At 45.3% G+C, this 57671-nt stretch carries 47 protein-coding genes and 1 pseudogene (2 of these 48 running past the window's edge); 7 read left to right on the top strand and 41 right to left on the bottom strand.

Features of this window, described 5'->3' with window-relative positions:
- The 8 genes and pseudogenes from BC351_RS29395 to BC351_RS29365 form a co-directional block, all read right to left on the bottom strand.
- A protein-coding gene (locus BC351_RS29395; protein ID WP_079417712.1) for an aldo/keto reductase crosses the window boundary here: on the bottom strand, window positions 1-471 show its start. It extends 471 nt beyond the left edge of the window; 471 of the gene's 942 nt are visible here — the first part of the coding sequence; the start codon lies at window positions 469-471; its stop codon lies beyond the left edge, outside the window.
- 19 nt (window positions 472-490) lie between these two features.
- Window positions 491-631, bottom strand: a complete 141-nt coding sequence (locus BC351_RS44175; RefSeq protein ID WP_341866032.1) for a beta-galactosidase small subunit-related protein — start codon at window positions 629-631, stop codon at window positions 491-493.
- Window positions 628-3309, bottom strand: a pseudogene (locus tag BC351_RS29390) (beta-galactosidase small subunit-related protein). The gene BC351_RS44175 and the pseudogene BC351_RS29390 overlap by 4 nt, the downstream one beginning before the upstream one ends.
- A gap of 187 nt (window positions 3310-3496) precedes the next feature.
- Window positions 3497-4456, bottom strand: coding sequence for a carbohydrate kinase family protein (locus BC351_RS29385; protein WP_079417710.1), 960 nt, complete (start codon window positions 4454-4456; stop codon window positions 3497-3499).
- Window positions 4457-4501: 45 nt separating this feature from the next.
- The gene (locus BC351_RS29380) at window positions 4502-5524 is read right to left on the bottom strand and encodes a LacI family DNA-binding transcriptional regulator (protein ID WP_079417708.1); all 1023 of its coding nucleotides are present in this window, start codon (window positions 5522-5524) and stop codon (window positions 4502-4504) included.
- A gap of 47 nt (window positions 5525-5571) precedes the next feature.
- Window positions 5572-6399, bottom strand: a complete 828-nt coding sequence (locus BC351_RS29375) for a carbohydrate ABC transporter permease (RefSeq protein WP_079417707.1) — start codon at window positions 6397-6399, stop codon at window positions 5572-5574.
- Window positions 6400-6417: 18 nt separating this feature from the next.
- A complete protein-coding gene (locus tag BC351_RS29370; RefSeq protein WP_079417705.1) occupies window positions 6418-7302 on the bottom strand; it encodes a carbohydrate ABC transporter permease in 885 nt (294 codons plus the stop codon).
- An 81-nt stretch (window positions 7303-7383) separates the two neighbouring features.
- On the bottom strand, window positions 7384-8691 hold the full coding sequence (locus BC351_RS29365) for an ABC transporter substrate-binding protein (RefSeq protein WP_079417703.1): 1308 nt from the start codon (window positions 8689-8691) through the stop codon (window positions 7384-7386).
- 487 nt (window positions 8692-9178) lie between these two features.
- On the opposite strand from BC351_RS29365, the gene BC351_RS29360 reads away from it, so the two are divergent.
- Entirely contained in the window at window positions 9179-11566 is a 2388-nt protein-coding gene (locus tag BC351_RS29360) for a beta-propeller domain-containing protein (RefSeq protein WP_079417701.1), read from the top strand.
- A gap of 97 nt (window positions 11567-11663) precedes the next feature.
- A complete protein-coding gene (locus BC351_RS29355) occupies window positions 11664-11933 on the top strand; it encodes a hypothetical protein (protein ID WP_079417699.1) in 270 nt (89 codons plus the stop codon).
- A gap of 37 nt (window positions 11934-11970) precedes the next feature.
- On the opposite strand, the gene rpmF is transcribed toward BC351_RS29355, so the two are convergent.
- The 15 genes from rpmF to BC351_RS29280 form a co-directional block, all read right to left on the bottom strand.
- A complete protein-coding gene (gene rpmF / locus BC351_RS29350; RefSeq protein WP_029193705.1) occupies window positions 11971-12147 on the bottom strand; it encodes a 50S ribosomal protein L32 in 177 nt (58 codons plus the stop codon).
- Between the two features lie 84 nt (window positions 12148-12231).
- Window positions 12232-14220 carry a heparinase II/III domain-containing protein gene (locus tag BC351_RS29345; protein ID WP_079417697.1) on the bottom strand — a complete coding sequence of 663 codons (1989 nt, stop codon included), beginning with the start codon at window positions 14218-14220 and terminating at the stop codon, window positions 12232-12234.
- 14 nt (window positions 14221-14234) lie between these two features.
- Window positions 14235-15071: a response regulator transcription factor gene (locus BC351_RS29340; protein ID WP_079417695.1), complete on the bottom strand. Its 837-nt coding sequence runs from the start codon at window positions 15069-15071 to the stop codon at window positions 14235-14237.
- Window positions 15055-16731, bottom strand: a complete 1677-nt coding sequence (locus BC351_RS29335; protein ID WP_244209220.1) for a cache domain-containing sensor histidine kinase — start codon at window positions 16729-16731, stop codon at window positions 15055-15057. Before BC351_RS29335 ends, BC351_RS29340 begins: the two co-directional genes overlap by 17 nt.
- Before the next feature lie 225 nt (window positions 16732-16956).
- Window positions 16957-18225 (bottom strand): Gfo/Idh/MocA family protein, encoded by a 1269-nt coding sequence (locus BC351_RS29330; RefSeq protein ID WP_079417691.1) that lies wholly within the window; start codon window positions 18223-18225, stop codon window positions 16957-16959.
- 42 nt (window positions 18226-18267) lie between these two features.
- Window positions 18268-19455: a glycoside hydrolase family 88 protein gene (locus BC351_RS29325; RefSeq protein ID WP_079417689.1), complete on the bottom strand. Its 1188-nt coding sequence runs from the start codon at window positions 19453-19455 to the stop codon at window positions 18268-18270.
- A gap of 91 nt (window positions 19456-19546) precedes the next feature.
- Entirely contained in the window at window positions 19547-21079 is a 1533-nt protein-coding gene (locus BC351_RS29320) for a type 2 periplasmic-binding domain-containing protein (RefSeq protein WP_158082270.1), read from the bottom strand.
- 103 nt (window positions 21080-21182) lie between these two features.
- Complete coding sequence (locus BC351_RS29315; RefSeq protein ID WP_144028564.1) at window positions 21183-22067, bottom strand: carbohydrate ABC transporter permease; 885 nt, start codon at window positions 22065-22067, stop codon at window positions 21183-21185.
- Window positions 22068-22088: 21 nt separating this feature from the next.
- A complete protein-coding gene (locus BC351_RS29310; protein ID WP_079417685.1) occupies window positions 22089-23033 on the bottom strand; it encodes an ABC transporter permease in 945 nt (314 codons plus the stop codon).
- Between the two features lie 523 nt (window positions 23034-23556).
- On the bottom strand, window positions 23557-25032 hold the full coding sequence (locus BC351_RS29305) for a protein adenylyltransferase SelO (protein ID WP_079417683.1): 1476 nt from the start codon (window positions 25030-25032) through the stop codon (window positions 23557-23559).
- Between the two features lie 419 nt (window positions 25033-25451).
- Window positions 25452-27740: a 5-methyltetrahydropteroyltriglutamate--homocysteine S-methyltransferase gene (gene metE, locus BC351_RS29300; RefSeq protein ID WP_079417681.1), complete on the bottom strand. Its 2289-nt coding sequence runs from the start codon at window positions 27738-27740 to the stop codon at window positions 25452-25454.
- A 109-nt stretch (window positions 27741-27849) separates the two neighbouring features.
- Complete coding sequence (locus BC351_RS29295) at window positions 27850-28752, bottom strand: LysR family transcriptional regulator (protein ID WP_079417679.1); 903 nt, start codon at window positions 28750-28752, stop codon at window positions 27850-27852.
- Entirely contained in the window at window positions 28749-29540 is a 792-nt protein-coding gene (locus tag BC351_RS29290; RefSeq protein WP_079417677.1) for an arylamine N-acetyltransferase family protein, read from the bottom strand. The genes BC351_RS29295 and BC351_RS29290 overlap by 4 nt, the downstream gene beginning before the upstream one ends.
- Window positions 29541-30134: 594 nt before the next feature.
- The gene (locus BC351_RS29285; protein WP_079417675.1) at window positions 30135-31379 is read right to left on the bottom strand and encodes an MFS transporter; all 1245 of its coding nucleotides are present in this window, start codon (window positions 31377-31379) and stop codon (window positions 30135-30137) included.
- A gap of 124 nt (window positions 31380-31503) precedes the next feature.
- Window positions 31504-32910 carry an MATE family efflux transporter gene (locus tag BC351_RS29280; protein WP_079417673.1) on the bottom strand — a complete coding sequence of 469 codons (1407 nt, stop codon included), beginning with the start codon at window positions 32908-32910 and terminating at the stop codon, window positions 31504-31506.
- 210 nt (window positions 32911-33120) lie between these two features.
- On the opposite strand from BC351_RS29280, the gene BC351_RS29275 reads away from it, so the two are divergent.
- Entirely contained in the window at window positions 33121-34035 is a 915-nt protein-coding gene (locus tag BC351_RS29275; RefSeq protein WP_079417671.1) for a C40 family peptidase, read from the top strand.
- A gap of 459 nt (window positions 34036-34494) precedes the next feature.
- Here BC351_RS29275 and nudK read toward each other — a convergent pair whose 3' ends face one another.
- From nudK to BC351_RS29255, 3 genes are all read right to left on the bottom strand, one after another.
- Window positions 34495-35442, bottom strand: a complete 948-nt coding sequence (gene nudK, locus BC351_RS29265) for a GDP-mannose pyrophosphatase NudK (protein ID WP_079417667.1) — start codon at window positions 35440-35442, stop codon at window positions 34495-34497.
- A 151-nt stretch (window positions 35443-35593) separates the two neighbouring features.
- A complete protein-coding gene (locus tag BC351_RS29260; RefSeq protein ID WP_079417665.1) occupies window positions 35594-36793 on the bottom strand; it encodes a MerR family transcriptional regulator in 1200 nt (399 codons plus the stop codon).
- Between the two features lie 523 nt (window positions 36794-37316).
- Window positions 37317-38078 carry an SDR family oxidoreductase gene (locus BC351_RS29255; RefSeq protein ID WP_079417663.1) on the bottom strand — a complete coding sequence of 254 codons (762 nt, stop codon included), beginning with the start codon at window positions 38076-38078 and terminating at the stop codon, window positions 37317-37319.
- 427 nt (window positions 38079-38505) lie between these two features.
- On the opposite strand from BC351_RS29255, the gene BC351_RS29250 reads away from it, so the two are divergent.
- Complete coding sequence (locus tag BC351_RS29250) at window positions 38506-38886, top strand: MerR family transcriptional regulator (RefSeq protein ID WP_079417661.1); 381 nt, start codon at window positions 38506-38508, stop codon at window positions 38884-38886.
- A 6-nt stretch (window positions 38887-38892) separates the two neighbouring features.
- On the top strand, window positions 38893-39858 hold the full coding sequence (locus BC351_RS29245) for an oxidoreductase (protein WP_079417913.1): 966 nt from the start codon (window positions 38893-38895) through the stop codon (window positions 39856-39858).
- Between the two features lie 178 nt (window positions 39859-40036).
- Here BC351_RS29245 and BC351_RS29240 read toward each other — a convergent pair whose 3' ends face one another.
- The 9 genes from BC351_RS29240 to nikA form a co-directional block, all read right to left on the bottom strand.
- Window positions 40037-40612: a TetR/AcrR family transcriptional regulator gene (locus BC351_RS29240; protein WP_079417659.1), complete on the bottom strand. Its 576-nt coding sequence runs from the start codon at window positions 40610-40612 to the stop codon at window positions 40037-40039.
- Between the two features lie 142 nt (window positions 40613-40754).
- Window positions 40755-42020: an iron uptake transporter deferrochelatase/peroxidase subunit gene (gene efeB, locus BC351_RS29235; protein WP_158082269.1), complete on the bottom strand. Its 1266-nt coding sequence runs from the start codon at window positions 42018-42020 to the stop codon at window positions 40755-40757.
- Between the two features lie 24 nt (window positions 42021-42044).
- Window positions 42045-43262 carry an EfeM/EfeO family lipoprotein gene (locus tag BC351_RS29230; protein ID WP_079417655.1) on the bottom strand — a complete coding sequence of 406 codons (1218 nt, stop codon included), beginning with the start codon at window positions 43260-43262 and terminating at the stop codon, window positions 42045-42047.
- 231 nt (window positions 43263-43493) lie between these two features.
- A complete protein-coding gene (locus tag BC351_RS29225) occupies window positions 43494-44264 on the bottom strand; it encodes an ATP-binding cassette domain-containing protein (protein ID WP_079417653.1) in 771 nt (256 codons plus the stop codon).
- Window positions 44261-45448: a staphylopine family metallophore export MFS transporter CntE gene (cntE, locus tag BC351_RS29220; RefSeq protein ID WP_079417651.1), complete on the bottom strand. Its 1188-nt coding sequence runs from the start codon at window positions 45446-45448 to the stop codon at window positions 44261-44263. The genes BC351_RS29225 and cntE overlap by 4 nt, the downstream gene beginning before the upstream one ends.
- Before the next feature lie 2 nt (window positions 45449-45450).
- Window positions 45451-46272 carry an ABC transporter ATP-binding protein gene (locus tag BC351_RS29215; RefSeq protein ID WP_079417649.1) on the bottom strand — a complete coding sequence of 274 codons (822 nt, stop codon included), beginning with the start codon at window positions 46270-46272 and terminating at the stop codon, window positions 45451-45453.
- Complete coding sequence (locus BC351_RS29210; RefSeq protein WP_079417647.1) at window positions 46269-47102, bottom strand: ABC transporter permease; 834 nt, start codon at window positions 47100-47102, stop codon at window positions 46269-46271. Before BC351_RS29210 ends, BC351_RS29215 begins: the two co-directional genes overlap by 4 nt.
- Window positions 47099-48058 carry a nickel ABC transporter permease gene (nikB, locus tag BC351_RS29205; protein WP_244209211.1) on the bottom strand — a complete coding sequence of 320 codons (960 nt, stop codon included), beginning with the start codon at window positions 48056-48058 and terminating at the stop codon, window positions 47099-47101. The genes BC351_RS29210 and nikB overlap by 4 nt, the downstream gene beginning before the upstream one ends.
- A gap of 17 nt (window positions 48059-48075) precedes the next feature.
- Window positions 48076-49731, bottom strand: a complete 1656-nt coding sequence (gene nikA / locus BC351_RS29200) for a nickel ABC transporter substrate-binding protein (protein ID WP_244209210.1) — start codon at window positions 49729-49731, stop codon at window positions 48076-48078.
- Between the two features lie 210 nt (window positions 49732-49941).
- Here nikA and BC351_RS29195 point away from each other — a divergent pair, with 210 nt between their 5' ends.
- Window positions 49942-50655 carry a response regulator transcription factor gene (locus tag BC351_RS29195; RefSeq protein ID WP_079417645.1) on the top strand — a complete coding sequence of 238 codons (714 nt, stop codon included), beginning with the start codon at window positions 49942-49944 and terminating at the stop codon, window positions 50653-50655.
- Window positions 50645-51994, top strand: a complete 1350-nt coding sequence (locus BC351_RS29190) for a sensor histidine kinase (RefSeq protein WP_158082268.1) — start codon at window positions 50645-50647, stop codon at window positions 51992-51994. Before BC351_RS29195 ends, BC351_RS29190 begins: the two co-directional genes overlap by 11 nt.
- Window positions 51995-52009: 15 nt before the next feature.
- Here BC351_RS29190 and BC351_RS29185 read toward each other — a convergent pair whose 3' ends face one another.
- The 6 genes from BC351_RS29185 to BC351_RS29160 form a co-directional block, all read right to left on the bottom strand.
- Entirely contained in the window at window positions 52010-53068 is a 1059-nt protein-coding gene (locus BC351_RS29185; RefSeq protein ID WP_079417641.1) for a YheC/YheD family protein, read from the bottom strand.
- A 104-nt stretch (window positions 53069-53172) separates the two neighbouring features.
- Window positions 53173-53721 carry a cupin domain-containing protein gene (locus BC351_RS29180; protein ID WP_079417639.1) on the bottom strand — a complete coding sequence of 183 codons (549 nt, stop codon included), beginning with the start codon at window positions 53719-53721 and terminating at the stop codon, window positions 53173-53175.
- Window positions 53722-53810: 89 nt separating this feature from the next.
- Window positions 53811-55247, bottom strand: coding sequence for an alpha/beta hydrolase family protein (locus BC351_RS29175; protein ID WP_079417637.1), 1437 nt, complete (start codon window positions 55245-55247; stop codon window positions 53811-53813).
- Window positions 55248-55501: 254 nt separating this feature from the next.
- Window positions 55502-56152, bottom strand: coding sequence for a TetR/AcrR family transcriptional regulator (locus BC351_RS29170; protein WP_144028563.1), 651 nt, complete (start codon window positions 56150-56152; stop codon window positions 55502-55504).
- A gap of 507 nt (window positions 56153-56659) precedes the next feature.
- Window positions 56660-57532 carry a sugar phosphate isomerase/epimerase family protein gene (locus BC351_RS29165; RefSeq protein WP_079417635.1) on the bottom strand — a complete coding sequence of 291 codons (873 nt, stop codon included), beginning with the start codon at window positions 57530-57532 and terminating at the stop codon, window positions 56660-56662.
- Window positions 57516-57671: the end of an alpha-L-fucosidase gene (locus BC351_RS29160; RefSeq protein ID WP_079417633.1), read on the bottom strand. The gene runs 1149 nt beyond the window's last position; only the last 156 of its 1305 coding nucleotides appear in the window; its start codon lies beyond the right edge, outside the window; it ends in the stop codon at window positions 57516-57518. The genes BC351_RS29165 and BC351_RS29160 overlap by 17 nt, the downstream gene beginning before the upstream one ends.

Here is a 57671-nt window from a genome sequence, read left to right as displayed (position 1 = left end):
ATTTGCTTCCTGAACACGATCATGCGACCAGTTTGAAGCTCCAATAGCTCTGATCCGCTTCGCTTGAATATGTTCGTTCAACTCTTCCATAATAGGTCCAACAGCTACGCTGGGATCATCCCGGTGCAGCGCATACAGATCAACATAATCCGTGCCTAGTCTTTCCAGACTCTCCGTCAAATCCTTGCGGATTGCCTGCGGGTTCACCCGTGGACCCGGGCTTCCGTCATCATGATGCGCGCCTTTGGTCAAAATCACGACATGCTCCCGAAGATTCTTCTCCGCCAGCCATTGACCCAGAATCTTTTCTTTATTTCGATATTGATGGGCCGTATCGAAGGCATTGCCGCCTGCTGCAATGAAGGCATCCAGCATTGCCCGTTCGGGCTCTTCCAGCTTTCTCAAATCGCCTGTCCCCATAATTAATCGGGATATCTGTTTCTCTACGCCTTGGATTTGCATATATTTCATGTGAATCCCTCCGTTTGCTTTATTCGTCTTCTTTGCATATCGGCAGCAAGCTAAGCTCAAACTTGAATTCCTTCTCATCGAGGCGGTAGGGTTCCAGAAGCTCAGGCCCGCAAGAAGCTGAACCAACTCCACTCATCCGATAATCCAGATGAACGATCATTCCTTTCTTCTCACAAGCTTATAGTTGTGATCCGCCTCAGTTAGATCCTCTGGCGTATAATGAGCCGCATTGAAGGAGAATGCCTCTTGTGCGGACAACTTGAGACCCATGCCTTGCTCATTGGAGACAATCGCCCATTCTGTTCCATACCGAGAGCCATTCTCTTGGGGCATGATATAATTTTCGAACATCTCATCAACCGTCAGCAAATACTTGCCTCTTTTTACACTTTGGCGCTTATCAATATAGCTCTCGTGCGGACCGAAGCCCAAGTATTCGACTTCCTCCATCCCTTTGGGCATCGTGAGCTGAAGCCCAAATCGCGGAAGAAACGTCTTCAGCTCTTCGGCTGCTTTCACTTGCAGCTGAAGGGCAATCTCACCGGTACCGTTCACCGTCCAAAGCGCTTCTCCGCGAACAATCACGAACCGGCTGTCCGCTCCCAGCGAGAAAGAACTCTTGATTTCAAGAGAGGATTTCCCGGTTTGCGTCCATTCGCAGCCATAGATTTTCATGCCTGTACGATCGAAGCCCTCTTCCAGCCATGCTTCTTTCACCGTCTTGTCATTATCTATTGGAGCCCGCCAAATCGTGAATTGGGCTGGCGTCTGAATCATATCCACGCCATGTTTGGAAATCTTCTGTATCGTACCGTCGTACATATCAAAAACATGACAGAAATCAAACCCTTCAATCGTCAAGAGATTGCCCGCTTGGTGAGCTTGCAGGGGAGCGCTCGACAGAACATCCTGCTGGTCTTTCACCCTCGCAACCGGTAAATCCAACTGTTCGAATGTGATTTCATGACCCGCTTCTGCCCAAGGCATTTCCTCTTTCAACCAACAAGAGAACGTAAGCACATAGCGGCCTGTCGACGTTTCTGGCAGCTTGTAGGGAAGCGTTACAATTTGGCTGGCATGCGGCGCCGCTTCGGGAAGGTCAATTTGACCTTGCTGGACGGTCTTTCCATCCTGCTCCACCTTCCAGTGAATCCCCACATGGGACAAATCTATAAAGTCGTAAAGATTCGTTACCTTGATCTTGCCTATTCGCAGGTCGTGCGCTTCAATTCGAATCGGCGCAATCACCTTCTTCAGCTCCAGCAAACCGGTATGCGGCTTGCGGTCAGGACTAACGAGTCCGTCGATGCAGAAATTACCGTCATTAGGCGTATCTCCGAAATGATGCCATGATCGCTCCATTCCCACACACAGCCGCCGATCAGCTTCGGATATTGATAAATCACATCCCAATAGTCCTTCAAATCCCCTGGACCGTTCCCCATCGCATGACTGTATTCACATAGGAACAGCGGCTTCTTGTTGTTCTCGTCCTGAGCATAGGCTTCAATTTCCTTCGGTGAAGCGTACATCCGGCTTTCCAAATCAAGACATGCGACACTCGGATCTCCTTTGTAGTGCGGGGCTGCTCCCTCATAGTGAATCGGGATGGAAGCATCCCGACTTCGAATCCATTCAGCCATCGCGATATGGTTGGCGCCATAACCAGACTCATTGCCCAAGGACCACATGACGATCGATGGATGATTTTTATCCCGCTCCACCATGCGAATGGCACGATCGACAAATGAAGGCTTCCAACCAGGGTCTTGAGAAAGCTTGTGAACAGGCCCGTCTTCCCAGCTGCCAGCATCGCCCATGCCGTGACACTCTAAATCAGCTTCATCAATGACATAGAAACCATACTCATCACATAAATCCATAAAGCGGGAATCACTCGGATAATGAGAGGTTCTGATGGTATTGATGTTATGCTTTTTCATCAGCTTCAAATCTTTGATCATATGATTGATCGGTATGGTCTGCCCAAGCTCTGGATGAGAATCGTGGCGATTCACACCTTTTAACTTGACCGCTTTGCCGTTAATCTGAAATACGCCGTCTTGAATGTCCACTTTTCGGAAACCAACCCGGAATTGAAGCACTTCTTCCCCGCTTTGTACATACAAGCGATATAAATATGGCTTCTCAGCATTCCATAGAACGGGATCTGTTATTTCCAGCTTGATAACGCCCTTGCCATCTACCACGGCTTGCCCACGGCTGACGACGTTCTCCTCGGCATCCTTCAATTCCACGCTAACTTCGCAATGACCGGAGGTTTCAAGCTCAGTCAGCAGATCAGCTTTCCGATAATCCGCGCTGAATTCTTGCTTATTGAAGACATCCCGAATATGAACAGGTTCGCGAGCCAGCAAGTAAACATCCCGGAAAATGCCGGAATAACGCCACAAATCCTGATCTTCCAGATACGTGCCGTCACACCATTTCAGCACCATAACAGCGACACGATTTTTACCATTTCGAATCAAAGCGGAGATGTTGAATTCAGCCGGGATTCGGCTGCCTTGGCTGTAGCCGGCAAACTGCCCGTTGACCCACACATAGAAGCAGGAGTTAACTCCTTCAAAAACGATATATTTATCTTTCGCATCCCAGCGATCCGAAACGTTGAACTCCCGCACATAAAGCCCTGCCGGATTATTGCTCGGTACATAGGGCGGATCACAAGGAAACGGATATTTGATATTGGTATAGTGAAGTTGATCGTATCCATTCACTTGCCAACAAGAGGGAACAATCAACGAATCCCAAGCGCTGACATCTGCCGCTTCTTCATAAAAGCCTTCTTGTACATCCCTGACGCTTCGATGATATTGAAATTTCCAGCTTCCATTCAATGTTTGATAGTAAGGAGAACGACCGCGCTTCCCTGTTTGTGCTGCTTCGACGTTTGCAAAGGGAATATAGTAGGCTCGAGGAACCTCCCTGTTTATCTGAAGAACGTTCAAATCTTCCCAGTATTTCGTGATATTCAACACAATCATCATTCCCTTTTCATTTGTTATATGACTTCCAAACGAACTTTGGCTTGATCAGCGAATTGACGTATAAAGCGATTAAGCCTGTTGAAATCAGGGGTACCCGTACTGCCGCCACTGGCGCTGACAGACATCCCGCCGCAAGCATTGCCGTACTTCAAGCAGGTTTCTACGTCTTGACCAGACAAATACCCAAACAAATAACCCGCATTAAAAGAATCCCCGGCACCTGTTGTGTCTACAGCGTCAACCTGATAGGCCGAGTGAAACGTCTGCAAGCCATCCTTCATTGCAATCGCTCCTTGACTTCCGAGCTTAACCACAATATGTTTGCAATAATTCGCCATAAAGCGCAGACTTTCGTCTATATTGTCCAAACCGGTATAATGGCAGGCTTCCGTTTCGTTCATTAGAAACACGTCAAAGCAACCCATCAAATCGAATACGCCTTTGAACCACTCTCCAGAATCATCCCATCCGACATCACAGGAAAGGGTAACGCCTAGCTCTTTGAGCTTGCGTGCTGCCTGTATGAAAGCATCATGATTCTCTCTGCCACGATATCCGGTAATATGAACATGTTTGCCTTGAGCGACTTCCTTCAAATCCAACTTACTTATATCCAGCTCTCGATTGGAGCCTGCATAACTGATAAAAGAACGATCTTTCTCAGGATTAATCGCAATTGTGATACCGGTATTACTCGTTTGACTCGTCTCAATTAATATGGTATCGATACCATGTTGGGTAAACTGCTCCCTGACATATTGACCGTAGCCATCATTGCCAAGAACTCCTTTAAAAGCTACATGCAAGCCTAGCTTCGCTAGCGATATCGCGAACAAAGCAGCCCCGCCGCCAATATGCATTGTCATATTATCTACGAAAACTTCCTGTCCGGGCTGCGGAATTTGATTTAACCCCGCCACAATCAGATCTATATTGGCATCACCGATGACAACTGCATCAAATCTTTTCAACATGCTCTCCCTCTTCCAATCCAGACTCGATATCTACGCTTATGGCTTCTATTCTTGTTTGGCGCCATAAGATTTACAGCTTTTGCGCTCAACCAGCTTATGCTTCAGTATCAAATCCCCTGCCTCCGCCTGAGCATCACCTGCGATCATATCCAAGAGCGATTCCACCGTAACCTTGCCCATGTCTTGAATGGGCTGTTCCATGGATGACAGCTGCGGACGCACCAGCTCGGTTAACTGGCTCCCGTCGAAGCCAATGACTGAAATATCGTCAGGAACGTTCAACCCAAGGTCATGAATGCCATTCATCGCGCCTACCGCCATGTCATCGCTGACCGCAAATATGGCTGTTGGGCACGGCTCATTTGCCAGAAGCTCTTTGGCGAGCTGGTAGCCGCTTTGTATTTTGTAATCACCAAACTTGATGTACGCTTCTACGATGTTGATGTTCGCTTGTGTAAGCGCGTCACGGTAGCCAATGTATCGATTTTGACCCGAAGTCACATCTCTCATGTCGCCGCCAATAAACCCAATTCTTGTATGTCCGAGCTGAATCAAATAATTCGTCGCGTCATACGCCGCCGCGTAATCATCAATGATTACAGAAACGAACTTCTGATCCATCGGTTTGACACTCGAAAATATAATCGGGATATCAAGCTTATTCAAAAAATCCCTGATCTCATCGTTTAATTTCTCATGCATAATGATAATGCCATCTACCCGCATTTCTTTGAACACGTTTAAATATTTATATTCTTTCTCAATATCTTCAATAATGTTGCAGACAAGCAGATTGTAGCCGCTCAGACTCGCGGTTTCTTCAATGCTGCTTAAGATGGTCGAATAAAAGCTTGAAGTCAGATCTGGTACAATCACGCCAATCAAATTCGTTTTCTTACGCACGAGGCTTCTGGCGATATGACTTGGCGTATAACCAAGCTCAGCGATCGCTTGCTTCACCCTGGCTTTCAGATCGTCCTTCACGTATTTCTCTCCGTTCAATACCCTTGAAACGGTTGTCACGGATACACCGGCTATTTTCGCTACATCCTTAATCTTTGGTGCCATGATCGTCATCCTGCCTTTCCATTAGCTCACGTCATTCACAGGTCAGCTTAGCTTTTAACTGCCCCCTCTGTGATGCCGGCGATGAATTGTCTGCTCACCAATAGGAAGAAAATAATCAGCGGAAGCGTAGCCATAAGTGTTCCGGTCATCACCATCGAATAGTCGGCTGTATGTGCCGATTTTAATTGCTGCAAAGCCAGCATTAACGTGAATTTGGACGTATCCGTCAAGACGATTAAAGGCCACAAATAGTCTTCCCACACCCCCATGAACGTGGTGATGGCGAGAAAAGCAAGCGCAGGCCTTAAGATCGGCAAAGCTACGTTCCAATAGAGTCCAAATTTATTGCAGCCATCGATTCTGGCTGCTTCGAGTAAATCGTCATGAATGGCCAGCGCATACTGCCTGATCCAGAAGATTCCGAATGCACTTGCCATTCCGGGTATGATCAAGGCTTTATAGCTTCCTAACCAGCCAAATTCTTTGATGATAATGAACTGGGGCACGAGCAGCATCTGCGCAGGAATCATCATGGTCGCCATCATGGCAAAAAACAGCACGCTGGAACCTGGAAATTTAAATTTGGCAAATGTAAATCCTGTCAATGAGTTGAAAAACAACTGAAGCACACAGCTGATAATAGCAATAAACAGCGTATTGAAAAGGGCGCGAATAAAATTGCTTTTGTCCAAAACATGGTGAAAGTTTGTCATCAAATAATGCCCAAATGTCAGCTTTGGTGGAAAAGCAAATATCGCACTTGTTTCATTCGTGGACATCACCACAAGCCAATAAAATGGGAAGATGGAGATGGCCACACCTACTAACAAAATACAATTAACTACAATTTTTTTCGTTAAACCTTCAACAGTCATCTCGTATTCTCCTTTATCTCAATCATCCGATCTGTTGAAAAACTTCCAATTAAGGACGGATAATAAGCCGATGATGATGAACAACACCCATGATACAGCAGCAGCATACCCATAATTCTGATAATTAAAGCCCTCTCTGAACATATAAAGCACGATCGTATCGGAGCCCGGGTATGGCGGAAGATTGCCAGCTAAAACTTGAGGTTCGGTAAAAATTTGAAATCCTCCAATGGTCGACATCATCACGGAGAAGAGGATGATCGGCCTGAGCATTGGAATCGTAATTTTCGTAAAAGTTTGAAATAGGTTAGCCCCGTCTAATTCGGCAGCTTCATATAAATCTTTGGGTATCCGCTGCAAGCCGGACAAATAAATGACCGCGTTGTACCCCATATATCGCCAGGATATCATGGCTGCGATGACCGTTCTGACGCCAAACTCGGAATTCAGCCACGCAATTTTATCTAACCCGATTTTTTGCAGAAAGAAGTTAACCAACCCATATTCATTGCCAAACATGGACTGAAAGATGATGACAACAGCGACCATCGCTGTCACATTCGGCAGAAAATAGGCAATTCGATAGAATCCCTTGAATTTAATAATCGATAAATTGATCAAGTAGGCAACAATTAATGCACACAGCAGCTGCGGCGCGTTGCCCATTATCCAAAGCGCAATATTATTCACCAACGCCTGCCAGAAAGCCGGATCATGCAGCATATAATTGAAGTTATTGAACCCGACATACTTCATTTCCCCGATGCCATCCCATTTATGAACGGCCAGATACATCGAGAATAGAATCGGAAACACCGAAAAGACTAGGAACAATAGATAAAAAGGAGAGATAAACAAATACAGTGTCCTGCTCTTGTAAATTTCCTTAAACGTACCTCCCATGTTATTCCTCCACTTGGATAGAGGGGGAACACAGCTCCCCGCCCCATCTTTGATATGATTCATTTTGCAGCCAAGTCATGTCTACCTTGAAAGCTGCCTTTTAATTTTATCCTGCGCGTCTTTCCAAGCCTTCTCAGGGTCCTTCTTCTGCGTATCAATGAGACCAATTTCATCGGCTAACGTCGTAGCCACCATATCGTCTCTTGCATCTGTTGGCGCCACTTTCACATCCTTGGCTGCGTCCGCAAACACACTGCTCAGATCTTGATTTCCGAAGAAATCGCTTTTGTTTACCATCTCAGGCTTGCTGTAAACTTCCGGTGTAGACGGATAGTTGCCAAATTCCTTATACCCAGCGACCAGATTGTCAGGACTTACAAGGAATTTAATGATCTCATACGCTTCTTTTGGATTTTTGGACGATTTCAGCACACCGAAGAACGATCCGCCTTGATTGCCTACACCGCCGGGCGGATAAGCAACTTGCCATTTCCCTTTGGTGTCTGGCGCTGCGCCAAGCAAATCACCAACTGCCCACGAAGCTCCGATAAAGGAAGAAATCTTGCTATTATTTGTCGCTGCATTTTTCTCCGTATCATTGACATTCGCGTACGTTAAGCCCAGTTGATAGGCTTTCACAGCCGTATCCCAAGCTTTTTTCACATGGGCCTGATCCCCGATATATTTCCCGTCTGCCCCAAAATAGCCCTCACTGTTTTGGCCGATAGCATTCCTGAAAACATCGACGATGGATAAAAGCTGCGTGCCAGTTGCATCTTTCACTTTCTTCTGCAAATTAAGATAATCATCCCATGTTTTGACTTGATTCTTAATCTCTTCCGGTGTGCTCGGAACTCCGGCTTTCTCAAACAAATCTTTGCGGTAATACAAGACAACCGGGGCAACATCAATTGGCAATCCGATCACATATTTATTATCGGCAGTTGCTGCCATTTTCCATTTCCAATCTAAGTATTGGGGCTGAATATCTTTCGCGCCTTGATCATATAAGTTCACGAATTTCTCTTTGTAAGGAAGCATCGTAGATACCCAGCTGTCCATCGCTACGATGTCAGGTCCGTTTCCTCCGCCAGAAATCGTTGTTTTTAACTTCGTTAAGTAATCTGGTCCTGACGGAAGCTTTTGTGCTTGCAGATCTATATTCGGATATTTTTTCTTAGCCGCTTCAATCGTTGAATCCGATATCGCACCATTCCAATACCATAAATTAAGCGTTATTTTCTGCGTAGAAGCGTTTTCATTTTGAGTGGAAGATGTCGCAGTTGGTGCTTGTGTAGAGGTATTGGCATTGTTCTGCGTACAGGCAGTCATGATAAGACTTGAACTAACAACGAGCAGTACACCAAAAGATACTTTTGATTTCATCATTTTGTCCTCCAAATTGAGCGAATTAAAAATAATTAGATAGCTTTATATTGCCTTGTTATTTCAAAATTCATCTATGACTACTCGAAATGATCACAAAATCGCTTACCAACCCCTTTAACATCTTTGTATCCGTCATTCAGCAAATGTTCTGGTATCGATTCCATATTGGCGTAAAAAAATTTAGATAAGCGCTTACAAGTTAAGTATCTTATTTTTATGGAATCGATACCAGAAACGATTAAAAAAAAGGAACCAACCTAGTTAACTGATTCGCCCAACCTTCTCTATTGTTCACAGTGAATGTTTGAAAGCGCATTATCTATCAGTTAAACGTAGAATATCTCATGTCATTTATGTTGTCAATCTGTTTTTTTTATGATTTCCAAAACTTTCAAGATTTTGCTGAAACATATTCGAAATGCAATCCGTTAAATGGTTATGGAAGAATTATTTGGCATACCCAAAAAACTAAAAAAGGATGAAGAAGATGAAAAAGGTTCTGGCCATCCGTCTCTTGCTTTGCGCAACGATCTTGTCGTCCACTCTAGCTCCAGTCGCCACACAGGCCGATCAAGAACCCATGGTCCGCTTGGAGGACCAGCCGATTTCTTTCACACTGCAGCCCAAAATGATGGATGGCGTTCTGATGGCATCCGTTCGGGATCTGGCCCGTGTTCTGGGCATGGAAGTGACATGGAAAGAAGATGAGCTGCTTACGATTGTGACCCACAATGAGTTCGAACTTAAGCTGCCGAAGAATTCAGACTATGCCTATGTGAATGGGCAAGCACGCACCATGCATGGCACCACACAGATGGTAAATGGTTCTATGTATGTCCCGATTCGCTTTTTTATGGAAAGTGCAAATTATGTTGTTCGCTGGGATTCTGCCGCTAACTCAGTGAATATCACGAAGCAAGCTGACACCTTGCCTGTTGTCGGTACATATGATCATCTGATTACACTGTTGACGCAAAATCAAAGAAGTGGGAGTATCAAAGTTTTTATGGCCCAAGGTGTGAAAACCGAAACTTCGGCTACCGCCTTAGTTCAATCTAAAGATGGTTCTGCAAGCCCAGCTCCAGAATCGATGAAATCGGAAAGCCCCGCATACTCGGATACGAATGTCCAAGTGCAAGGCGTGGATGAATCCGATATCGTCAAAACAGATGGAAATTACCTGTACACGGTAAACAAACAGCGTATTGTTGTCACACAGGCTTATCCTGCCGATCAAATGAAAGTGCTGAGCATCCTCGATTTTCAAAAAAATCAAGGTACTCCATTTCAGCCTACTGAGATATACGTGGACGACAAGCATCTGATCGTGATCGGCAACTCCCAACAAAGCGATTCATTGGTCCCCTATAGTGGAGGAGCTGGCCTCACAGAAAAGAGAATGATCATGCCGATGATGCGGCAAGGAAACACGAAGGTCATGGTTTACGACCTCACCGACAGGAGCAGCCTCAAGCTTGTTAAGGAAGCTGAGCTGGATGGCAGCTACATCTCTTCCCGCAAAATCGGATCATCCCTGTATTTCATCGCCAATAAGTACGTGAATTATAATCCATACCTGAAAACCGAAAACAAGGAAGAAGCCAAAGCTGCGTTAGCTCCTTCCTATCGGGATTCAGCATCAGGCGATTCTTTTACTTCGATTCCGTTAGATCAGGTCTATTACTTGCCAAAAGCTGTAGAGCCTAACTATGTGCTCATCGGGGGCATGAACCTAACCGAAATAGATAAACCGATGAATGTCACTGCTTATCTAGGCTCTGGGCAAAATGTGTACGCCTCCGAAGAAAACTTATATATGGCCGTAACGAATTATGAACAAATGCCTATCCGAACTTTGCCCGTGCCTGTTGATTCTTCCACACAAAATTCTTCCACACAAGGCATACGGCTTCAAACTATCGAGCCTCGGAAAGAGGAAACCATTATTTATCAATTTGGCTTGACGGCGAGCAAAGCAATTTACAAGAATACGGGCACGGTGCCAGGGCGTTTGCTCAATCAATTTTCCATGGATGAGCATAACGGCTACTTCCGGCTCGCGACAACAAGCGGTGAAATGTGGCGAACCGACGAGGGGGCGTCGAAGAATCATGTTTTCATTCTTGACGCGAACCTTCAAGTAAAAGGCAAGATTGAAAACATCGCGCCAGGTGAGCGAATTTATTCCACGCGTTTCATCGGCGACCGAGTTTATATGGTTACTTTTAGAAACACGGATCCACTATTTGTCATCGATTTGAAGAACCCCGCTGAGCCTAAGCTGCTTGGAGCGCTGAAGATTCCGGGCTACAGTGATTATCTGCATCCCTATGATGAAAATCATCTTATTGGCTTCGGGAAAGATACAAGCGAGGTCGATCTCAAAAATCCGCAAGGCCCGCAGTCCATCGCCTATTATCAAGGCATGAAAATAGCGCTGTTCGACGTAACCGATGTGAATAATCCGAAGGAGAAATTCAAAGAAATCATTGGGGACCGCGGAACAGATTCCGAGCTGCTTCACAATCACAAAGCGCTGCTGTTCTCCAAGGAGAAAAGTCTCCTTTCTTTCCCGGTTAGCGTGATGAAATTGGATCCAAATAACGCTAAGCCAGCAAATGCATATGGCAATTTTGCTTTCCAGGGAGCTTACATCTACAAGCTTGATTTGGAAAAAGGCTTCCAGCTTCGCGGCAGCATCACCCATCTGACAGAGGATGATATCAAAAAAGCTGGACAGTATGTGCAAGCCGGTGACAAACAGGTGCAGCGCGTTCTTTCTATCGGAGATGCCCTGTACACCGTCTCGAACGGATTAATCAAAGCGAATGATTTCAATACGCTGCAGGAAAAAGGTTCACTGATCATTCCATAGATGGAATGGATTAGGTTGCCTGACTGCTCCCCATTGAGCGAGCTATGTATGGGATATGGAAAACCTGCGATAGTGCAGGCATTTTCAACGAAATCGCGTGAAAAATGGAAAAGCCTGCGATTACGCAGGCTTTTTCAGCTTTTTCACCCTGCTATGCACATTTTGGACTCAAAAGGATGCATTATCGCAGGAATTTGACGGTCTGGGCGATTCCAAGACCAAAAAAGATGCATTATCGCAGGAATTTGCCAAAATAGGCGAGGAGGCTTCTGGCTTTATTACCGGCTTGCCTGTCCAACGATTGCCTATCCAACAGCTTAACGAACGCCGCAGCCGCATCGCCAAAACACAAAAAAAGACACTCTAATTGCTTAGAAGTGTCTTTTCCGTTGCTGTTCATATGATTATTGAGCTTTTACGATCTCTCTACCCTTATATGAACCGCAGTTTTTGCAAACGTGATGCGCCATCTTCAACTCAGCACATTGTTCACACTTCACCATTCCTGGCACAGCCAGTTTAAAGTGAGTACGGCGCTTATCGCGACGTGTTTTGGACGTTCTCCTTTGAGGAACAGCCATGATCAAAACACCTCCTGTTAGTTGCATAAATCAACAGATGCTATCATATCTTTCTTGGCATCGTTTGTCAATGCTAAATTGAAATTAATGTATCTCAACTCCCAATTCTTCTGCCAAAATAGCAGTCAGACTTGGCTGAGAAAGCGGTGCGTCGCCTTCCGAACAAACCCGGAATACGGTGACGAATGACGCCTCCCTAACCTTATGCACCCGGCGAATCAGCGTGCTCCGGCGCTTGACATGGGCCATGCCCGGCGTCTCAGCCAAATACCACATCTCCTGCTTCAAGCTGCCAGATGAACTGCCGATAGCGTAGATCTGCAACCGCTCATTCTGCGCATCTGTCTCGTTCCATTTCCACTCCAGCATCCGAGTATCACCGGCCAAAGCGGGTAGACTTCGGATTTCTTTCAGAAATGAATACCCTTCAGACGCTGATAATTGTGCAGAAGAGACTGGCATCTCATCTATTGATGGCAGACTCATCGGGACGCCGGGGGTATGAAATACCCAATCAACCTCTTCCTCACAGTCGCATAGAACACTGCAAACATCAATTAATAGCCCATTCTTAATCGTAATGCTTCTATTCAGCTGGACACCTTCATAAGCATCCCTCACCTCTGCGCAAATTCGTACAGAACCATTCCGTTCATTCATCTTCAGCTCGCTGAGAACGCCAGTGGAAGGACTTTGCGAACGACCGCCGACCACTATGGTATTGTGAGCAATCGTTTGTCGGAACCAGGCATCATGCATAGGATGGCCGTAGCCCAACATGCCAGCGTCAGTCAGCCAACAGCGGCCTCCCGCATAATAGATCAAATTCAATTTGTCGAAGTGGCCATGCCAGCCGCCGTGCTCTCCATAATCGATCAGCACCGCTTGCGCTGACGGGCCTTTTCCGACTGTCACATACAGCATGCCTGGCTTGCTCAAATCAATCGCACGGATATTCCGAGTGGCTGCTTCGTCGGCAGATTCCAGCCGTGACCCCATATCTCTACCGTATAGCAGACTGGACAAGGAGCATCTCTCCGATTGGCGAAGGACATCATCCCCGAAGCCGTATGCGGCATAGGCAAATTCATACAAATCGGCAAATTTCCTTAGATCAGTTTCTGAGGAGTCATGAACAGCCGGGAACGTATAGTCTGGCAAATGAGCTTCAAGCGGGATACGGAACATGGACTGGAACCTCTCGTCTTTATATAAAGGCTCGTCAAATGCTGATGCAGAGAGGACTGTCGTGATCAACGCATTCAATGTGAAAAAGTGGTAGTCCCAAGATCCCTCGAACCAAAAGCCTTCCTTCCCTACACTTTGCTTCATTTGGAAACGGAACCCATTCGCAGGATCGTTCACGGCCCGATCAAACAGCTTTTGGTCACTCAATGCTTCAGCAACTGAAGCTGCAGCAGCATTGTGATAACTCTGCCAGTTGGACTCTCCGCGCGGATTTCGGTCGATCACGGCGATAACTGGCCGAAACAGGTTCATTTCGATAATCGACATCTCCACATTCGTCCACCGTCGACAAGACTTAAGGATTGTAAAAGCTTGTGCAAGCGGAATGATCCACATCGCCTCGCTCAAGGTCTGATTTTGTACCTTTGCCCCATATTTTCCCGCCGCGTCACCTTTTTTCCCAAAAATATCATGCAGTTCATATGAAGCGTAATGCTGTGCATAAAACAAAATAACTTCCTTCGCCCAATCAGCATATCGCGCTTCATCGGTTGCGGCGTATAGGACTGTAGCGGTCAGAGCATGGTGGCTGAACCCTGAATGCTCCTCTGCGACAACTACATCGTCGTAGGGAGCACCGCTCATTTCTTGCTGACAGAGGGGGCACTTGTGGAGAATACGCGTAATCGTCGTCAGACGCGTTCCGTCAACCGGGCAGACATAGGAATGTCCCCACCCTCCCCCACTGAGCGGGATCTCCGGCGGAGAAGCGACGATAGACTCCATTTGTCCTGTTAAATAGGCTAATGCGTTCTGAGCCGTTGTTTCGGTTCGAAGGCGCGATCGGAATTGTTCAAGCCATGCTGCTGAACGCAATGGATACATAAAGATACCTCCCTTTAAGGACTCTCCTGTCGATAAGAGCTGCTCAATGGATGATGGGATTGCCTGAATTCTTTGGGACTCATGCAAACCATTCTTTTAAATATTTTATTAAAATGCCGATAATTTTCCATCCCAACCTGCTCTGCGATTTGAAATGTTCGGAGATCGGTTGTAAGCAGCAGCCTCTTAGCCGCTTGAATTCTCATCGACATCATGTATTGCGTGTACGTTTGCCCTGTCGTTTTTTTAAACAAGGAGCTGAAATAGGGAATGCTGTATCCCACTTTGGCAGCCATATCCTCAAGGCTTATCGAAACGGCCAAATCAGCCTTCAGCTGTCCAATAACGTTCATCATGATCGTATTCAAAGGACTCGCTTGGTCAAGACCTTCTTCCGGTTGTCCAGCGTTCTGATTTCGCTCGGCTGCTTCTAATTTTTGCCGATCCTCTTCCCGTTTGGAAATTCGCGGGATGAAGTTTTTGAGTGTCTCGGTGAGCAGCGTCTCTTGAACCAGACAATCTTCCTTAATCAAGTAGGATGAAGCGCCTAATTCAATTGCCTTTTGTGCAAAATGGAAGTCTTTGTGGCAAGATAAAATAATCGTCTCTGGCATATCCTGATCCAACTGCTTTAATTCTTGAAGTAATTCAATTCCACTCATCACGGGCATAGTAATATCGGTAATAAGAAAATGAGGTTGTAACTCCTTGCACAGTTCAAGCCCTCTTTTCCCATTAACAGCCTCCCCCACGAGTTCAAAACAGGCATTCTCTTGGGCAATCATTTGTTTAAAAACTTCGCGAGCCGGTTTTTCATCTTCGACGATTAATACTTTAAATGGACCCGTCATGCGAATGTTCCTCCTTAGCGAATTCCAATCGATGCCTTGGAATCAGGATGGACACGATCGTCCCTTCTCCTTGACCCTTGCTTTCCAGTCGAAATTCCGACTGCTCCCCGAAAAGCAGTCGGACACGTTCTGATACATTCATCATGCCGATGCTCTTCCCGCGATCTCCGTGCTTAATATGCTGTCTTAGCTGCTCCAGACGATCAGGCTCCAAGCCTAAACCATCATCTTCAATTTGAATCATGACGGTATCTTCCGTGAGGGAAACAGTTCGAACAATAATGGTTCCTTGATCGGTTTCTTTGCCAAAAATACCATGAAACAATGAATTTTCAATCAAAGGCTGCAATAATAGCTTAGGAATCAGCATCCCCTGCAATTGTTCATCTATTTCCGTTCTCACAATAATTTGGCTATCATATCTCAATTGCAGCATTGCGATATAATCGGTTATATAATTCAGCTCGCCGGAGAGAGGAACTAGTTGTTCATAGCTTTCCATCGAGTAACGAAGCATGGAAACGAGTCTGTGCAGCATGCTTCTAATTTTGTTATAATCCTTCAGCATGGCAAACATACTGATTGTGTTCAATGTGTTATATAAGAAATGAGGGTTGATTTGGGCCTGCAGCACCGTAATTTCACTACGTCTTTTCAGCTCTTCCGATTGCTGCAAATCTTCCATCAGCGAGTTAAGTCGAAACGCCATATTATTCAGCATCATGCCCAGCTCGCCCAGCTCGTTTTTCGGATAATCCGAATAGGAATTGGAAAAGTTGCCTTGTTGAATCGACCTCATATGCCGTTTGAGCCGCTGAAGCGGTCGATACAGATTGTAACCGATCACAAGTGATCCGACGAGCCCCAACAGCATAAGCAAAAATAACAGAAGCAAAGCCGTTCTCGTAATAAAACGCGTGCTTTCCGACAATTGATCCATCGGTATTTCAGAAATAACAATCCACTTATGAAAGTTTCCCGACTGTTTAATCGTGTATAGGGAATGATCAACCAAGAACTGCTCACTGCGTTTACTTCCGTTCCAACTCTCGATAGCCTTATCCACATGCTTGGCAATTTCCGGGGAAGAAGCAAGACTCGTTGTGGCGATTACTTTATTCTCGCTCGTGACGATATATAAAGCGCCATCCGGGCCAAGATTAATGTTATGTATCGCCTTTTGCAAAGCTTGCTTCGGCAGCATAATGACCAGCATTCCTCGGTAACCTGTCCCATTGGAATATGTCAGTTTTCGCAAAAAGAAGCTATTATCCGCAAGAAATGGATCATTGCTGCTAGTATCATCAATTAATTGAAACGCCTTATTGGATGCTTCAACAGAGCGAATCAGCTTCTCATATCGCGATTGTTCGATTGGAACAATGGAGTCTGTGGTTGAAATCACCTCACCGGAATCGACCGCATATATGCTGATATCTGTTATATCCCCGATCGTTGTTTTTCCCGCATCCAGTGTCCTCAGCAGCTCCTGCATCTGAACAACATAGTCGAAGTAGTTGCTCTGCACGTTCAAAGAGTTCGTAATAATTGGCGAAAGACCAAATTGATTGCTTAATTGTTGAATGCGCACCATCGTATTTTCGATTTGCTCATTCAGCTGGTTCACAACTTGTAAATTCAATGCGTTTACTTTCGTCATCACCGTTTGGTTAGACACATGGACCGTTACAAAGGCAAAAATCGATAAAGGAATGGAAGAAAGCAGAAAAAGAAAAAAAATAACTTTAACAAAAAAACTTTTTCGAATAAAACTCAGAAATGACACTCTCATATACTAATCGCGGCCTTTCCCTATCATCCAAGAGATTAGAACGCATCTCTCATGGAGACTATTTTAGCACATGGCGGATAGGGCCATACATGATCATAAGGATAGTTCAATCTTTTTGAGAGAATCAGTAAATTCAGCCAGCTCAATGGATTTCCCTTGAGCCAAGCGGGATTGTTCGGCTGCAAACGCCATCAGATGACTGCGAACCGAGGCAGCAGCGGACGTCAAGCTTTCTTCTCCGTCGTATTCACGCACTTCTTTCAAAAAGCTGCGAACGATCCCGCTGTCTCCGCCGCCATGTCCGCTCGTTTGCTTTGGAAGCTTAATTTCGATATTCTCGTGGGTTACAAAATCCATCAATGTTATCTTGTCATCCTCACCGCGAATTTCACCAAGGGTTCCCATAATTTGAATCCGGCGTTCCTGATGACGGGTAAAGCCGCTCATACTGAACATGACGGTGGCGCCGCTCGCAAATTCCATATTCACGACTTGATGATCAACAACGTTATTTTTACATTGATATACACACCGGCCGTATCCCGTCTCCTTCAGTCCTTGCACAATGCTTTCTCGGGATACATCCTTCGTGAAATGTCTTGCCCAATCTTTGCCCTCACCCAGATAGAAACGAGGGGCCGAATAAGGACATGTTGCCTCGACAGCGCAGCCGTCAATACAGTATTCCGTCGAGCCTTCCGGCGCATTGCCGGAATGAAAATGCAGGAGTGAACCGTACGAGCTAAGCCGTACACACTTCTCATCCATTAACCAAGACAGCACATCCATATCATGGCATGATTTGGCCAAAATCATCGGACTGGACACTTCCGAGTTGCTCCAGTTGCCACGAACGAAGCTATGCGCCATATGCCAGTAGCCGACGTTTTCATTGAGCTGAATCGAAGCCACTTTACCGATGCGCCCTTCCGTAATAAGTCGTTTGATGGCCGACCAGAACGGCGTATAGCGAAGCACGTGACAGATGGTCAGCAGCCGGTTATTGTCCTTAGCCGCTTGCTCCATGTCGATGCACTCCTTCGGACTCGGCGACATCGGCTTTTCCAATAGAACATGATACTTGTTGCTCAAGGCCTTCATCGTTGGGAGGTAATGCATCCGATCCTGCGTGCAAATCAGCGCGATATCCGCCAACTGCGGCTGTTCAAGCAGCTGCTCCCAGGAATGAAAGCAACCCTCCGGCGGGATGCCGTGTTCTCTTGCAAACTGTGCCAAGCGATGCGGATCCGACTCCGCGACAGCAACGAACTTCAACTCATGCGGGTAGTCTAATGCATAAGGCGCATAACTGCGAGAACCTCTGGCTCCCGCTCCGATTAAAATAGCTGTAAGCTGTTTCATACAAACTTCTCCTCGATTCCATTAGTAAGTCATACTCATTTTTTACCAATACGTCTTCCAATCTCTCGAAACCCGAACCAGCGCTTCAAAATAAAAATAATCGCCCCACAAGCAGCATTCGTCTACGCCTGAATTCCCAGGCTTACTGTATACGCCGTGCAGCAGCAATCCATTGGATTCCGGGGTGTTGACGGTTGAATAATTGTCTATCAAAGACAAGAGGATTGAACTTGCCGCATTTGCATAAATGGCTTTATGAGGATCCCCATCCGACAAATGCTTGTTAAGCTCGAGCATACCGCATACGGCAATGGCGGCAGCTGAACTATCGCGCACTTCGGAACCGCTCGTAAATATCAAATCCCAGTAGCAAACGCAATCTTCCGGCAGCCGGTTAATAAAATAATTCGCAACTTTTTTAGTTAAATCAAGAAGTTCTTGATCCTTCGTATAGATGTAATTCAGCGGAAACCCGTAGATCGCCCAAGCCTGACCGCGTGACCAGCAGGAATCATCTGAAAACCCTTGTGCGGTTTTGCCATAAAGCGGAGCACCGGAATCAACATCCATATAATACGTATGAAAACTGGACGCATCCTCACGAATCAAATACGCTGCTGCTTGTTTGACATGGGTGGCTGCAGCATTGAAATAAGCCCGATTTCCCGTAATTTCCGCGGCCCAATACAATAAAGGCGTATTTAGGCAGCAGTCGATAATCATTCGTCCCCGTTGCTTCGGATTGCTTAAGCTCCCCCACGCTTGGATAATTCCGGCATGCTCCAAATAACGGGACATGAGCAAATCAGCCGCGCGAAGCGCTGTTTGCTTCGCCTCCTCGTTGCCTGTAAGCTTATAAGCAGCCACACAAGAAAGCGAATACAGGAAGCCTAGATCATGGGTTTCCGTGCCAATTTGTTCATCTGCACGCTTCTTGAAGCTGCTTAACTGCCTGTCGGCAACACGCTGGTACTTCTCGTCGCCTGTCACTTCATAAGCGAGCCATAACATGCCTGTCCAGAATCCAGGCGTCCATTCATAGTTGTCAGCAGCCGCATAGATCAGATTATTGCTGACAATATCGGGAAATTTGTCTGAGAATGACTCCAAATTGCGATCGATCTGCTTCAAGATATGAGCAACGGCCGCATCGCATTGTTTCTTAGTTAACTGAGACGGATTGATGAACCTTGCTGCGCTGAGTATACCTTCATCCTTCACTTGCTTCATATCCAAGCACTCCTTCTTAATCTCAAAACCTAATTAACATATATGGAGAATTACCCTAATCACCGGGCAATTCTCCATTTGACAAGATCACTCACTTCTTCATCGCGTTATACTGCTCCATGTATTCTTTGCCTGCAGCTTCACCGTAGGTTTTCGACCAATTGGCTATTTCCATTTTCACATCATCCATTGAGCCTTCCCCAATCACATATTTCAGAGCAACGGTGCTCACTTTTTTCAAATGATCCGTGTTTTTCGTAAGGGTTGGAGACGTCATTCCGCCGAATGGATTCGTTACGCCAATGCTCTCAAAGCTATCCGTATATTCTTTCATTTTGGCCCTTACCGGATCAGTCGCGTCCGATGCGACATAGTAATAAGGATCGTAACGATTATCAAGCACCCAAGTGGCTGGCGTTTCACTTTGGAACAGTTTCACCTGATCGGCTGTGCGCTCTACCTTGCCGTCTTTATAGCTCGTGGAATGCTGACCGATAATGCCCGCTTTGCTGAAAGCATAGTTTTCCTCGCTTGCACTGAAATCAAGGAAATCAACAAGCTTCTGAACTTTATCCTTCGGCGTACTGGACGGGACTACCCATAATCCCCAGAGACCGGCAGCTTTTCCGATACCGCCTTTGCCATCAGGACCTTTAAGCGATGGAAGCATGTCCACTTCCGCTTTGGCATCCACCTTGCGAATTTTATCAAGAGGGGAATTAGGGGCATCGCTCAATTCACCGACATGATTGGCTTTGACTCCAGCGATGCCTTGTGTCCATTTTTCAACAGCTTGCTGCGATTTTAACACGGTAGCGTTCTTCTCGATTAACCCGCTGGCCCAAGCATTCTTTAACCATTCCAAATATTTCAGGTAGCCCTCGGATTGAATGGCAAACTTAGGAACTCCGTTGTCAATTGTCCATGCATTAGGCATCCCAAATGCATACTGTACGGACCCAAGCCAATCAAAAACAGTATAGGTGTTGGTCGCATAGGTAAGAAGAGGGATTGTTTTACCACCGCCAACAGGATCTTTTTCTTTGAATGTTTTTAAAACTTGTGTGAATTCGTCCAGTGTTTGCGGTTTCTTCAAGTTATATTTATCCAGCCAGTCTTTGCGGTAAAGGAACGCTCCTTGGGCACTATACAGCTGTCTTGGCCGTGGAATTCCGAATACTTTATTATCTACCTTCGTCTGAGACCACGTAATCTCTGGAATCAGGTTCAAATTATTTTTACCGTTCATAAATGGCGTTAAGTCATAAAATGCTCCTTGCTTCACATAGTTCGTGAATACAGCATCTTTGCCGTTATCGAACAGAATCAGATCATATTGGGACGAATCTGCCATCGCGATGCTTATTTTATCCTTATAGATATCTTCCGGAACAAGCTCCAGCTCAAGTTGGACATTGCCGCGTTTCTCGATATCTTCCTTCGCCTTGTTCCCTTTGAGCACCGGAGGCTCTCCGTTGTAAATGAGCATCGCCTTGATTTTAAGTGGTTCTTTGTTAGCAGTTGGATTTGCCCCTTGTTTGTCTTCGCCTTTTCCGCAGGCAGACAAAAGACTCATTGTCATCACAGCAGCAAGTGAAACGTACAACGTTTTTTTCATTTTCATACCTATACCACCCTCTCCAATGTTCAACGATAATAACCCGATTCTCCGCTTACCCTCTTCATGATCTGAACCTGTCTTCTTCACCTCCCGCATAGAGTTCACCTTATTCTTTAATGGATCCAATCATAGCGCCCTGTGCAAAATGCTTTTGCAAAAACGGATACACAGCCACGATCGGTATCATCGAGATGATGATGGCTGCCATTTTGATCGTATCTCCCAATTGTGCTGCTGACTTCTCGTTCATACTAAACTCATTGTTAATATTAGAGGTGCCGACGACGATCATCTGACGGAGCAGTACCTGCACGGTCCACATGCTGCTCTTGCTCAAATAAATGACAGCACCGAAAAACTCGTTCCAGTGACCAACCATGAACATCAGCCCAAATGTAGCCATTACCGGCATAGACAGTGGAAGCACTAACGACCATAAGATCCGTATTTCTCCCGCTCCATCCATTCGCGCCGCTTCTTCCAAGCTTTCGGGCAAGCCTTGAAAAAAAGTTTTCATCACCATAATGGTAAAAGCATTGGTAGCGCCTGGTAATATAAGCGCCCAGTACGAATTAAGCAAGCCGAGCGACTTAACCAACAAATAGTTGGGAATGATTCCGGCGCTGAACAGCATCGTGAAGAAGATCAACAGCATCATGAAGCGGCGCCCTGGTAAAAACTTTTTGGATAATGCATAAGCCAGTGTTACCGAGAAAAGGAGATTAACAAAGGTACCTACTATTGTAACGTAAACCGAATTGCCTATCGCTTGAATGAACCTGCTGGTTGACATCAAATATTGATAGCCTTCCAGGGAAAACTCCTTAGGAATGAGGAAGAAGTCCCCACCGATCGATTCCCCTCCCCCACTGAAGGATACCGCTAGAATGTACAGAAATGGAACAATGATCAGCAAACTAAATACAAGCATAAGGAAGCCAATCACGAAATCAAACATTGGAAATCGCTTTATCATTAACTGTCTGCTCATTGACTTATCACCTCATTTTGGTTAAAAAACACCGTCTTCTCCTGCTTTTTTGGCTAAATGATTGCTCAGCAATACGAGAATGAGCCCTATGATCGAATTGAACAATCCTGCCGCAACACCATAGCTGAAATGCGCCTCTGTTAATCCGACCCTGTAAACATATAGATCAATGACATCGGATACCTCTTGGTTGAGTGGATTGGTCATGAGAAATACCTGCATGAAATTCGAATCCATGAGATGCCCTAGACGAATGACCAGCAAAATAATAATCGTGCTTTTGATGCCTGGCAACGTAATATGCCATATTCTTCGCCAGCGTCCGGCACCGTCCATTGTGGCCGCTTCGTAAAGTTCTGGATTGACGCCGGCAATTGCTGCTAAGAAAATAATCGTTCCCCAACCGGCATCCTTCCATATGCTTTGAAAAACGGCAAGCGAACGAAACCATTCTGTGCCCGTCATGAATGCCAATTCCTTCCCGATCATTGAACCCAAATAATGGTTGATCACGCCGGAAGGTCCGAAGAAAATAAACGTTATCCCAACAACAACGACCCATGACAGAAAATGCGGCAAATAGACGACGGTCTGGATAATTTTCTTAAAAGCTGCCGAGCGCAATTCACTGAGCATAATCGCCAAAAGGATGACGAACGGGAAATAAAAAAGCAGGTTAAACAAGCTCAACATCAACGTGTTCCGTAAAAGGAGAAAAAAGGCTTCGTTTGAGAAAAAATCTCGAAATTGTTGAAGGCCTACCCATGGGCTTTTACTAAAACCGAGAAATGGGCTGTAATCTTGGAAGGCTAGGAGCACACCCCACATAGGAAAATATTTAAACACGATGAAATATAGCATTCCAGGAGCTGCCAATAAATAAAACCATAAGTACTTCTTGAAATTTTTTCTTAACGGCGATAGATGTGTTCTGGCATGTTGAAGTTCAAGTTGACTCAAACTCATGAATCGTGTACCTCCTCACAAGAAGTTATACATAATATGTTATATAATCTAACTAAAAAGTAACATGTTCTCTTTTAATAGAAATGTATCTTATTTTAAGATCTTGTAAACGCTTTTAAGGAAGCGCTTACGAAATGGACTAGAAACTAATGTTACACAAATAAAGTCCGAAGTTACATGTTCTCATTTAACAGAAGTGTATCCATATTTACGATTGTTCTCGATGCGATATCGGTGTTGAAAAGCCTGCGGAAATGCAGGCATTTCCGGATCAAATCGTGTGAAATCAGAGAAAGCCTGCGATTATGCAGGCTTCCCAAGCTTTTTCATCCTAGAATCGAAAAAAACTTACTAAAAGATGCATTATCGCAGGCTTTTCACGATTTTGCGTGTTCCCGAGACGAAAAGGATGCATATTTGCAGGAAATATGCCGACGTACACGGACGCAAGGCAATTTGCCAGCTTGAACGCAAAAAACAAGAGGCATAAAGTTTGCCTCTTGTTTTTCTCCAGACTTCAATATCAAGTACCGCAAAAGGTTTGGTACGGAAGAGACGTTTGTGCCGGCAATGCGGCATATTCAGCCTGTTCCGGGGAGTGTGCGAAGGGACTCGCAAGCACCTCAAGAAGTCTTGTCATGACGCTGTAATCGCCATCTTCCACTGCCGCTTCCAAGGCCTCTTCGACACGGTGGTTCCTCGGGATTACCGCGGGATTGCTGCTGCGCATCAATTGATGCGAATCGGCCTTTGACTCCTGCTGTCTGCCTAGTCTCGCCTGCCACAGCTCATGCCACTGCGCAAATTCTGCGGTGCCGAACAGGGCAATATCTTCCTGATTCTCGAAAGTCAATGCGCGGAAGGTGTTCGTGTAATCCGCCTGATGCTCCTTCATCAAACGGAGCAGCCCTTCAAATAAAGCAGCATCCTCAGGCTCTTCATTAAAGATCCCCAGTTTTGCCCGCATCCCCGCAAACCAATTGTGGTGATACAGCTTGGAGAAATCTGAAATCGCAGCCTCCGCCAATTTAATCGCCTGTTCCTCATTCTCATGCAGCAGCGGCAAAAGCGTTTCAGCTAATCTTGCAAGATTCCACGCGCCAATATACGGTTGATTGCCATAGGCATAACGGCCCTGCGTATCAATGGAGCTGAATACCGTCGCTGGGTCGTACGTATCCATGAAAGCGCAAGGTCCATAATCAATAGTCTCTCCGCTGATGGCCATGTTGTCGGTGTTCATCACCCCGTGGATGAAACCTACGAGCTGCCATTTGGCGATTAGCGCAGCTTGACGCTTGATCACTTCCTGAAGCAGCTGAAGATAACGGTTCTCGTCAGCTTCCACTTCGGGGTAATGTCTTTGCAGCGTATAATCAGCGAGAGCTCGCAGATCTTGAACTGTGCCATATTTAGCTGCATATTGGAAGGTGCCTACACGTATATGACTGGCAGCCACGCGAGTCAGAACCGCGCCCGGCTGTTCGGTTTCGCGGTAGAGGGAGTCACCGGTCGTTGCGACCGCTAGGCTGCGCGTAGTCGCAATACCAAGCGCATGCATAGCTTCGCTGATGATGTATTCGCGCAGCATGGGTCCTAGCGCTGCGCGGCCATCGCCTCTGCGGGAGTAAGGCGTCTTGCCTGACCCTTTGAGCTGAATATCGACCCGCTCGCCAAGCGGCGTGATTTGCTCGCCAAGAAGAATGGCGCGGCCGTCGCCCAATAAGTTGAAGTGCCCGAATTGATGCCCCGCATAAGCTTGGGCAAGAGGCAAGGCGCCTTCAGGAATCTGGTTGCCCGCAAACACGGCAACACTTTCCTTGCTTTGCAGCGCATGGGCATCAAGCCCAAGTGATGCTGCCAACGGGCCATTCAGAATGGCTAGCTTGGGCGAAAATACAGGCGTTGGGCTGCACTTGGTGAAAAATGTATCGGGTAGACGAGCATAACTATTCTCGAAGTTCCATCCTGGTTCATTGATTGTTTCTTTCTCCGTCATCGCATTCCCACCTCATCTCAAGTAAACGAAAGGATTTAACCTATTGACATTCTTACAGCATATCAACTTAGTTTATCTTCTTCGGAAAAACTTATCAATGTTTGGGCCAGAACTCGAACTTCTTCCGTTTCCTGTGTGAATCCAATCGGCGGCGGGCTGGGTCTGGGTCTGGGTCTGGGTCTGGGGCTCGGGCTCGGTCAGAAAACCTGCAAAAATGCATCTATTAAGGACGAAACTCATGCAAAAAGTGAAAATACCTGCGTTTTTACAGGCTTTTTCAGGTTTTCCTTCCAATTATCAGGAAAAGTCCTAAAAAGCATGCAGAAACGCAGGTATTCAATGATAGAAGAGTCTTTAAAGCTCAAAAGGATGCATAATTGCAGGTTTGCTGCGCATACTGCCTCTTACTGGTATCACAACTACACATTTAAAGCGCTGTTCGAACGAGCTAACTGTGTCGCTTCAACCATGTTCCGCAGTGATGCGACCGTTTCTTTCTGTCCGCGAGTTTTCAGTCCACAGTCGGGATTGATCCAGAATAGCTTCGGATCCAACACCTGCAAGGCACGTTCAATCATAGCTGTCATTTCCGCAACATCAGGAACACGGGGACTATGGATATCGTATACCCCCAAGCCAATGCCCTTCGTATACGTGTTCACCTCAAAGCTATGAATCAATTCTCCATGGCTGCGAGAGGTTTCAATCGAGATTACATCCGCATCCATCGCATCAATCGAATGAATCATGTCATGGAATTCACAATAGCACATATGTGTATGAATTTGTGTTGTATCCTGTACGGTGCAGGTGGCTAGACGGAACGCTTTGACTGCCCAAGCAAGATATTCAGCTTGATCCTCAGCTTTAAGCGGCAATCCTTCCCGGACCGCAGGTTCGTCTACCTGTATCATGCCAATCCCAGCACTCTCTAGCGCCTCGACTTCTTGTCTAAGGGCGTAAGCCAACTGATAGGCGATTTGTTCACGAGGGATATCCTCACGGACGAAGGACCAATTCATTATCGTAATCGGGCCTGTAAGCATTCCTTTAACAGGGCGCTCAGTTAGTGATTGAGCATACTTGGTTTCTTCCACAGTCATCTCTTTCAGGAAAGCCACATCTCCATAAATAATCGGAGGTTTCACACAGCGGGAGCCATAGGACTGCACCCAGCCATTTTGCGTGAATGCGAAGCCTTCCAGCTTCTCCCCGAAGAACTCAACCATATCCGTACGCTCAAATTCCCCATGCACCAGAACATCTAGGCCGATTTCTTCCTGCAGCTTAATCCAGATATCAATTTCCTTCCGGATAAACTCAGCATACTGTTCGTTGCTCCATTCATTTTTACGCCATAGCTGACGCGCCTTGCGAACCTCAGCAGTTTGAGGAAAGCTGCCAATGGTTGTGGTCGGGAAGATCGGAAGCTGCCATTTCTTCTGTTGCGCCTGATGGCGTTCAGCAAAAGGCAGATGACGCTCAAACTTCTGATCAGCGAACGAAGCGATCGCTTGCTGGATATCTTCGCGCTTACGCTTGTCAGACAATTGGAAAGTTTGATAGGCGCGTTCGTTTTCTTCCAACTCCGCCGTCACATCAGCCACATCTCCACGAGCTACTTTGGTCAGAAGGACAATTTCATCCAACTTCTCATCCGCGAAAGCGAGAGCATCTTTCAGTTCAGAACCCAGCTTCGTTTCATAGCTCACAGTTACTGGAACATGAAGCAAGCTGCAAGAGGATTGAATAATGATTTGCTCTGGCTTCACATAACTAGTAAGCTTCTTCAACAGTTCCTGTTTCGCGCGAAGCGATGCCTTCCAAATGCCGCGGCCGTCGATAACGCCTGCGCCTAATACTTTGTTTTCCGGAAATCCAAGCGATTGTAAAGATGCCAAATTGCCAGACAAACCATGAACGAAATCAAGTCCTAATCCTTGGACCGGCAGCTGGGTGATTTCTTTGTACTGCTCTACTGATTCAAAATAAGTTTGCAGCATGATGTTCAAAGTTGGCACTGCGGAAGCGAACGTCTCATAGATCGTTTTCAGACGATTCAAGTCTTCCACGCTTAACTTCGACGTCAGAATCGGCTCGTCTATTTGAACCCATTGAACGCCTTCACTCGCCAGCTCTTGAAGAATTTGCACATAAAGTGGAAGCAATCGGTTCAACCAAGCATCCGTCTCAGTTCGACTATATCCTTTGGAAAGCTTAAGGAAGGTCAACGGTCCAACAATAACTGGCTTGCCCTCGATACCAAGCTTCTCCTTCGCTTCCCGATAAGCGATTAAAGGTTTATTTTCAGTAAGAACAGGAACGGCCCCATCCAACTCAGGCACGATATAGTGATAATTGGTGTTAAACCACTTCGTCATTTCACTTGCAGTTGCATCCTTCGTCCCACGGGCAATGCCATAGTAGAGTGACAAAGGTACAACCCCGCCATCATAAGAGAAGCGTTTGGGAACAATTCCGAACATCGCAGCCGTATCTAAAATATGATCGTAATAACTGAAATCATTGACTGGGATATAGTCGATGCCCTTCTCCTGCTGCTTTTTCAAATGATTTAAACGTAGCTCTTGCAGCTGACTGCGCAGCTCCTCTTCTTGCAGCTTGCCTGCCCAGAAGGCTTCAAGTGCTTTCTTCCATTCGCGATCAGCACCAATACGTGGATATCCTAAATTACTGCTCTTCATCATCTTGTGATCCCCTTTGCGACTTGTTACAAGTAAGATATCACGGATAAGAAGATATAGTGTAACTGTATTAAACTATAGCTAGATATAGCCTAAAGCTATATCCAAGCTTTTAAGATGAAATGGCATTTTTCAGCTCTTGAACATAAGCGGCTCCAAGCTTTGAAAGGGAAATATTCTTATGTGAAATCCAACCGACATGAATGGATTCATCAATATCCAGAGGTACGGGAATGATTTCATTGCCATTCAAATCAGCACTTAATACACCGGTCGAAATGGTATATCCATTTAATCCAATCAATAAATTGAACAATGTTGCTCGGTCATTCACACGGATGCTCTTCTTATGTATCACCGTGCTGAGAATTTCCTCTGAGAAATGAAAGGAATTATACTCCCCTTGATCAAAGGATAAATACGGATAATCTTTGAGCTGATCCATCGTTACGATGGATTGCTTTGCGAGCGGATTTTTAATACTAATGAATATATGAGGCTTAGCCGTTAATAAGCTGTTGAATTGCAAATTGGCCGTCTTCAGTAATTTATTAATTACTTTTCCATTAAATTCGTTGAGATATAAGATCCCGATCTCACTGCGTAAATTTTTGACATCTTCAATAATTTCGAACGTTTTGGTCTCTCGCAGCGCTAAATCATATTCATCTTGTCCATACTCCCGGATCAAATTCACAAAAGCATTAACGGCGAATGCATAGTGCTGCGTGGAAACCGAAAAATGCTGCGGTGTAGGCTTGGCATTGAGATATCGGCTTTCCAATAGCTCTGCCTGTTCAACGACTTGCCGTGCATAGCTTAGGAATTCAACACCTTCCTTAGAAATGGATATGCCTTTATTGGATCTTTCAAATATCTCAACCTGCAGTTCTTCTTCCAGATCTTTAATCGCGTTCGAGAGGCTGGGCTGAGAAATAAACAACCTTTTGGCAGCTTCATTGATAGATCCACGAGTGGCGACCTCGATCACATACTTTAATTGTTGTAAAGTCAAAGTGATCCCCCTTGGAATCCAAAATATTGTTTGGCCAGCACTTTAAATCTATCGTCGTCTATCTGTTCCTTCATACATTTCCCATCAATCCATTGTGTGAATGACGTTCCGGTTAATGTTATATTCCCATCGCTTTTAATTTGGGTAATAAGCGGGATTTTGTTAAAACGGGAATCTTCGTGGTTGGCGATGATGTCCTGCACGTCATTCAACTCGGATAAATCCGCTAATGTTTGATTTATATCAAAAGCATAGCCTATTTTCCAATCTGTATCTTTATATTTTAGCTTCAACTCAAGCCTATAGTTCCCTTCAGCACTTTCCATTGCTTGGACTCGAAACTCGCCGTTCATTGAGGAGACCGTTTCTCCATTAAGCGGCACAGGCTTTAGGGGCAGATTGCCGCCAAATCCAGTATCAACCAAGTACGTTTGGCCTTCCTGCTGCAAAAGAACAGCCACATGTGTTCTGCCCAATTCGGACCATGCATTCGTCGCTTCATTATATACTTTCCCGCGAATTAACACGGCTTTAAACCCATTTTCAACTAAGAAAAAATAAAGCAGAGGGTTTAACTCATAACACAGACCCCCTTCCTTATTCACGAGAATTTTGTTAATCAGATTCTTTGGGGAGATCGCTCTTGTTTTATTTAAAATGATGCCTAAATTTTCAAAAGGAAAGGTTGTTGCTGTCTTTTCAAGAATGCGGTCTAAAGATTCAAAGGTAAGCTTTTCATTCTCCGGAATGCCGAGTCTTTTGCGAAATAAGCCATTCAACTCACTCATGATGAAAAATCCCTCCTTATTGGGTTCACACTTACCTTCTATTGTGATTAGAAAAAGGAACCCAGTCAAGACTGGATTCCTCTACGAGAGTAATATGGCTGGTCATTTCCGTCTTCCCAACTTGCGGGTTCTAGGCATTGGTAGGCGAAATCGAAGGGGAGCTGTTCGAATCACGCTTCATCCTGCTTGGTTATAGTCAGTTTCAGCATATAGTCGCAGCTGGGTGGAAGTTGTGTATCGCAAGCTGCGTTATTTATTTTAAAGGAAAATGATGGTTACGGCGATGTTGAAGTCATCGAAGGATGTGTTCGGTTCCGTATATTTCGCAAATTCCTGCGATAATGCATCCTTTTCTTCTTGGATATAAGCAAAATCGTGAAAAGCCTGCCATTATGCAGCCTTTTGACACCTTTTTCCGTCCTAGGCGCGCAAAAGCCTAAAAAGCCTGCACTATCTATCGCAGGCTTTCTGAGGTTTCCGCTTGATTTGGTCGGAAAAGCCTGCACTATCGCAGGCTTTTCATAACACGCGCGGATCCTAGACGCACGGCCACCGCATGGCGGCTGTCAATCCAAGATCAATGGCCGCGCCGTATCATTGCTGTCCTTGCAGTCTTTTATCCAGCATCCCCTGCACAAACCAGGCATAAATCACAAAGCCCACCAACAACGCAACCGCCGTAACTAGGAAAGGCAGCGAATAATGGTTTCCAGCCAAAATATACCCCGCCCAGTAAGAGGCGATCGTGTTGCCGATGCTGCGCGATACGGTCCGCATGCCTGCGAACAAGTTGCGGTCTTCTTCCGCGACAGCCGACATGCTTTCGCTGTCCATCAAGTTGTTCAGCATGGTGAATCCCGTCCCGCGAATGAGCAGAAGCACAGCAAATATGGAGGCTGGCATAGCTAGCGCCATCAACGCCACGACCACCATATTATATAGAAACAGGAATATGAAAGTCCTGCGGCTGCCCCATCTCTCCACGACGTATGGCATCACGATGGAGCCGATAAAGAAGAAAAATCCAGACAGCGCAAGCAAACCGGAGATGTTGCCATCTTCCATCTGGAAGCGAAATTTCAGGATCACGTTCAAGAACGGACTAAGCAGCCCGAATGTAAAGCCGGAGTTGAAAATCAGCAGCGAAAGCAGCAGCAGAAAATACATCGCATGTCTTCTTTTCGGCTGAACGGAAGGCTTCGCTGGTTGCGAGCCGCCGGCTTCAACGCTGTTCAACCGTGCATGTGCAGAAGGAAGCAGCATTCCCCGTAATATGCCTGAGAGTGCCAAGCAGCCTCCGGCAATAAAGAAGGCATACTGGTACATCGTCGTATGTCCGGGCAGCCAATCCGGCAGAAAGCCGCCGAGCCATGTGCCTAGGCCGGTAAAAAACGTAAATATAGCGAACAACAGCGAATACGCGCTAGTTTCTTCTTTTTTGCTGCGGCAATATTGGAAGATCAGCTGAATTTCGGAATTCACGATCGCTGTAATTCCGAGCGACCAGATAAGCTGTGCTGCCGTCACCGTGCTAAGGTTGATTCCGAATCCGAAAACGACAAGCGCCAAGAAGCATAAGAGCATGCCGGCGACAAGCATCGCTTTGCGCCCGACACGCTTCACGATGAAACCTGCAGGCAGACTGGCAAGGCCAATTGTCAAAGCTCCCAGTGAGGTTATTTTACCGATGTCGCCTTTGGAGAAGCCAAGGTCCAGCAGGTGCAAATTCAGGATGAGGCTGAAGATGCCCACTCCGATGCCAAACAAGCTTTCCGTCGCGATGAAGCGCTTTACGCTGGGAGATAAATCACGAAATAAATTGACCGTATACGTCCACATTGATGTACCTTTCCTCTTGCTGTTGTATGTGTTATATCTTTATCGACATAGTTGTCTGGCTGATTCTGAACTTCATCACATCCTGTGGTGGAGCCCCTAATTATCCGATAGTAATCCTGGGCATTTACTTTCCGTTCGCAGGCTCTACCAAGCGGTGCTTGTACCACCGTTCCCCGCTATATCGCCACAGGAAGATCGCCCCGCGCACGCCCCACTCCAATTGCATGGCTGCCCACACCCCCAATACCCCGTACCCTAACATGATACCGAATACATAGCCGAGCACGACCCGAAACAACCACATGGTCAGCATCGCAGTGATGGAAGTGAACCGAGAGTCCCCCGCTGCTCGCAGCGCGCCTGGCAGCAGAAAACTAATCGACCAAAGAGGAATTTGAGCTATCATATTGACCAGCATAATGAGATACAGATCGTCCATAATTTCGGCCGGTGGGTCGAACAGACTAACCAAAGGCTTAAAGAATGGGATCAACAATAGCCCCATGACCAATAAGGAACCAGACGACAACCACAGAAACGATCTAGTAAATTTGCGGGCATCCTGAATATTGCCCCTGCCGATGCATTGCCCTACCACCGTAATAAGTGCTGTAGACAAGGCGATGGCGGGGATTTGCAAGAGCATCGCAAATACTGAACTGATGGCGTTAGTTGCAATCGCATAAGTGCCTAGACTGACGATATAGATTTGGGTTAGCATTTTGCCCCCGTTAAAAAAGAGCTGCTCCGCAGCGAACGGCAGCCCGATAAACATCATTTTCTTTAACATGGAGAAATTCCATTTCAGCAAATCCTTTAGTTGAATTCGCAAGTTGGCATCCAAACGGAGCAAGTAATATAACGCACAAGCCGCTGCCAAATAACGGGAAATATTCACCGCCACACTCAAACCTAGCACTCCCATGTCCATAAAATGAACGAATAAGATGTTCAGGAGTACATAAGTGAAGTTCATGATGAGAGACAAGACTAATGTCACTCTCGTCTTGCCGATTCCGCGGAGCGCTCCGCTAACCGCTTCCTTGAACGCAATCCCGATGTAAGATAAACCGCTTCCCACCAAATAAGTGCCGGCATGGGAGAACACTTCAGGATCGGCCGTTCCGAAGAGAAATTTCAAGATCGGATGATAGAAGACGAGGACGATCAAGCTAAGTATCACCGCAACCAAAGTCACTGCAGAAAGCGACGTTGCCGCCGCCTTAGATACCATCTTATCGTTCCCGCTGCCCTTGTACTGGGCCACCACCACCGTGCCTCCTGTCGCCAACGCAACGAAGACGTTAACCAAGAAGAGATTGAGCGAATCGACCATACTAACAGCGCTGATCGCGGCTACCCCAGACGAACTGATCATCGCGGTGTTCACCAAACTTAAACCGACAAGAAAGCCTTGATCAATGAGGATCGGAAGAAACAGCGCAATAACCTGCCGATAATCAATAGACTCCCCAGAAAAATATGTATTCAAAAAAGCCTGGCCTCGAGCCTTATAACGACTCGGAATCATACTGGATCACTTCCCATCTGAAAACACATCCAAACAAGATCGAATTCTCTCATCTTGATTCATTTACCCTACTTTATCATAGAATGAGCAATTGTAGTTGCTTGGGTGCCTACTTTGTGTTCTCATTTGGTAATTATTGATGAATGAAATCTCAAACGAATTCTTTATAATGAGAATAAAAGTAACATCAGGATAAAAAAGGAGCTTCCTATGAACAAAATTCGAATTATGACAGTGACCATAGGGTTAAGTCTATCTATTTTAATAGTAATATCCATTTACTCATCCAAGCATTTCTGGAAATCAATCGACGAGGCAGCAAGCACACCATCTCAGGCAATTGTGATGAACAATGCTCCCGTCCCGTCTATCCACCCAGCGGAGTCACAAGAAGTTGAGGGCAAAGCGAATCCTCAGGTCATTCCAAAAGAACCACAAGAAAGAAAACCAGTAACTCCTGCTGTTACAACAGTGCCGCAAGTCCAGCAAGCGGTACCACAGGCTCCCACAAAGAGCCTTCCAATTGCCACACAGGCTCCTTCACCTAATAAGGAAGAACCTACCCCGATCGCTGAAACGCCTGAACCAGCTGGCACAGTGCCAAGCACGACCAATGAAGATCCCTTAAGCGGAGAAACACACGTCAATCTCGATCAAAAACAAATTGAGCAGGTTGTTGCTGCTTGGAATCAAGCTGTAAAAGATTCTAATTCTATGCCGGCATGGCAGCAAAAAGCAGATAATATGCTGGTTGCAGCGTCTAACTATTTAGGAACACCTTACGTGTTTGGTTCAAAGGTTGGACAAACAGCCTCGTTTGATTGCTCTTCCTTTACCAAATTTCTGTTTGCCCAAGAGCATATTAAGCTGCCCCGTAGTTCGCGTGAGCAGAGTCTGCTAGGTACTGATGTCCCTTTGAGTGATTTGCGTCAGGGTGATCTTATTTTTTTCACCACGCCTGCCCGCTCTAAAAAAGAAGGGCTTGACCATATCGGACATGTCGCTATATATGCGGGTGACGGGCTCATTGTGCATACGTTTCGTCCAGGCATTGGCGTAACCATTTCCGAATTGAATGGCTCTTGGAAGAAACGGGTTGTAGAAGTAAGAAGAGTCCTAGTATAAAACCTGAATCAAGGTCACTAGATCATTCTAGTTGACCTTTTTTCGTCATTCTTGCTCTGAATTCCAAGGATTTGGTACGGTATGTTTCTTCTTTCGGAGCATCCTTTTTAGCAAACTCTCCTGTTTTTTTTCAGTAAGAATCCGTTTGAGACCTCGAATAAGAAGCTTGGATCTCATCTCATCCTCTCGGCTCATCTTTTGCAGCTCACTAAAGAATTCTTCGTTCATTTCCACCATCTCCATAGGTATATAATACTAATAATATAGTTATATCAAATATAATATAGTTCCACAGGATTATATAATAGCAGATGGTTATCTCAAAATTCTCACAAAAAGACAAATATTGTCGAAAATAGTCAGGAAGCGAGACGAGTCGCAGGGTTTATTAGCACGCCAAAAAACCTGCATGATTGCTCATCAGCAGGTGTGTGCGAAGTATGTATGGATAACCTATTCCTAGATGATTGAATGAATTTCCGAAAACTCTTTATAGATGATCTTTCCTTGTTCCATCGCAATCCTCACCATTTCATCAGCCCCCTGCGATGGTCCGCCAATTCGAAGCACTGCATCACAACATTGCAGCAGGCGGATGGATGAGGGATGAAAGATCCGATTAAATATATCGTCACCTATCGCTTGTGACCCCGCTTGTTCAATCAAAGGCAGAGCATACCACTCGCCTAGCACTGGCAAATGTCCTTTCTCATACACGGCAATGGCCATTGCGTTCATCAAGTTGACATTTTGCTCAATGAGATGGGGATCATCTCCAGTTCCTGAACGATAAGGACCGGCAATCAGGATATGCTGCACTCTTTTGGGTTCCAATAACCTGTTAATCTGAGCATACTGCAGCAGCATAATCGTTTTTGCATCTTTGATCTCACCGGTTTTCACCATATTTAAGGCTTGTTCGAACGAGTATTCTAATACCTCAATGTTTTCTTGTTCCTCCTCTAGTCCACCACCGTCGCCAACTCGCATATGATCTGAATATTCGGCTGTATAAAAATACAGCATCTCGGTAACTGAACCTGGTGACATATAGGCTTCGCCGATTTTTTGTATGCTCGTTACACGGTATCCCGTTTCCTCCTCGGTTTCCCGAATGATGCAGTTCTCCGCATCGTCTTGATCCAGCAAACCCGCACACGATTCAATCAAAAGTCCGGATTCATTCCCGTTCACATAAGTTGGCATCCGAAATTGCCGGGTAAGAATCACCGTTTGCTTCTCGCGATTGAATAGCAGGATCGTCGCTCCATTTCCCCGATCATAAGCTTCTCTGGCTTGGACATTCCACTTACCTTCTTTGTTAGGACGCATGAAAGTTATTTTCTTCAGCACATACCAGTTGTCGGATAAAATCTCTTCTTTCACAATTCGGATCTGTTGATTCACGACGTAACCCTCCCAGAAATCTTATAGATCATTGGCTGAGTTGGGGTCAACTTCCCTTCCTGCCTGATCTTTTTTTGATTATATAGGGTTACGCTGCGTCACCTTCAAGCTCTTTTTTTTGCTGCATCCTGATCTGCAAGCTAATCCTCCGTTAGATGGATTTCTTTGCTTGAAAAAAACCCGAATCCTTAGTGATATGAATGCTGCCGTCACGATCAAGCAAATTTTGCAAAAAAGATCTGAATGTATCCATTGTAGCTCCAATCAAACGGTTTCTGGCATTCATCGGTGTCGAAGTCATGTAATTCAAAAGCGGCTGAATCTGGTCTACATTCATTTCATCCACATACCGGATAAGCTTGATATCTGAGAACAAACCTGCCAGCAGCTCATAACCATTCCCGAACTCAAACCTTTCCATGACCGGGTCTAATACCTGCATTTCGGGATCAAATGCGTTAGCCATATGCTCGATTTCCCGCAAGTGGCCCTTGCTCATCGTTGAAGCATAAAATACGGCATCGGACTTCATTACCCTGTATATTTCAGAAATGGCTTTAGGAATATTGGGCACATGATACAGCATATGGTTGGCGATCACGATGTCAAATTGCTCATTATGAAACGGAATGGCCTGAGCATCTACGACCAGGAATTTAAATCGTTCATCCTCGTCCAGCTGTTTACGGGCTTCTTCCAACATCCCAACAGATAGATCCGTGAGCGTGATGTGCCATGACTGCGGAATTTGATCAATATTTCTAGACCATAATGTACCACTCCCACAACCCAGTTCTAATATTTTCAAATCAGGCTGATCCCTTAAATGTTGGAAAAACCACTGATGCCAGCCGATTTTATTTACACTGAAATTATCGTACAAATCAATTCTTGCTTGCAGTCGATAGGCAGTCTGGTATTGCTCTGCCCAGTCTTTTTCTGTATGTACAATGTGAATAAGATCCTCCAAGCCCTCCCAGTCCACAGCATCCTTTTGTTCATCCAATAAAGCCATAGCCTTACTGATTGCTCTGATTACATAGTTCATGTGTGCTGTTTTTTGCATCATGATTTCTTTCTGCATAGCCAGTGAGCTGCGCAAATCTTGTTCGAGCAATGAATTTTCATTAATAATTTTGTTTATTTCCTGAAGCGACAACCCAATATATTTTAAGGTCTGAATTTTTTGCAGCTTAATCAAATCCTGTTTGCTATACAGCCGTCTAGACGCATCTTCATTCTGCGAAGGGCTTAATAAGCCGATTTGGTCATAATATCTTAACGTTCTTAACGTTAGACCTGTCCGCTTGGCAATTTGCCCGGTAGTTACATATTTGCTTTTATCCGTCATTCCTTCCCCTCCCTAAAAGATGATACCAAATTTCTCCGTTAATCTATACCCTCATCTGCAGCCCAGACATTTCGGAAGCGGGCAGCTATGCTTCTCATTGGAATTTGTCCAATGAAATCAGCCCTCAAAGGGCTCATTGCCAGCTTGCATTGGAATTAATCCAGTGAAAATTTCCATCAAACCGCAAAATGACTGCTTGTCAGATTATCCATTGGAGTTTTTCCAATGAAACCGTCCATTAAGCTCTTCAAGCTAGCTTGCATTGGAAATAATCCAATGAAACCAGCTTTTCTCCTCATCCTTCAGAGCTTATCAGAGAAAGTATGCGTCACAGGGCTTCAGCCTTAGAACATCTCCACCAGTTGCCTATCAGCTGCAAGGACACTTGGCCCTTAGCTCCTGCTAGCTTGGCTCGGCGCGCTACGTAAACAAAAAACAGCTGTCCAAAGTAACCTTTGAACAACTGTTTTATAACCTTCAGGTATCCATATTCTCTGGACAGCTTCAACCAATGAAAGAAACTTTACCAAGGCAGCTCATCGTCTGCATGATAGAATTTCCCCGTTGGTCCATCTGCAGGCAAAGTGGCAAGCTTCACGCTTGTTCTGCTGCTTTCTTTAACGTCCATATCCGCGTATTTTCCGCCTATTTCGGTCTTGACCCAACCTGGGTGAGCAGAATTCACTTTAATTGGTGTGTCTATAAGTTCGTGCGCTAGATGGATCGTAAATGAATTCAACGCTGTCTTGGATGAGTTATAAGCAAGCAGTTTTACGCCGTATATAGGTGAAGCAGGATTGGCATGCAGGGTTAGCGATCCAAGACTACTAGAAAGATTGACGATCCTGCCCGCAGGAGCTTTGCGGATTAACGGAAGTAACAGCTGAGTCAATTCGATCAAATTAAAGAAATTGGCATCAAAGGTTTCACGCAGAATAGCCGGCGAAACAGTGCTTGATTCATTCATGGGTGAAAGATGTTCAATTTCTTTCTGCACACCGGCATTATTGATTAAAATATCCAGCTTTCCGTGACGTTGATCAAAAAAATCATAGGCAGCTTGACGATCTTCAGCCACATTAATGTCGAATTTGAGACTCGCTGCTTGGATTCCTTCAGATCGAAGTGTTGCCGCGGCAGCCTCCCCTTTCTCCAAATCACGTGCTCCAATAACGACCTTAGCGCCAAGCTTGCCAAGCTCACGTGCTGTTTCCAATCCAATACCGCGATTTCCACCTGTTATAAAAGCAACCTTACCGTCAAGATTGTTCGAGTTCGTTGTCATTAGGAAAGTCTCCTTTGTTTTCTAATTTAGAACGATCGTTCTAATAATCACAAAAAAAATGTATGAATGCCTTCGTAGATTGTTACCCTAACCTTGTCACTTCATCATATTAGCATATTGGGAACGATCAGTAAAGAATTAATTAGGTGGAGCACATCCAGACTCGCGGTGACATGATTAAGCATTGGGTATTGGGTATTGAGTATTGAGTATTGAGTATTGAGTATTGAGTATTGAGTATTGAGTATTGAGTATTGAGTATTGGGTATTGAGTATTGGGTATTGGGTATTGAGTATTGGGTAGCAGGCACCCTTGATTATCAATACAATGAAGGCTTGACATGGAGTAAACTCCATGCGATACGATACATAGGACAACGAACACGATTTTAGTCGCATCTTCAATAAAAAGGAAGGAAGGCGAGGGATGGAGCCTACATTTTCAATCGCAGAGATTTCACAAAGGACCGGTCTCAGCTATGATACGATACGCTATTACGAGAAAATCGGGCTGCTGCCGCCAGTGAAACGCAAGGAAAACGGACAGAAGGAATACGACAAGCTTCATCTCGACCGATTCATCTTCATTACCCATCTCAAACGAACCCATATGCCGCTGAAGGAAATTGAAAGGTATATGACCTTGGCATCCGCTCAAAACTATGAGAGCTGCTACAGCGTGCTCCAAGAGCACAAGCTCAAAGTGGAGTCGCAGATGACTGAAATGCAAGCTACTTTGGAAATGATGAATTACAAGCTAGACCACTTTAGGGACCTGATGAAACGTTCAGGATTACTAGGAGAATAGACGATGATGCCTACTAATAACACATATAAGATAACACCTCAAACCCCGCTCCCCTCGGGCTTCGGCCCGCTAACAACAGCGCGGGAAACGCTTGGCGGACGTGACCTCAGCGGCAAGATCGCCATCGTCACTGGCGGTTACTCTGGCGTCGGACTCGAGACAACACGCGCACTCGCAGAAGCAGGCGCGACGGTAATTGTACCCGCGCGTACGCCGGAAAAGGCTCGTGCTGCAATAGCTGATATCCCGCGAGTGGAGCTAGAGGAGCTGGATCTTATGGCCCCCGCTTCTATCGACGCATTTGCGAAGCGGTTTCTGGACTCCGGACGGCCGCTGGATATGCTTATCAATAACGCAGGCATTATGGCTCCTCCGCTGGTGCGCGATACGCGCGGCTTCGAATCCCAATTCGCCACGAATCATTTGGGACACTACCAGTTAACAGGACGGCTCTGGTCAGCCTTGAAACAATCCGGCAGCGCACGGGTTGTCTCGGTTTCCTCCACTGGGATCCGCTTCGGAGGCGTTGATTTTGACGATCCTAACTTCGAGCGGCGCGAGTACGACAAGTGGCAGGCCTACGGCCAGTCCAAAACGGCTAACGCCCTGTTCGCTGTAGGGCTCGACAAGCGTGGTCAAACCCACGGAATCCGCGCTTTCTCTGTTCATCCTGGCAGAATAATGACCGATTTAGCCCGTTATTTATCCCCGGAAGAGAGCGCAATAGGCGGAATATACAAAACTACTGAGCAGGGAGCAGCAACAAGCGTATGGTGCGCGACGAGTCCCCAATTGGCGGGCAAAGGCGGCGTTTACTGTATGGATGCCGATATCGCTGAGATCATCCCGGATTTCGATCTGCAAGGGTTAGGCCAAGTCCTGACGGGCGTACTTCCCTGGGCGATCGATGCCAACTTGGCGGAGAGGCTATGGAAACTCAGTGAAAAAATGACCGGTGTAAAATTCAGCTAAGCGTGACACATCCATAGTATGCCGCCAATAATAAACTTAAAAAAGCCGGCTGTCCCAAAGGTCACAAAACCGAATGGTCAGCCCTTCCCTGTTTCGCAAATAAGAGTCCCTATGGAGACTCTTATCTGGGGGAGGGAACCAACCACACTCATGTATCTAGTTTGAGACAGCCTCCATTTTAATCAAGGATGGTCATGGTTGTATCAATAATACGCAACAATTTGTCTTGATCACTTGTTGTTTTGACCAATACACGCATACCCACCCAGGCATTATTAAAATATAAAGACAGGTTTACCGCATTAAGATGATCTGGTATTTCTCCTGCTTGCTGCCCACTCACCAGCAGGTTATAGAACAATTTCTCCGTATTCAAAAACTCCTCATGAATAATCGCTGCAACAATCGCATCATGCATGGCTAGCTCAACAGCAGAATTAACGAGCAAACACCCTTTGGGCTGATCCTCTTCTGTATATAGCGTCATCTCAAACAGTTGCCTAATGCCCTCTTTGGCAGAAGCGGATTGACGAATTCGATGATTGATTTTGCTTTCAAACGTCGTCTTATATCGGTTCATAACGTCCATAAATAAGTCATGCTTGTCTCCAAAAGTATCGTACAAGCTTCTTCTGTGAATACCCATATGAGTGACAAGCTCCTGGATGGAGGTTTTTTCATAACCTTGTCTCCAAAATAAATCCATTGCCTTGTCTAATACCGTGTTGATTTCGAATTCTTTGCTTCTCGCCATGAAATGCTCACTTCCTTTAGTTGACCCTGCCTTTTGACAGCTAAAATCATCTTAGCATATTGGGAACGATCAGTAAATAATCCTCCTTTTACACTGAATCTTATCTCCGGGACATAAGCCTTTCGTTTCTTCTCCACACTTTCTAACCAAATAAATGTTGGCCCAAATAAGTGCCTTTGGTTGTTACACCCGGCAGAACTGCATAATAACCTCCACCTGTCGTTTCCGTGTAAGAAAGCATCTTGTCGGGCATCTTGGGGTTCGTTAAGCGCTTCTGAATAGACTCAAACTGGGTTTGCAAGTTTCTATTAAAACAAACAAATAACAATCCCGCATTTAATCTCCCTACGCTATCCAAATTCTCCATAAAATTATAGCCGCGACGAAGAATCCGCTCACGCTCCGAGCTCTCTCCCTCTCTTGGATTGGAAAGCCGAATATGGGAATCTAATGGCGTTTTATCACCTTTGGCATCTGCAGCAAAAAGAGGTTGATCAAATTCACTTTTACCATCCATCGGTGCTCCCGAAACTTTTTGCCGGCCCATAATTTCCTCTTGATTGGTAAATGGTTGTTGATCCCAAGTTTCTATCCTCATTTGAATGCGGCGAACGACCATATACGTCCCACCTGTCAGCCAAGGGATTCCATCTGCACCGTCAATCCACACGTTATTATTCATAAAGGCATCATCCTGAAGCGCCGGATTGTTCGTTCCATCTTTGAAACCGAATAAATTACGTTTGGTTCCATCGGATTTAATACCCAATTGGCCCGTTTGCTGCCATCTCAAATGTGCAACACCTCGCGCCGCTTTCGATAAATTCCGAATGGCATGGAAGCATACCATCGGATCGTCCGAACAAGCCTGCACGACAATATCCCCGTGTGTTAACTGCTCTTGCAGAGAGTCTTTATGGAAAATGGGCATCTCGGTTAAACCTTGAGGTTTGCGGGCTCGAAGGCCAAAACGATCCTTGCCTTCTTTCTCAAAAAGGGTAGCGCCAACCGCAAAGGTAATGGTCAACTTGCCGGTAGCCAGGCCGATTTGCTCGCCTGTATCTGTTGGCGGAAATTTGCCATCTTGCGGCTCAGCAGCCAGCGGCTTGCCCTCCATCAAGGTTGCCGCCATTTCTGTCCAAGTTTTGAGTAATTCTTGCAATTGCTTCACATCATCTGTGGTGATATCGAAGGACGCAATATTAGCAAAGTTTTGCTGTGGAGTCACAACGCCAGTTTGATGGCTGCCATAGAAAGATATCGTCTCTGCCTCACTGGTCTCATGTTTGGTTACAGGAGCAGCAAGCTCGGTATGCTTCTCCTTGCCAATAAAATCCCCTAGTATCAAACCAGCAGCTCCAGTAGCTGTCATTCCTAGAAATGTACGACGATTTATTTTATCTCCCATGGTCATTTTAAACTCCTTTATCAATTATTGTCCTAATGTTCCAGGCAATTTTACAAGCGGTTCTGCTAGTGCTTCCAATTTATTTTTCAAATCAACCCGTTTGGATTGTTCGATTTTATTAAATTCGTTCCACGTAGGGCCCACTGGAGACAGGGTATTCATAGCCTCGATGACACTGGACAAGGTTTTGCTGATCTTCTCATCAAGCACAGCATCTTTCTTCTTTAATTCCACTTTTACAAGTTCATAGATTTGTTGGGCACCTTCAACATTGGCTCTTAAAACCGGAACCGTTGCTCCGCTCCAACGCTCCTCTTCGCCGGTAATCTTTTTGGATTGCGCTTCTTCCATCAGCTCGCCAACACCAGTAACGAAATCGGTTGCTTCGATGTTCGTTGCCGCAATGCTTTGCTGCATTTTCTTACCATCCTCCAGCAAGCGAGCTGAGAATGGCTCAGCTTCTTTGATCGTCTTTTTCACGAATAATAAGTTTTCAATCCGGTGGTAGCCTGTAAACCCAGGATCTGTGGCATCCTTGAAATCATCGACACGTGCATCCATAACGCCGTCAAGCTCTTTGAATTTCTCGATCACAGGCTCAATTCTTTCATAAGGAATACGCGAGGCCACATAAGCTTCCTGCGCTTTTTGCAAATCGCCGCTTTTCACAGCCGTATTTAATTGATCCAACAGGGAGACCATCTGGTTGCCTTGGTCTTGAACGTATTTGTTATAGGCCTTTGCGGCTTCTTGCAGCGCTTGTGAGCCTGAAATAGCTGCATCGTTCACAGCACCTTTATTCTCGTTTAATGACGTGCTTAACTCTGTCAGCGCACCTTTCAAACCGTCATTCAACTGCTCCAAAAGCGCATAATCGAGCTTATCTTTCGTTAAGCCAGCTTCTAATGGAGTCAAAAACTTTTCAACCTTCACATACAACTCAGGGTATTTCAGCTTAACCTCATCTTCGAAGGTTGCCCATTCGACAACGAAGGAAGATGATCGTTTCTTGGGCTCATTCAATTGCTTTTGATCCAATTGTCCTTTCAAACCGTCCACTGTCTTGAGAAAAGCTGCCGCGCCTTCTTTCGCTGGTACTTTCGTTACATTCGGTGTCGGGCTTGCCGCTGCCGGAGATGTGTTGGTCGTTGCTGTAGATGTTGTTGTTGCTGCTTTGCTGCATCCTGCAGCCACTAGTGCAAGTGCTGCTGTTAAAAGAAGGAATTGTTTGTGTTTATTCATAGAATTCAGCCCCCAAAAAGATTAGTTTTATGCGCTTTTACGATCTGATTGCCTATGTATGACTGTCAATTGGAATAACTCTCTCTAATATTGATTATCATTCTCGCTTTCATCCACAACACTATACCTTACCAAAATGAAAATTTGATGAGAGTTTATGTATTTTTCAAAAGCAAAAACACACTGCGCAACCTAAATCGCAGTGTGTTTTTGTGGAAATTAGAAAATCCCTCATAGAGCAGCGTCTAGAAGACGCCGTGAAGCAGGATGCGAGCATGAAAGCAATTCCGTTATCGCCACCTTCTCTACGATCTGACCACCATCCAGAACAGCTATTTGATCGGCCAGCAAACTTACAGCCAATACATCATGTGAAATGAGCAGATAGGACAGACCTTTCTTCTTTTTCAAATCTTGAAGATGTAGTAATATTTGCTTTTGAACGACCATATCCAAACTACTTACCGGTTCATCAAGCACAATGAGCTTAGGCTCCAGCGCAATAGCTCTGGCTATATTCACCCGCTGCAGCTGCCCCCCGCTCAGTTGATGAGGCTTCTTAAGCATATCGTCAGGACGAAGACCTACGACTTCCAAAAGCTCCGTGACCTTCCGAATCTCCTCCTGTGGAGACAAGCGTTCATAATTTCGAAGGGGCTCTGAAATAATATGTTTGACTGAAAAGCGTGGGTTTACAGCCGAATAACAGTCCTGGAAAACGACTTGAATCTCGCGCCGCAGCTTAATTCGTTCTTTCTTATCCGCCTGATATAAATCAGTTCCCAGCATTTTTACGCTGCCGCTGTCCGGCCGAAGAAGTCCCAACATGATGTTGCCCAGCGTACTTTTCCCAGCTCCACTCTCGCCCAAAATGCCTAAGCACATCGCAGGCTCTATGCGAAAAGAAATGTCACGAATGCCTGCTCCCTCTTTCTTATTCAATCCAAAAAGACCGGAAGAGCGATAGGTTTTGAAAATATGCTCTGCTACTAGTAAACTCAAGCTGCCACCTTCTTCCCTCCGTGATAGATCAAAGCGAGGATTAAAGTAGCAACCCCCAAACATGTCGCTGTTCCCAGCATCGTCTCGAAAGAAAACGTTTCAGCCAACCATCCCATCATAAAAGCACCGGAAGAAGTACCGAAATCAGCAGCAGCGATAAACCAACCAATGGAATATCCCCGAACATGAGTCGGAACGATGAAAGAAATATACGTCATTAAAGTTGGATATAACAAAGATAACGCTAAGCCGTTAAACACAGCAGCCGCAAGCAAAATAGGCGTTGAGATCGACATGGCGAGCAGTGCCGGAGACAGGGTAAAACATGCAATTAAAAGAACGACCAGCCATTTGGGAAATGTCTCTGAAGACGGAATATGCTTTCTTCCGAAAAACCGAATGAAAATAAGTACGGCCGTTTCTGTCAGAAAATATAAAGGCGCAGAATGCAATCCCTGGCTCTCTAAGTATAAAGGCAAAAAAGTCGGCGCTACGCTGAAAACAACCGAAGCCAGCAGCATAATGATTGCCGGAAACAACACAGATGAGGCTTGTTTTTTATCATGAACCGTCTGTAATTCACTTCCCTTTGAATCTTCTTTCGAAGCCTGCTGCCCTATTGTCACATACAACCGGATGCCCAGTACAATATTCGTAACGCCCATAGCGGCGAATATCATCAGCAAAGCCGTCATGGAGATCTGATCTTTCATATACAGCACCAGCGCCGGAACGAATGTATAAGGCAGCATGGAAGAAAGCGAAAGTAAAGAAAGCCCTTGTCCTCGCATCTTCTCCGACAATAAATCGATGATAAGCAGATGGATCGTCATGGAGAAAAAAGCGAGAATAGCACCTTGCAGCGCTCTCATGATTGCAAAAGCCCATAGATCCTCCAAGCTATATGAAGCGAGAACGATTGCATTGAGTACTAGGGCAATCATGAAAATATTTTTAGGACCGAATCGGTCCACAACAGCCCCAGCTAGAGGTCTTAGAAACATGGAAACAAACATATAAGAACCCATGATCATGCCAATCTCCGAACGTCCGGCGCCAAGCGTCTGTGATAAGAACGGCAGCGCGATAATGAGCATATGATTCGTTGCATAGAAAACAAATGCCACCGTATATAACCATATAGCCCGATTACTGAACGGATTTTCCTTTAAGGCGGTTTTCAAATCTATATCGACTCCTGTTCATGCCTGCTTCCCAGTGTTAGTCTGGAATTCCATAACAATTGGGTATATTCATTTTGGGGTGAAGTTAGAAGATCATGGGTGGCTGCCATTTCGACCAACTGGCCTTTTTTCATCACAGCTACGACATCGGCCACTTTTTCAATAACGTTTAAATCATGGGAGACCAAAAGAATGGCGGTCTTTGCCTCTTTTTTAATCGCTCGAAAAGCATCTACCACGTTGCGACGATTGATGCTGTCTAAGGCCGTTGTTGGCTCATCCGCAATCAAGAGAGAAGGGTTCAAAGATAGCGATAAAGCGATCATAACCCTTTGAAGCATCCCTCCGCTTAATTCAAATGGAAACTGTTTGAGAATTCGCTCCGGCTCATGCAGATTCATTTGTTTCAAGCAGGTGGAAGCATGAGTTGACGCTTGCTTTCGTGTCATATTTTGATGGGCAAATAAGGTTTCTGCGAATTGGGTTCCAATGGTGACAAGCGGGTTAAAAGCCGTCATTGGGTTCTGCATAATCAAAGACAATTCTTGCCCGCGAATGCGTCGCAATTGCGCAGGCTTCATCGTTGTAAGCTCTTGCCCTTTCAAAGCAATGCTCCCTTGCGACAATCTTGCCGCAGCAGGAAGCAGACCCAGAATAGCCAATGAAGTCATCGATTTCCCACAACCGCTTTCTCCGACAATCCCCAATACTTGACCTGCTTTTATTTGAAAAGACACATCGTCCACGACGGGAGTCCATCCCTGATGTGATTGAACCTGGACGCTTAAGCCTCGAACATCAAGCACGCATTCTTCCTCTTTCATTGACGGCCACCTCTCTTCGTGCCCAGCGCTTCACCTACCAGATTTAACAAAGCAACCATACAGAAAATGAGCAATCCCGGGGCAATCATTAATCTTGGATGCGTGCGTATGAAAGATTTTCCTTCGTTAATCATTGCTCCCCATTCCGGCGTAGGCGATTGAACACCAAGTCCGATAAAAGAAAGGGCAGAAATATCCATGACCACCCAACCGATTTCTAAGGTGACTACAATTAGTAAAGGTGGTAATAAATTAGGAATGATGTGACGGTATACAATCCGGAACGATGAGGTGCCACTGATCTTAGCAGCGGCAATATACGTCTGTTGTTTCAAATTCGTGACCAATCCTCTAATAAAACGAGTGTAATACACGGACATAACCACCACAAGAGCAATGACCATTTGCTGCCAGCCAGGCCCCCAAATGGCAATAAGACTGATCGCAAGGATCAGCGAAGGAAAAGCTAAAATCGCATCGCACGCCCTCATCAAAATGCTGTCCAGTTTCCCTCCTGCATACCCGGATGTACATCCCACGATGAGGCCAATCATTAAGCTGCTGGAGACAATTAGCAAAGCAATGCTGAGAGACACGCGTGTACCATATAGCAAACGCGATAGAATACAGCGGCCTAGCTGATCCGTGCCTAACGGAAATTGTTCGGAGGGTCCTTTTAATTTGTGCGTTAAATCAACCAAACTTGGATCGTTGGGAGCAATCAGCGGTGCGAGAAGGCCAGCTAAGGCAATTCCGATAAGAAGTGCTGAACATACGACTACAACCCAGTTTCTCCCTATAGTAAATAGTAGATTGCGTGAAAGAATCATTTTACGCTCTGCCTCCTTGCTGTCTCCCGCATCAACCGAGGATCCAGATAGGCCTGAATGACATCAGATATCAAATTGCCTACAACAAATACAAATGCCATCATAAAAACAAATCCCTGAATAACCGGATAATCCCGATGATAAACCGATTCCAAAAAAAATCCGCCCATACCCGGCATCGCGAAGATCTGCTCGACAATGACGGTTCCGGCAAAAAGCTTACCTAAATTCATGCCCGCTGCTATTACCACGGGTCGAATGGCATGACGCAGAACATGCCGCCCTATGATGATATAGGTATGAATTCCTCTTGCCTTGGCATATAACACAAAAGGATGATCCATACTTTCTAGCATACTAGTTCTTAGTAATCTGGAATATGTCGAAATCAAGGCAAAGGCAAGCGTAAAGGAGGGCAGCACATAATGAATCCAAGTGTCTCCTCCCCTTAGAGGAAACCAATCCATTTTGACAGCCAAAAAGTAAATGAGCAAATAAGCAAGCCAAAATTGCGGTAACGAAGCACCAAGAAAGGCTAAAAGTCGGCAAATATGATCAATGATAAGATTTTTGCGCAAGGCTGAAATGATGCCCAGCGGTATGCTTATGCAAACTGCCATAGCTAAGCTAAGCAAGGTAATGCTCGCGGTGACTGGCAATCTTGCTGCCATTTCACGTGCAACAGGTATTTTTGTAAAAAAGGAAGTTCCAAAATCGAGCTGACAAAGCTGCCATAGCCAACGTACATATTGCTTCCAAAATGGTTGATCCAATCCTAGCTGTACACGAATGGCATTCACGGTTTCTTCCGTAGGAATCACATTGGAAGCGGACAAATAAGCTCTTGCGGGATCGACTGACGTAAGGCGCAATAACAAGAAACAAACGAATGTGGCCCCCAATAAAACGGGGACCATCATTAAAAGTCTATGACCTACATATACAAGCATCTTCATCGCAAGATCACCTTGTCTTATTTCTGAATGTCCAGCGTATCGAACGGTGTTTCATCACGATGAGCAGGGAATTTCAAATCCTTCACATACTTCGGATAAACAGCAATATTGGTTAAGTAGGATAGAGGAAGATATGCTGCTTGATCATGCAGGGTTGTAAAGATGGACGTATACATTTTTTGACGTTCTTTCTCATCAACTGTCAATAAGACATCTCTCATTTGCTGATGCATGACATCCTTATTTGGAATCCCTTGTTGCGATTCAAAGATACCGTAACCCTTCTCATAGTTCGTCGATACGAAAGAATGCGGGTCATACGGTGCCCCATATGTGCTCCAGAAAAGCAAATCGAAATCCGCTGCAACCATGCGTTTGTTGCGGAGTTCTCTTTCCAGACCTGTCGTTTTGAGGGAAACCCCAATTTGTTTCAAATCTGACTGAATCGCAGCAGCCATAGGTTTCTCAATTTGGTCCGGTCCCATATAAACAAGTTCAATTTCTAATGGTTTCCCATCTTTCTCACGGACAGCTTTGCCTGCCGGAAGCTTCCAGCCAGCTTGATCCAACAAAGATTTGGCAGTTTCCAAATTATAATCGTATGGCTTCAACCCTACATTGGCATACGGGAAATTGCTTGAAATAATCGTATCTGCTACTTTCTCGACACCGTTCGTAACACCGTCCACAATGGCCTTTTTGTTAACAGCATGCTGTAAAGCTAAGCGAACATTGAGATCCGCGAATGGTCCCTTGGTTGTGTTTACGATTAACGCTCGACTAGCCAACGGATCAGAAACAGAGGTTTGGAATTTGCCTGAGTCTTTCAAACTTACGAACGAATCCAGGCTAATAACGCCTTCTCCGTAAATAAGATCAATGTCGCCTTTCTCCAGTGCGAGGACGCGGGCTTCAGCATCAGGAATTACCTTAACAACAAGTTTATTGATCTTTGGCTTAGTTCCCCAATAGTTATCGTTTCTTGTGAAAACAGCAACCTCATCTTTCTTATATTCCGACAATACCCAAGGTCCGGTACTGACTGGTTTTTTAATGGATTTCACCGTATTGCCGTCATCAGGGAATCCAGCAGCCCCAAGGAACCGTAGTGGTCGAACGACTGCAAATTCTTGCAAAGCTGGGTAGTAGCGGTTTTTCAGCGTAATCTTGAATGTGTTTGCATCCACAACTTCTGTCTTGTCGATCTGGCTAATAAGACCAAGCCAACTGTGCATGTCACGATTAGCTAAAATGGTATTGAAATTCTTTTGCACGATATCCGCATTAAAATCAGAACCGTCGGAGAATTTCACATTTTTGCGTAAATGGAAGGTGTAGATTTTTCCATCCTCGGAGATATCCCAAGATTCCGCTAGCTTCGGTACAAGTTTCCCACCCTCCCCATAGTCAATCAGCGGCTCATAATACATGCCTTGGGCAAAAAATTCATTCGGTGTATACTCATGCGGATTTAGCGGCCCGATGTCTTTCGGCCAGGAAATCGTCAATGTTTTGTCAACTGCAGCTGAAGTGCTCGCCGTGGAAGCTGGCTTGCCGTTTTGCGCTGCAGTTTCGGAAACTTGATTGGTTTTGCTTTGACATCCAACCAACGTTACTGAGAGAACAAGTGTAAGAATACCTGATGCAAAGATTCCTTTTTTAAAACGAAACACCTTAATCCATCCCCTTATGAATTTATTGATAATGATTATCATATTCATCGTGAATGATTTTACCTTACTATTTCAATTAATGCAATCCATAAAATGACATTGAGCTGCAGAATTCTCATTTGAAATGAACCCATCATAGAGAGAACAACCATCTCTAAATTGCATAAACTACATCAGGTTATCTTATTTTTCAAGAAAAAGGTGGTCCTGATGTCGGATAGAATCCTTGTCATCGAAGATGAATTGAAAATTGCAAGGCTTTTGCAATTAGAGCTCACCCATGCCGGCTATTCAGTAGAATTAGCTTCCGACGGTTCTGAAGGACTGCAGAAAGCGCTGCATTGTGATTGGGATCTCATCCTAATTGATATCTTATTACCCCTATATAATGGGTTTGATGTGATAAAGTCCTTTCGTGCGACAGATAAAGAAACTCCCATTATTGTTTTATCCGCTTGCGGCAGCACGGAAGACATTGTGCATGGGATTGACCTGGGAGGTCAGGACTATATCACTAAGCCCTTTCAGATGGAAGAACTGCTGGCTCGCATTCGCGCTTGCATCCGTGATCGCAAACATTTTCAGGATATCTTCAAAGAACTTAAGAACAGTGGAACCACAACTTATGCCATCCAAGGAGCATATGTAAATGCAAGAACGCGGGAATTCATACAAAATGGTAAAAAAGTGGATCTTACGCCAAAAGAATTTGATCTTCTCGTTTATTTAATGGAGCATCCGAATGAGATGCTTAGCCGCGAGCAAATTATGAAAGATGTCTGGGGATACGATTTTTTCGGAAATTCGAATCTTGTCGATGTCTATATTAGATATGTACGGAATAAGATATCCCCTCCTTTTCCGGTTATTCGAACCATCCGAGGAATCGGGTATTGTTTGGAGGTTAAGGGAAATGAAACTTAAGACAAAAGCCGCTTTACTCTCCTTTGTCTGGTTAATTGGTATTTTATGTCCGTTAACGAGTATCATTTATCTGCTCTATGCCCAGTCCGAGCAAGAAGAAGCATTGGAATCCGTGCAACAAGTCTCAAGCGCGATCATGGAGAACATTCTGCCCTCCCAATTAGTTCAAGCAGGCAACAGCCAGCTCCTCAGAAGATACCTGACGAACCACACCATGATTCGAGTACTGGATCAATCTTCAACAATCAAGAACCAAGCACAGCGAGGTTATGAGTTTCCTGCCATTCAACCCAAGATTACCTTGACCCCGGAATCTCATACCGAAGAATTTAATCATGAAACTGTGATGATTGTACGTACTCCCATCCTGCAAGATCAAGATGTCATTGGAACATTGGAACTGATTACAGTTCCCGTTGAGCTGCAGCAAAGCTTGCTGCGCTTGTTTAGCATCATGTGCATTGTTGCGTTGATCGCCATCTTCTTCTCTATTTCTGCTAGCTTTCTATTATCCAAAATGTTATTTCTACCCATTTCTCGAATCATTCAAGCAATGAAAAATATTGAAACAAGTCTAGAAATAAAAAAACTCCCCTTAGATCGCAAATCGAAGGATGAGCTTTTTCAACTATCCGAAACGTTTAATCATCTAATGGCGCGTATAGAGGCAAGCATGCAGAAGCAAAGGCAGTTTATTTCCGATGCTTCGCATGAGTTCAAGACCTCCCTTACGATTATGGATGGGTATGCGTCCCTCATGAGCCGGTGGGGATATGAGAACATGGATCTTCATCAGGAGGCTTTGCATGCTGTCCAGGAGGAATGTGCGAGAATGAAACAAGTAACTTATCAATTACTCGAATTGGCTAAGCTTGAACATGAGGGTAGGCTTACAATCAGCAAATTTGACCTGGTGAAGCTCTGCCATGAAAGTATTCAGCTGTTCCAGCCCCTCACGTCCAAAGTGATTGAACTCAGCCACGATCAAAGCAGCATCATCCTGCAAACGGATCTCTTTAAATTAAAACAGCTTATCTTTATTATTTTGGATAATGCCCTGAAATATGGCCAACAGCATATTGGCCTTTATCTCTCCACAACACCGTCGTCCTACCGCATTACAATCGAAGACGATGGCCTCGGTATTCATCCAGAAGAATTACCTTTGGTATTCGAACGATTCTATCGTGTTGATCGCTCCAGAAGCCGACAAACCGGGGGATCAGGCTTAGGCTTATCGATTGCCCAGCGTTTAATCACGCAACTGAAAGGGACTATTGAAATTAGCAGTGTGCTTGAGGCAGGAACAAGCGTCACTCTCACCCTCCCGCTGAGTTGACACCGATCTTGGATATCAGCGGCTGCCTTGCTTCAATAAATATTTGGCGTATTTCAGCGGCGTTTCATAAGTTCGGTAAAATGTTGTTTTCATCTTTGCTTTTCTAAAGGAGTAGCGCTGGTCTCGTCCATTAACTTCAATCAATTTGATATGACCTCGATTCGTAATTCCGATATCCAGCCCAACATCAGCGAGATGCGGCAGCTTTTTGCTCAAATCTCTCAAAATACTTATAGATGCCTGATACAAGGCGGTTTTCATTGTCTTTTCGTCTAGCTCATTATGTTTAAAAAGCTCTTCCGTTCGTCTTACCTTTCCTCCCTTGGCCACATTCGTCACATGGCTTCTAAGCCCAGCCACCTTGCCAACCATGCCCGTTACCTGCCAATCGCCCGTTTCACCACGCTGTACAGAAATACGCAAATCGTAAGGTCTGCCTTTGTAAGTTGCTAATGAAATGGCTTCTTGAATCATATAGGTTCTCTTTCCTACAATCTTGGTAATCTTGTTAATGATTTCTTTAACGGATACCAGCTTGGGATTTCCCCTTTTCCAATAAAACAACCAATTCCCGCTTGTATGCTTAGCAATTTTGAGGATGCCATTTCCAATACTGTCGTTTGTAGGCTTTATGAACAAAGAGGAATACGTAGTCATTGCTGCTTGTAAATTCTTAGTCGAGTACTTCAGCGACACGGGCAGATAACTTCTCAAGCTGGCATTTTGATGCAGCAGTTTATAAATATAGTATTTGTCATATCGATTCCGCCGGTTAAAAACGATACTGGACTTCGATAATTGTTTGAGTTTTTGTTTAAGTACTGGCGACAAAGTAATCGCTCGGTTATGTGTAACTTTGGGAATCGGACGGCGTACCAGCTTATATTTATTTTGCGTATACAAATAACCACGAGCTGACTTTGGGCCAATCTGATGAAGTGACGTATAGAAGGGGGTCAGCTCAAGCTGCTTTGCCGCCCGATTATAGAGGGATAATCTTTCATTTCCGGTTTTCTTCTTTGGTATTCCTTTAAACGTTATTGGATCCAATAGAACACCCACGATTTGATTCATGAACCCACCACCATTTCTAGTTTCGCTAAGATATGGTATGTCAGTTTCACCTTAATCAACACGGTTGTGGCCCGAAACGCAGATGAGAAAGTTATCATAATTGGTTATTCAGCAGCCAATGCGTCTGCTTTCGTTTTATGAATCGTACCAAATGGATGCTCAGGCGGAGCATAGATACTATAAAGTTTAAGTGGGGTATTACCTGTGTTTATTATGTTGTGCCATTTACCAGCTGGTACCATGATTGCATAATCATCATTAACACTTTTTTCAAAATTTAAGTTGTCTTTAGTATCACCCATACGAACTACACCTTGCCCCTCTTCAATACGCAAGAATTGATCAGTAGTGGGATGAACTTCTAAACCAATGTCTTCCCCAACATTGATACTCATTACAGTTACTTGTAAGTTTTTTCCTGTCCATATGGCCGTGCGGAATGTATTGTTTTGCTTTGCAGCCCCATTAATGTCCACAACAAACGGTGTTCTTCCATAATCTTTTAACTGAATTTCGCCATTCATGTTTGATGATTGCCGATAACCAAATCGGTTTGCATGCGCTATTTCTTGTGGAATTACCCAGTACACAGGCTGTCTTACATAATTATATATGGGTGCGTTAACGTAGTATGGATATGGATATGGATACATGTTTACTCATTCCCTTCACAGAAGTATAAATTATGTTATTCGCTATGGCTTGGGAATGGCACATTTATTCTGTGATGTATTCATATCTTTTACTTGTTCACTTTGAAGTTCAATTCCGGATATTTAGCAACTAATGCTTTGAGCGCAGAGTCGTCTTTTCCTTTTAAATACTGGTCGAAAAAGGCAACACTGAATTCGTTCACGATACGGTGATCCCGCCGCGTATCTGAGCCGCCTAACAATGGAGAGAATAGCGCAAGATCAGAGTAGCTTGCATGCTTTGAACCAGGAATAAGTATGGATAAACCGCCGCCTGCCAATGCATTGCCTGATTTTAGCATATATTCTTTCCTGGGAGCTTCAAACTCCTCTCGGCTTCCCACCCCTCTCTGTTTCGGAATATCATCGTAAGAGGTCATTACCTTATTATAGGTCTCTTCTGAATACATCATAAAAAAAGGCTTTCCCAATCCTTTTTCGGAAACCGGCGAACCATAAAACCCACCGTCCATACTTAAGGCAGCCTTCACACGTGAATCGTTCTTCACCATTTGCACTGTAACGGCTCCCCCGAACGAATGTCCGAGCATCCCGATTCGTTCAAGATCGATTTTGTCGGTAAAGCGACCTTTAGAATCGTTCCTGTTGAGCTTCTCCACTTGATTGAGCACAAAGGTAGCATCGTCGACCCAAAGTGGTATATGCTCATCGTACTTGGACATAGAAGTCAGGGTGCCAACTTTGCTCATGGCTGCGCGTCCGTCAGCATACACGGTGGCAGCAGCTTCATAAGCATAATCGATGCTCAAAACGATATAGCCATGGCTTGCAAGTTCCTCCACCTGGTACATATTTTGATTGCGATAGCCGTTCATCCCATGAGAAAAAATCAATACGGGATAACGACTCTCCAAGTCCGAAAGCTTGGCTTCCAGTAAAGAATGTGTTTTGACCAGCCCCAGATGGCTGAACGTAAAAGCTGGAAGCTCCAACATGTTTGATGATATAGCTGCCGTCATTTCCGACGCGTTTTGGAGATAAGGACTCTGCTTTTCCGTGCCTCCTTTGGCGGCTGGATACCAAACTTGCACCATCAGCTCACGTCGGGCGTCTGGATGATCGGAATACTTTTCTTGCCGCTGTTCATCCACCCAGTGATAAACTGTCGATCCCACTTTATAAGGCCCAGTCGGTTTCACAAACGAGAATACCGGCATCATCGCCGGAAGTACAGACGAAACTAACAAAAATAAGGTCAGCAGCACCACTTGAACCGAGACCATAGCCCGGCTTCTGCCCCCCTCCTTCCGCTTGCCTAAGAAGAAATAAGCCGTCAAAACCAATGGAGTCAAGTAAGCCGGAACCATCTGCCAACGCCCGCCCTCCACCGCAATTTGTACCATAACCAAACCGAAGGAGATCATCAAAGGGAAGACAGATCCCTGGCCGCCTTTCCGATTCGCAATAATTGCCCAGTACAACAGACCGAAATTGATCGCGATCACAATTACTTCCAACATCCTCATCTCGATCTCCCCCCCCTATTAACTAGTTTCATCTTATCCTGAACTTCTGAAAATAAAGTTGGGGGAATATTGAATTTATTCTGAAGCATGCCAAACAACGCCAAACTTTTTCGTAGCAACTCAAACTTCGCAGAGAGGATAGATGTATAACCATATTTTCGGAATAACACAAGTGAACATACCCAAAAGCGGTAGCCTTGGACAAGTAAATAAAGTCCTAGACTACCACTGTGTTATTGAACTATTGTTCGCCGTTAGAGCTTAAATAGCGAAACGGACGATTCCACCACTTGATCTACAACCTTCTTCAATTGCTCTAGTTGGTCTGCTGCTGGAATTCCTTGTGCGGTAAGCTCCTGCTGTACTTGATCCAAATAGTTCATCCCCTGAGAGACAGACCCCCAGAATTGCACAGCCATCAGATTAGCGTCACCTTGCTGGATCGTGCCTTGCTGAATGCCTTTTTCAATAGCCAGCGTCATCTGGTGCATGAAGTTTTTGATCCAATCAAATGGTGAAAACTCCTCTGGTGTATACAAATGATGCACATCCAAGCTAATCCGAATGTAAAATCGTTGAGTAACCGGATCTGCCAGAATCCGCTCGCAAACGATCTGCGCATAGCGCTTGAACAACTCAAATACAGATCCCTCTTGCTCAAAGTAAGTCTTCGTAAAACGCTTGGACTCCTCCATCATGTATTCGTATAGCTCGCGAAATAACGCCTTCTTATTTTTGAAATAGTAGTACACTAGGCCGTGGGCAAGTCCGGCCTGATCCGCTACATCGCCCATCTCGGATGCCAAATAACCCTTATCGACATACACCCGAATAGCGGCTTGCAGAATTTCTTGCTTCCGCTGTTTTCGGATGACTTCGTTTTGTTCTTTCGTACGAGGAGACATGTTATGGATCACCTTTTATTTTGACTTTAACGTTAGTCAAATTATAGAGATAGGCAATCTGTGTTGTCAATCGAACATGAAGCTAGAAAAGGGGCTGTGCCCTAAGTAGATAAACCTACTTGAGGGACAGCTTTTTGCTTTTTTGATAATCTCTCGATGAGCCTCCTACTTTCTCTGACTCTAGCTCCAGTTGCGTTCTGTAAACCTGCAATTATGCATCTTTTTTGCTCTTGGAATAGCCGCAACGATTAAATTCCTGCGTTTGTGCAGGTTTTTGAGGCTTTTTCTGGATGATCAGCCGAAAAAGATAAAAATGCCTGCACAATTGCAGGCATTTCCACTTTTTAACCGAATTCGCTCGGAAATCCCTGTATTTTCGCAGGCTTTTACACTCGGGTGAACGGATCTGATCTGGAAGCACTTTCATACCACATGAAAGTAATCATCCCATCTTCTATCGACGTTTACCTACTTAATTTGGCTTATATCACAGCCTCGTTTCTTAACTCAAGCCTCCTGCCACAACCGCCTTGCATTGTCCATTGCGATTCTAGAGGCCGCCTTGCATTCTTCCATCCCTTCGAATTCAACCGTTACATACCCGTCGTATCCCGAATCCTTAATGAGCTTCATAATTCGGCGCGTGTCGATATCTCCTTGACCGAAGATTGCGCCTCTTAAGTAGTTGCCATTAGCGGTTGTGAACCAGGCGCCTTCTCCGGGATGCTCGTCGTACGGCCTGAAGTAGAAGTCTTTCACGTGGATAAGCGAAGCATAGGGCAAATTTTTGCGCACACCGATTAGCGGGTGTTCATCCACGCACATGAAATTGCCAATATCGAGTGTTGTCTTGAAATTAGAGCGATTGACTTCTGTCAGAACGCGCTGCACGCGATCGCTTGCTTGTACGCTGAAACCATGGTTTTCAATGGTCGTGGTGATGCCGTATTGGGCCGCGTAATCGGCAATGATGCGGCTTCCTCTCACCATCGAGGGCAAATTCGCTTCGAACCATTGAATTGTCATGCTCTCAGGCGGCAATGTGAAAGCAGTCACATCATGCCGCATATGTGTCATGCCAAGCTCGCGCACTAAATCCACATGCTGCTTGACGCGCTCCACTTCAGCTGCGAAAGCTTCTTCCGTCTCCTGGACGAAGTTGGCCGGCATCGAATAATTGGACAGCTCGATTCCGACTTCCTTTGCTTTCACGCGAACTGCGGCCGCTAGCTCCGGCTGGTCTACGAGCGTAAAGCCATAGGGAACGATTTCCATATGCTCGCCGCCATGATCCGCAATCCACTCAATCGCATCAAGGACTGTCATCTCTCCTGACTTTAATGCCCCGAGCAAGCTATATGTGCTAAGACCGACTTTCAACGTTTATCACCTCTGTCACTAATTCGAGCGCGATCACGGTATCCATATCGTCCGGCAGCTCAGCTCCGATCAAATGAATGAAGGCTCCGCTATCGGTATCCGAGTACTGCTCTGCCATCCAAGGCAAGGATACTTTAAG

It is taken from the genome of Paenibacillus ferrarius, assembly GCF_002027705.1.
Classification (GTDB): domain Bacteria; phylum Bacillota; class Bacilli; order Paenibacillales; family NBRC-103111; genus Paenibacillus_E; species Paenibacillus_E ferrarius.
The sequence above is the reverse complement of the archived record's forward strand: the minus strand, read 5'-3'. Positions and strand labels throughout refer to the sequence as shown.

Bases quoted from the DNA above. Each gene is read 5' to 3' on its own strand.
- BC351_RS29340 (WP_079417695.1), bottom strand. From the start codon at position 15,071: ATGACGGGTCCATTTAAAGTATTAATCGTCGAAGATGAAAAACCGGCT.
- metE (WP_079417681.1), bottom strand. From the start codon at position 27,740: ATGATGAAGAGCAGTAATTTAGGATATCCACGTATTGGTGCTGATCGC.
- BC351_RS29290 (WP_079417677.1), bottom strand. From the start codon at position 29,540: ATGAGTGAGTTGAATGGCTTATTTCGCAAAAGACTCGGCATTCCGGAG.
- BC351_RS29305 (WP_079417683.1), bottom strand. From the start codon at position 25,032: ATGACGGAGAAAGAAACAATCAATGAACCAGGATGGAACTTCGAGAAT.
- BC351_RS29330 (WP_079417691.1), bottom strand. From the start codon at position 18,225: ATGAAACAGCTTACAGCTATTTTAATCGGAGCGGGAGCCAGAGGTTCT.
- BC351_RS29375 (WP_079417707.1), bottom strand. From the start codon at position 6,399: ATGACTGTTGAAGGTTTAACGAAAAAAATTGTAGTTAATTGTATTTTG.
- BC351_RS29365 (WP_079417703.1), bottom strand. From the start codon at position 8,691: ATGATGAAATCAAAAGTATCTTTTGGTGTACTGCTCGTTGTTAGTTCA.
- BC351_RS29245 (WP_079417913.1), top strand. From the start codon at position 38,893: ATGCCTACTAATAACACATATAAGATAACACCTCAAACCCCGCTCCCC.
- BC351_RS29250 (WP_079417661.1), top strand. From the start codon at position 38,506: ATGGAGCCTACATTTTCAATCGCAGAGATTTCACAAAGGACCGGTCTC.
- efeB (WP_158082269.1), bottom strand. From the start codon at position 42,020: ATGGGAGATAAAATAAATCGTCGTACATTTCTAGGAATGACAGCTACT.
- BC351_RS29185 (WP_079417641.1), bottom strand. From the start codon at position 53,068: ATGAATCAAATCGTGGGTGTTCTATTGGATCCAATAACGTTTAAAGGA.
- BC351_RS29320 (WP_158082270.1), bottom strand. From the start codon at position 21,079: ATGAAAATGAAAAAAACGTTGTACGTTTCACTTGCTGCTGTGATGACA.
- BC351_RS44175 (WP_341866032.1), bottom strand. From the start codon at position 631: ATGATCGTTCATCTGGATTATCGGATGAGTGGAGTTGGTTCAGCTTCT.
- BC351_RS29310 (WP_079417685.1), bottom strand. From the start codon at position 23,033: ATGAGTTTGAGTCAACTTGAACTTCAACATGCCAGAACACATCTATCG.
- BC351_RS29280 (WP_079417673.1), bottom strand. From the start codon at position 32,910: ATGATTCCGAGTCGTTATAAGGCTCGAGGCCAGGCTTTTTTGAATACA.
- BC351_RS29385 (WP_079417710.1), bottom strand. From the start codon at position 4,456: ATGTTGAAAAGATTTGATGCAGTTGTCATCGGTGATGCCAATATAGAT.
- BC351_RS29210 (WP_079417647.1), bottom strand. From the start codon at position 47,102: ATGATTCTTTCACGCAATCTACTATTTACTATAGGGAGAAACTGGGTT.
- BC351_RS29380 (WP_079417708.1), bottom strand. From the start codon at position 5,524: ATGGCACCAAAGATTAAGGATGTAGCGAAAATAGCCGGTGTATCCGTG.
- BC351_RS29230 (WP_079417655.1), bottom strand. From the start codon at position 43,262: ATGAATAAACACAAACAATTCCTTCTTTTAACAGCAGCACTTGCACTA.
- BC351_RS29285 (WP_079417675.1), bottom strand. From the start codon at position 31,379: ATGTGGACGTATACGGTCAATTTATTTCGTGATTTATCTCCCAGCGTA.
- BC351_RS29260 (WP_079417665.1), bottom strand. From the start codon at position 36,793: ATGACGGATAAAAGCAAATATGTAACTACCGGGCAAATTGCCAAGCGG.
- BC351_RS29215 (WP_079417649.1), bottom strand. From the start codon at position 46,272: ATGAAAGAGGAAGAATGCGTGCTTGATGTTCGAGGCTTAAGCGTCCAG.
- BC351_RS29360 (WP_079417701.1), top strand. From the start codon at position 9,179: ATGAAAAAGGTTCTGGCCATCCGTCTCTTGCTTTGCGCAACGATCTTG.
- BC351_RS29255 (WP_079417663.1), bottom strand. From the start codon at position 38,078: ATGACAACGAACTCGAACAATCTTGACGGTAAGGTTGCTTTTATAACA.
- rpmF (WP_029193705.1), bottom strand. From the start codon at position 12,147: ATGGCTGTTCCTCAAAGGAGAACGTCCAAAACACGTCGCGATAAGCGC.
- BC351_RS29370 (WP_079417705.1), bottom strand. From the start codon at position 7,302: ATGGGAGGTACGTTTAAGGAAATTTACAAGAGCAGGACACTGTATTTG.
- BC351_RS29315 (WP_144028564.1), bottom strand. From the start codon at position 22,067: ATGAGCAGACAGTTAATGATAAAGCGATTTCCAATGTTTGATTTCGTG.
- BC351_RS29175 (WP_079417637.1), bottom strand. From the start codon at position 55,247: ATGAGGATGTTGGAAGTAATTGTGATCGCGATCAATTTCGGTCTGTTG.
- BC351_RS29195 (WP_079417645.1), top strand. From the start codon at position 49,942: ATGTCGGATAGAATCCTTGTCATCGAAGATGAATTGAAAATTGCAAGG.
- nikB (WP_244209211.1), bottom strand. From the start codon at position 48,058: ATGAAGATGCTTGTATATGTAGGTCATAGACTTTTAATGATGGTCCCC.
- BC351_RS29240 (WP_079417659.1), bottom strand. From the start codon at position 40,612: ATGGCGAGAAGCAAAGAATTCGAAATCAACACGGTATTAGACAAGGCA.
- BC351_RS29325 (WP_079417689.1), bottom strand. From the start codon at position 19,455: ATGAAGCAAGTGAAGGATGAAGGTATACTCAGCGCAGCAAGGTTCATC.
- BC351_RS29190 (WP_158082268.1), top strand. From the start codon at position 50,645: ATGAAACTTAAGACAAAAGCCGCTTTACTCTCCTTTGTCTGGTTAATT.
- BC351_RS29345 (WP_079417697.1), bottom strand. From the start codon at position 14,220: ATGTATCCATTGCGTTCAGCAGCATGGCTTGAACAATTCCGATCGCGC.
- BC351_RS29275 (WP_079417671.1), top strand. From the start codon at position 33,121: ATGAACAAAATTCGAATTATGACAGTGACCATAGGGTTAAGTCTATCT.
- BC351_RS29335 (WP_244209220.1), bottom strand. From the start codon at position 16,731: ATGACGAAAGTAAACGCATTGAATTTACAAGTTGTGAACCAGCTGAAT.
- BC351_RS29180 (WP_079417639.1), bottom strand. From the start codon at position 53,721: ATGTATCCATATCCATATCCATACTACGTTAACGCACCCATATATAAT.
- BC351_RS29170 (WP_144028563.1), bottom strand. From the start codon at position 56,152: ATGTCTCCTCGTACGAAAGAACAAAACGAAGTCATCCGAAAACAGCGG.